The following is a 42,778-nucleotide window of genomic DNA, read 5'->3' as shown; positions in this document are numbered from 1 at the left end:
CTCCATTGCACCATTCGGCGGCACGTAGGTGCAGTTCTGCACCTACAGTTGCTCGATTGCACCATTCGGTGGCATGTAGGTGCATTTCTGCACCTATCTTCACTTGTTTATTGGGAATCTCTCGCGATCATCGATATGTTCGTCGTACCTTTAACGTGGCAGGTGTTTACCTGCTAAATTGCATTACCATCGATGTTCCTCAACACAATTGGGCAATTCGGCTCCGTCATCGGTGGTCGTGTCATCGCCGGGCTTGGACTTGGTCTCTTCTATTGGTGCTTCGAACAATTTGCCCAAGGTCGTGTTTTTGGCTCCTACTCGCTGTTTCTCTCCTACGTTCAGGTTTCGGATAACGAAATGCTATGGAACCGACTACTATATGTAATCGCGTCGATCGTATTGTTGCTAGGAACAATGTACGAGTTTAACCGTCGGTATTGGCATGAGTTGACGCGCCAAGCGAGATAAATGAGGTACGATTGGTAAACCGCAGGTCTACTGTTGTTTTCTACGTAAGGGGGTAGTTCGACCGATTAGAGGTGCACAGTTGCACCTTTACTGACCGTCTGAATGGTATATCTATAACAAGAAACTAATTTCACTTGCACATTTATAACTTATCGTTATACTGTGATTGAACGACTATATAATAGTGACGAAGAACGTCCTGAATCTCCGCTAAATGCGGGGTTCGGGACTTTTTTATTTTCAGAGGAAGCGAGGGAGATTGAGTTGGGATTTGTAGAGGAGCACACCAGATGGCTGCAGCATCACCTTAAACACAGAAGCGGTGAACGTAAGGGGCGCTTAGAACGCGGACATGGGCATGGAGAGATGATGTTTCTGGAACGAGTATGGTGGCAGATATTCGGTAACTTAGATGATCTCCATCCTGAATATGAAGTGTCCGACTGGAGAGGCAGGCCCTACTTTTTGGATTTAGTTTGGATGCCAGGTGATGGGAGATGCAAGTTTGCCTTTGAGATCAAAGGCTTCGGTCCGCACGTGCAGCAGACGGATAGAATTCGCTATCGCCAAGAGTTAAACCGCGAGACATACTTACAGGTACTGGGCTTCAAGGTCATTGCGATTCCATATGACGACTTGGCCGAACAACCCGCACTTACAATTTCTCTGCTAAAAATGCTGCTTTCGCCCTATCTGTCTTCACGAGATCTGGACAACGGATATTCTCGACTGGAGCGCGATGTACTCATGCTTGCTCTTCGCAGTAACAAACCTCTTCGGCCGATCGACCTTGTAGAGGAACTGACGATTAACCGCCGCACCGCCGTCCAAGCACTGCATTCACTAACCGCCAAAGGGAGGTTTCGGGCGCTGCAGTCCACAAACGGGATTAGAGTGAAGCGATATGAGTATATTCACGCATTCTCCGATACGTGGAGATGGTAATAACATTGAATCGCAAAATGAGTAGGTGCGATATTGCACCTACTCATTTTCTGGCGAGGCGGGCTAGCCACGTAGGTGCATTTTTGCACCTACGGTCCACCCGCCACGGCGATTCAGCTCACGTAGGTGTATTTTTGCACCTACGGTTCACCCGCCACGGCGATTCAACTCACGTAGGTGCATTTTTACACCTACGGTTCACCCGCCACGGCGATTCAGCTCACGTAGGTGCTTTTTTGCACCTACGGTCCACCCGCCACGGCGATTCAGCCCACGTAGGTGCATTTTTGCACCTACGGTTCACCCGCCACGGCGATTCAACTCACGTAGGTGCATTTTTGCACCTACGGTTCACCCGCCACGGCGATTTAGCTCACGTAGGTGCATTTTTGCACCTACGGTCCACCCGCCACGGCGATTCCGCTCACGTAGGTGCATTTTTGCACCTACGGTCCACCCGCCACGGCGATTCAGCCCACGTAGGTGCATTTTTGCACCTACGGTTCACCCGCCACGGCGATTCAACTCACGTAGGTGCATTTTTGCACCTACGTTCCGCTAACCGCTCATGTTGCTTCCCAGCTGCGACTATAGTTACTTATCTCCCCGGGATCAACCGTTTGACCCAGTCGCCGAAGCCTTTCGGGTTGCGGCTTTGGATGAGGACGACACCTTCGCCGCGGAAGCGGCAGACGAGGCCCTCGCCGCTTGTTAAGCTGCCCAGCCAGCCTTTGGATGCTTTCTCGATCGTATATTGCATATAGCTTGGCCAAGCAACGAGATGGCCGTTGTCGACGACCACTTCTTCGCCTGGTCCGAGATTGATCGCATGGATCGCGCCATAAGAAGAAAGGAATACCGTGCCATGGCCAGAGATTTCAACGATGAAGAAACCTTCGCCCGACAGCAAACCGCGGCTCAAGTTCTGCATCTGCGTTTTCACTTCGATGCCGCTCGTGCCCGCGAGGAAGCCATCCTTCTGAACGAGCAGCTTATAGGAGCCGTCCAGTTCGACCGCTTGAACATCGCCCAACGATGCCGGAGCTAATAGCACCTCACCTGCGCCTCTTGCTGCATTCAGCTCTTGGAAGAAAAATTTCTCCCCGCTCAGCATCCTGCCCAAACCGCGCATAATCCCACCGTCCACTGTACCCGTAACCTCAACCGTAGGCGACATGGATACCATCGCGCCCATCTCGGCCTTCACGCTCTCGCCGCGATCTAGTTTAACCTTCAACAGCGCGAATGCGCCTTGGTACAACACGTCATACTTCATCGAAAATCCTCCAAATCACCTAAAATAGTAAAGAACGATTCATGATGAACGAGTTCTGTCTCATCTTGACAGTAGCATATGTCATACGAAAAAAGAAGCGTCCGGTTTCCGAACGCTTCTTTCTCATGAGCTATTCCATCCTGCTGCTAGGTCGCACTGCCTTCCTTGCCGCTGGATTGTTGTTTGTCTTTATTATCATTTTGGCGCTGGTCAGCACCTTTGCCTGCATCATATTGCGCGCGCTTCTGCATCATATACGCCCGCCATTTCTCGGGGTTCGTCTCACGAGCCGCCTTCAGTTCTTTGTGCAGCTGCTCAACGGACTTGCCCTCCGTCGGAATGCCGAAGTAGCGTGCTGCTTCTTTCAGACGCTCTTCGAACTTTGCTTTATGCTCTGCCTTGAAAGCCTCCCACTTCTGTGGGTTCGCTTTCTTTGCTGCTTGAATTTCTTCATACAATTGCTTGCTGTCTTTGCCTTCTGTCTTGATGTCAAAATAACGCGCCACATATTGCAGCCGCTTGAGCTGATGCTGCTCATCGTGGTGACGACCGTGGCCGTGGCCAAATGGACCGCCAGGACCTTTGTCTTCATGCTGCTGCTCTGTATGCTTTCCTGCATCTGCTTCTGGCGTCACCTGTGCGCTCGCCCAGGAAGGTGAAGCTGACAGCAGCAGCACTGCTGCGATACCGAGCGCTAGGCTCTTGGATCGAAATGTCATGTTGAACATACCTCCCGTTGTAGAATCGGGAATAGTATGGACATTATTTCCACGCGCTATGCACGCCACTGAACGACTACTCCGCCTGCTCCAATGCAGTCAACTGACGAAGCACAGCTTCTCGCGAGAAATGCTCGCCAATAAACACCGCGACATCGTTGACTTTCCCCTGCGGATTGATACGAATAAAGTCGGTTTCCTTGTAAGCATATTGGAACAAGAAGCGGCTCGCTGTCTCACTATCCCGGAAGGTCACGACCCCCTTCGCCCGATACACGTTGTCCGGCAAAGCGCGCAGAAACGCTTCGAACGCATGACTATCTACAGGACGCTCTAAAAAATGAGTCAGCGACATCACATGCGCATGCGATTCATGCACATGGTGGTGGTGGTCGTGATCGCAATCCGGTCTGCAATCATGCGAATGCGTATGTGACTCCGCGTCAGCTCCACTCTCATGTGCTGCCGCATGCACCTTGCCACCATCGCCGTTCACGATAACATCAAGCCACTGCTCATCCACCGCGCAGCGCACGGTTGCCACAATCGGTGCATAGCCATTCGTCTCGCGCATCAGCTGCTCCGCCTGCATGCGTTCGTCGCCTTCAAGTCGATCGACCTTGTTCAACAGCAGCTGCGATGCACAACAAATCTGCTCCTTCATAAGCTTGAATGTCTGACCGCCGCTGCGGCTGCGTGCAAGCAGCTCAGGACCGTCAACGACAGCAATGATCGACTTCAGCTCGATCGGCGCGTACATCGACGTTTCCGTTACACCGTCAATCATTTCGAACGGATTCGCTGCACCTGTCGCTTCAATGATGACGACGTCAGGCGCATGCTGATCGATGAGCATCTTCAGCTCAAGGCTAAGGTCACCGCGGATCGAACAGCAGATACAGCCGCCGAGCAGCTCAGCCATCGGTACATCGGACTCCACCGCGAGTCCATCTAAGTTAACGTCGCCAAGCTCGTTCATGACGACAGCCGCCTTGCGCCCCTGCGATTCATAGTGCTGAAGCAGTCTGGTCAGCAGCGTTGTTTTGCCGCTGCCCAGAAAGCCGGTTAAAATATGGACGTCAATCGTCCGTTTTGCATTTTGCATCCTAACAACCTCCTAAAAGCAATTCGCTTTCTCTTCGATGCTGCTGCCCGTAAGCAAAACGCTTGCTTCGTAAGCATTCGCTAATTCCGTTCAACCAGTACCGCACAATCGTACCAAAATCCTGCGTTTCGAGCCAGTCCTCCGACATTCCACCTCCATCTCGATGATAAAAAAAGCTGATACTAGCGATAAAACGCTTAGTACCAGCTTTCGGCCTTCAACTAACTAAACCTTGAATCGATTCACGATGCTCTCTAGTTCATTCATGATCTGAACCATTCGATCCGTCAAATCCGTCACGTTCTCGATCAAGCTGACCTGCGATTCGGTGCTGGCAAGCACCTCCTGAGCGCTTGCCGCACTCTCCTCCGCCATCGCTGAGCTCGTCTGAATGAACGATGCGATCGTCTGCTTACTGGCCATCAGTTGATCCATCGACGCTGCGATCTGGCTGATGGCACCATTCATCTTGGCGAACGTCTCCCGTAGCGCAAGGAACATGCTCGACGTAACATGAACGGCTTGCTCTTGACGCTGAACGATGTCTGTTGTCGCTTGCATCGATTGAACCGTCTGCTGGGCGGAGTGCTGCACCGCGCCGAGCAGCTCCTGAATACGACTGGCCGACACATTCGACTGATCTGCCAGCTTACGAATTTCCGCAGCGACAACTGCAAATCCTCTGCCCTGCTCACCAGCACGCGAAGCCTCAATGGAGGCGTTCAACGCAAGCAAGTTCGTCTGCGAGGAAATCCCGGCAATCGTGCCTGCCATATCACCGATAGCATCAATATCGCTCTTCAGCTGTGTAAGACTGCCCATGACGTCGTTCGACATCTCAACCGTCCGCTGCATCGATGCTGACAGGATAGCAACGGCCTCATTCCCCTGCTCCTGCTTCTCCTGCAGCGTCTGGTTGTAGGCGTGAAGCTGGCTCGCATTATGCTTCGTCTCATCAATCGCGTCCGTCAGCTGCATGACCGCTTCAACGCCGTGCTCCATGTCCTGTGCTTGCGTCGCTGATGCACTCGCCATCTCTTGAACTGCCATTCGGATCTCGCGAGAGATCGCGACAGTCTGATCGGAATGCGATTTAATCGACTCGGTATCCGCCTTGCTCGCCGCAGTCGCACGCTTCACGTCTTTGACAATCACATGAATCTGGTCAAAGAAGCGGTTCGCCGCATTGGACACTTCGCCGATCTCATCCTTGTAGCCGGCAGGCAGGCGATGCGTTAAATCTGCATCCCCTTCGCTAATGGCCGTCATGGACTGTTGAAGCAGCTTGATCCGGCGCGTCTGGCGGCTGACGATGAAGAAGACTACCGCGATCGAAAGCGCCAATCCTGCCACCGCACAACCGATAGTCAGGTTTCGAATTTCATCCAACACTTTTGTCGTGATCGCCATAACAAAATAATGGCCATCTGACAACGACGAAACATAGAAGTCGGCGCGTTGTCCATGGAAGTCTGAGGAGACATAAGCGGTTTCCTTCGCCTGCAGTCCCTTCGCCACTTCAAGCAGCTCGCCATTCAATGTCGTGGTCGCCTCCTCGCTTGAGTAGAGCAGCTTACCTTCCTGGTCCGCCATCGCCGAGAATACAATATCGTCGCCGAGGCCCTCTTTGATTTGATTAATTAGAGGCTGCGCGCCAATCGTCGATTCCAGCTCCATCAATCGAGCACCATCACGGCCAACCTGTACGATATGCTTGGAGGCCCAGCCGGATACTCCGACGAACTTATAGACCTTCGTATCGACCGTTCTTACTTGCGCCGGCTGCGCTACACGATCCCGCTTCCCATTGATCAGATCCATGAACTCGTAGGCTTGCGCCTTCGGATCGGTTCCGAAATTGAAGTCGATATTCTGCCCAAGGTTCGTAACTGTCACTTGGCCCTTGCTATCCGTTACCCAGAACTCATCAATACCCGACCGCTTCGACAGCTCGACAGCCGTCTGGTAGGTCAGCAGCCCCTTCTCGACGAGGTATGAAACGAGTGTGGCTTGACCATACATTTCGGTTTCCATCACGTTCTCCGTCGTTTCTCTTGCAATTAAAGCGTTCTCAAGTCCGATCGCAGCAAGCTTCGCTGTGGTGCGGCCTTTCTCTTGGATGCTGTCCGCTGCCAGCTGGTAGACAACGACTGACAGCGCAACAATCGTCGCCATGACGACAACGATTACCGGCCAAATGATTTTGTACTTGATCGATTTCGAGATGAGCAAGTGAGCAGCCTCCTGTTGTGTGAGCCTCTAGTTATTTTATGAATTTATGGTAATCGGTAGGTGCGAACCTAGCAAGGATGCGCATTTCTATTTATTCCATATATTAGTTTAAAATTCGACAATTATAAATTGGAAATTTAAATTTTTAAACCAAAAATATATTATCCTCCATGATAGAAAGGCTATCGCCATTTGATTTCATACGCCTATGTTGGAATATTTTTTCTATAAAATATAGATTCGCTCATAACGTAAAAAAACCAGACCCCTCGGGAGGGTCCGGCTTTCTACTATTCTTCTACATGTGTAATGTTGAATTAAGAAATCGACGCGCTGAGCAGCGCCGCTTCCTTCTCTCTTACGAGCGGGATAACCTTCTCGCCGAATGCGCGAATATCTTCTTCATAATGAAGGAAACCTGTCAGCACTAGATCGACCCCGATTGCCTTCAAAGCAATAATGCGATCCGCTACCTGCTCCGCCGTGCCAATCAGCCCGGTTTTGAACCCATCGTTATATTGGACGAGGTCCTCGAAGTTCGAGTTCGCCCACATCCCTTCCTTCTCCGGCGATGCTTTGCCAGCGAACTGTACTTGGCTGCGGAAGCCATCTACCGCTTCTGGGTCTGCATAATGAATGATGTCGCGCAGCACCTGGCGGGCTTCCTCCTCCGTATCACGCACAATAACGAATGCATTCACCGCAAACTTCAGCTCGCGATTGTTGGCAGCAGCCAGTTTCTTCACATCCTCAATCTGCTCTCGGAAGCCATCGATCGTATTGCCGTTCATGAAATACCAATCCGATACTCTAGCAGCCATCTCCCTTGCCGCCGCCGAATTTCCCCCTTGGAAAACGGGTGGTGTGACATGCGGCTTCGGTTTATGCGGGGCTCCGTTCAATCGATAGAAGTCTCCACGGAAGTGACTCTCTTCCTCCGTCCACAGCTGCTTCAGCACCTGAATGAACTCCTCCGATCGACGATACCGCTCATTGTGATCGAGCCACGGCTCGCCAAAGCCGTGAAACTCACCCTTGAACCAACCGCTTACAATATTAATCGCAGCACGACCACGGCTGATCTGGTCGAGTGTCGTGATCGCTTTGGCAATCGTGCCCGGATGCCACAGACCCGGTAGTACCGCAGCGATCAAGTTCAGCTTTTCCGTGACAGCTGCTAATCCAGCAGCAAGCGTGATCGCTTCAAGCTGATTTTCGGCGCCATAGCTCGCAATGAACCGCGTCTGCAGCAATGCATATTCGAAGCCCGCTTCCTCTGCAGTTTTCGCGTACCTTACATTATCCTCATACGACCAGCCCGTACGCTGCGGGATTTTCGAGATTACAAGTCCGCCGCTGACGTTAGGCACCCAGTAAGCAAATTTCAAAGCCATCCCATTCACTCCCATTCCTTGTTATTGTGCAGATACCGCAGACTTGTCTTTGACGACATGCTCAGGAAGCTTGTTGTTCGCGATCATCTCGCCGAACGGGCTGATAAACGAACGATCCGACTCGCCAAAGCGAGGACCATATCCCAGCTTAGGGAACAGAAGCTCAGCGACGCGGTACGATTCTTCCAGATGCGGATAGCCGGACAAAATAAACGTCTCGATTCCCAGCTGCTCATACTCACGAATTCGAGCTGCTACTTGATCCGGATCGCCAACGAGTGCGGTTCCTGCCCCGCCACGAACGAGGCCAACACCGGCCCACAGATTCGGACTAATCTCTAGTCTCGATCGATCACCGTTATGCAGCTCAGACATTCTCCGTTGTCCGACCGAATCCATTCGCGCCATAATTTGTTGAGCAGAAGCGATTGTCGCCTCATCCAGATGCGCGATCAATTCCTCGGCGGCCTGCCAAGCTTCCGCTTCTGTTGGACGAACAATGACGTGCATCCGAATGCCGAAGCGAAGCGTCCGGCCCGTCTTCGCCGCTGCCTCGCGCATTTGTTTGATTTTGCGCTCCACCTGCGCCGGCGGCTCGCCCCATGTCAAGTACACATCCACATGATCGGCGGCTACCTGCATCGCTGCCTCTGAAGAGCCACCAAAGTACAATGGAGGATAAGGCTTTTGCAGCGGCGGGTACAGTACTTCTCCACCATTCACCTTCAAGTAATCACCTTCGAAATCAACCGACTCGCCAGCTAGTTCCTTCCGCCATACCGTAAGGAATTCATCCGTCAATGCATAACGGTCGTCATGCGATAGGAACAAGCCGTCGCCTTCCAGCTCGACCGGGTCGCCGCCTGCAACAACATTGATCAACAGCCGACCCTTTGAGAAACGATCGAGTGTCGCACTCATACGCGCCGCGGTTGTCGGCTGCATAAGACCTGGACGTACGGCCACGAGAAACTTCAGCTTCTCTGTCACGGATACAAGTGTCGATGCGACGATCCAAGCGTCCTCGCAAGATTTGCCCGTTGGAAGCAGCACGCCTTCGAAGCCAAGCTCATCGACTGCCTGTGCAATTTGCTTGCAATATTGGAACGTAACCGCCCTTGCCCCTTCGGTCGTCCCGAGATGGCGGCCATCGCCGTGTGTTGGAATAAACCAGAATAATTGCATTGCAATTCCTCCTTAATGAATGATTGCTCCTAACGTTAACGCGACTTCACGCCGCCTTTGCTCTTCGCTCGCAGCAGTTCCCAGATCGGGTCAACAAGCGACGCTTTGTCGTACCGGTTGTAATGATTAGCCAGCCCTCGGATCGGGTCGCCGGCATAGAAACGCTCGTACAGCTGATGCCTTGCTCCGAGTGAACTGCCGATGAGATCCCATGCCAGCTTGAACAGCGCGACCTTCTTCTCTGCACTAACGTTTGCGCCTTCGAAATACTGGTGCATGAGCCCCGATATCGGTCCGTAGAAGTCCTCGATGCCCGATGGCGTCTGGACGAACCCGCCAGCCCCAACCTGCTGCAAAATCTCAATCGCACGCGGATAATACTTCGTCCCGAGGTTGCGTGCCGTCTCGACATACTGCAGGTTCGGAACAAGAACGCCCGCTGCATCGTGAGTCGCAGTCGACTCCGAAGCGATAATGAGCGACTTGATGACATCGATTTGCGTAATAAGCTCGCCCAGCTTCTCCTGAATGTGCAAAAACCCGGTGACGCCGATTGATTCCGCAACAGCGAACGCTACGCCCGTAATAAACTCCAGCTTCGCGACGAACCGAACGACGTTCTGATGGAATGCAAGCCCATTCGCCGTCTGATTAGCCCTTAGCGCGAGCACCTTCTCTGGATCCCCGTACAAGAGCACCCGCTCCCAAGGGATAAGCACGTCATCGAAGAACAACACCGCGTCCATCTCGTCGTAGCGGCTGCTCAGCGGATGGTTCTGCTCATGCTGATCGGCGAACGACTCCCGACACACGATATGAAGACCTTTCGAGTTAGCCGGAACGATCAGCACATGTGCGTGCTTCTGCTGCTGTGACTGGAACTGAAGGAAAGAGAAGATGACGAAATCATGCGTGTATGGCGCACCGGTCGCAATCATTTTGGCACCACGAACGACGATGCCTTCCGATGTTTCCTTCACAACATGCAGAAACCGCTCAGCGATTCGCTTATCATCAAGCCCGTTAGACCGATCGATCTGAGGGTCGATAATGGCTGTCGTCAGAAACAGATCATGATCTCTCGCCTGCTCGTAATAGGACGTGATCTTATCCTTGAAGCTTGGGTCCAGCGCAGACAGCTCGTGCCTTGCCGCATACCAGCCTGTCACCAATGAGCGTGCGTAGTCGGACAGCCGGCTCATCATGCCATTCGTTTCGGACGACCAGACCGAGAACGACTCGCTGCGCTTCGCCAGCTCCTGTGCAGAGTAGGGCACGAGAAACGAGCTGTGTGCGTATCGGCCCGTTTCAGGAACGAGAAATCCAACCTTCTCTCTATGAAGCGGATCGTCCAGCATATTGAACAGCGACTTGATTGTGCTTAAGGTGCCGCGAAATGCATGATGCTCGGCGATGCCGTGAATTTGCTTGCCTTCCAGCCAGATGCTTCTTCCATCATCCAAGCTTGCAATAAGCTTTTCTCCTCGCAAAACAATCAGCCTCCTTGTATTTTTTATTAATCCGATTGATAATGTCGGTTTTATCCATTATGATGCTAATATCCAAAATATATCAATCAGCAGCGTCCGCCGTTTCGACGGTTATCCGACGGTATCCGAACATATGTCGGATTCATGATAGATAATCCACATCGATTCACGATGTGAGGCGCAGCAGGTTACACCACTCGTGTCGGATAACCAACATATCTTTCTATTTTGTAGGATACGAGGTGAAGGGTTAATGGGAGAGAAAAGAAGCCTGGATCGGAGAATTGCACGTACACGCGTGATGATTTTCGATGCCTTATTGGCGATCATGCAGAAGCAATCGTATGCCGAAATTAGCATTGTCGACATTGCAGATAAAGCAAATATCAACCGGTCCACCTTCTATGCGCATTTCGTGGATAAAGAGGATTTACTGGAGCAAATGATCACACACAACCTAGAGCTGCTGAAGGAATCCATAAGAGGAGCAGAGTCATACAATCTATCAGAATCGGCCGTCAACGAGCCCGACCCGATCTACCTCGCATTGTTCCAGCATGCATTCGAGTACAGCTTGTTCTATCGCGTCATGCTGCTGCAAACGACCGAGGGCGGCTTCCGCCAGAAGCTTCAGGAAGCGCTGCGCAGCAGCTTCTTCCAACGGCTGACGAAGCTCGGACTGGAGCAGAAGCTGCATGTCCCGCAGGAGCTGCTGCTGGACTATGTAAGTCTGTCATCCTGTGGCGTGCTGGAGCGATGGCTCGACGGCCATCAGGTTTACTCGCCTCACCATATGGCGCTTCAGCTTACGCGAGTGGCCTCGATGGGGATCTATCGATCGATGGGAATCCATGCATAAATGAAGTTAGATGCTGCCAATGACAAAAGGACAGTAGAGAGGTTCATCGGAGCCGGTGTTAAGGCCAAAAAATGCTTTCTCCCTCGTTTTGTGTGATAATACGGATGTAACCAATTACCTATCACATCTGCGGGAGGGTTATCATCTTGTCAACACTAGCAACTTTCGTCCTAATCATTATGATTCTATTGCTGCTGCCTCCGCTCATCTTTTTCACCTACATGTACATGCTCTCCAAGAAGCCCAAACACTCCATTATTCGCGCGCACCCCTTCCTCGGTTGGCTGCGATACTTGCTCGAGAAGTTAGGGCCTGAGTTCCGGCAATACTGGTTCGATAACGATACAGATGGGCGGCCATTCTCTCGCAACGACTTTGTCGGACTCGTCTTTGCCGCCAAATATCGGACGGACCTGATCTCCTTTGGCGGCAAGCGCGATTACGAGAAGCCCGGCTACTATCTGTCGAACGCTATGTTCCCTAAGCTGACAGGCGAGCTTCGTGTCGATAACAGCAATACAGTTCCAGCGAAGAAGTACATCATCAAGAGCGAAGGCGTCTTTACGCGCAAGGAAAAATTAATCGACGATCATGTCCGGCAATGGCTGCTGACCGATGAGGATGCGATCATCGTTGGTCAGCATCGCAGACAGCCGTGGCGGCTCAAAGGAATGTTCGGCGCCTCCGCCACCTCCTACGGCGCTGTTGGCGAGAACTACATACAATCCACGGGCAGTGGCGCTCGCATGGCTGGCGGCTCGTGGATTAATACAGGGGAAGGCGGCGTAGCCGATATCCATCTGGAATCAGGTGCGGACATCGTTGCACAGATCGGGCCCGGCATGTTCGGCTACCGCGATGATGCAGGCAACTTCTCCATCGAAGAGTTCAAGGAGAAAGCTTCGCAAGAAGCAATTAAAGCATTCGAGCTGAAATTCCACCAAGGAGCCAAGATCCGTGGCGGACACCTTGAAGGCTCGAAGGTGAATGAGAAAATTGCTGCCGCTCGTAGAGTACCGGTCGGTAAGACGGTTAACTCGCCGAACCGATTCGAATCCCTTACCAACCCAGAGGAAGCGCTTCGCTTCATCAGCGAACTGCAAGAGGCTGGCGGCAAACCGGTCGGCATCAAAATCGTAGTTGGCGATCCACAGCGCCTCGAGCCGCTGTTCCGCACGATGATTGAGCTGGATATTTTCCCAGATTTCATTACGGTTGACGGCTCGGAGGGCGGCTCAGGCGCTACGTTCAAAGCAATGGCGGATAGCATGGGGCTTCCGCTCTATGCCGCGCTGATTATTCTGGATGATACCGCTCGTCGATTCGGCGTTCGCGATCGGTTCCGTATCTTCGCTTCCGGCAAACTGATCACACCCGATAAAGTAGCCATTGCAATGGCACTAGGCGCTGACTGCGTCAATTCAGCACGCGGCTTCATGATGGCGAACGGCTGCATTATGGCGTTGCAATGCCATACCGGCAAATGTCCAACTGGCATTACAACGACAGATTCCAAGTACCAAGAAGCGCTCGCTCCAGAGGAGAAACAGTGGCGCGTCATGAATTACATCATTCAGCTGCGCGAAGGCCTGTTCGCCCTCTCGGCAGCATGCGGACTCACAACCCCACGTGAACTGCGTCGCGAGCATGTCGTCTTCACGAGTGAGAGCGGCCAAACTATACGTATCGCAGAGATGTTCCCTTATCCAGAGAAGATGCAATCCAACCGTTGAACGTCAACTTGTCCCCCCTATATAATGGCGATACGCCAGCTAAGGGGGGGATGAGTTCCTATGATGGAACGATTAACGAATCTGGAGCAGCGCCTCACGGAGCAGCATCATAAGGACTTATTTCTGCACACGAAGCATACGATCCGAGCTATTGATGATCTTGCCGAGCAGCACCGGCTGCTGACCGCCGCTCATGCGATCAACGGCTACAAGATTATCGGCAGCGAAGAGGTGCTGTTCTACGATACGCTCGCGCAAGCGAAGGAGCAGATCGTGCTGACGCTGGAGAAGACATTGGATGATCTAGAGCACAAAGGGGACAAAAATTACGATAGAAACTTTGCAGATGGTGTGGAATAACACGGAGGAACTGGTGCCGGAGACGGCATCAGTTTTTTTATTTTAGGAATGGATCGCCCTTCTGATGATCTTGTCCATGTCCATTGCAAGCTTCGTTTCATATATTAAAAGAAACCCAAAAAGCTTCCCAAGGATCCTAACCGATCCAAAGGGAAGCTCTCTGGTGTTAACGATTAGCCCAATCTCTCAATAAGAAGCGATGCGCTAGTGACAGGCGTTCCGCCACCAATGCTTGCTTGCAATGTCTGAGCACCCATGTTGTCGATGCGGTTAAGTGTAAGCGTTCCTCCAGCAGTCAACAATGCAACCACTTGGCCCGGATAAGGTTGGTTACCCGCACCTGCTCCGTAGTTGCTGCAAGGAACGAGTGTCGGCAGGGTCGGACCCGCTCCGTCCGGATCGAAGAACAAGCCGAACGCAGAGTTACCAGCGGTAGGGAACACTTCCCAAGTGATTCGATAAAATCCCGTCGTCAGGATGTTAACGGTAGAAGGAGCTGTAAAGGAAACGTCTGTAGAATTAATCAAAGTGTTGTTGAATGTAACAGCTCCGCCTTGAGCACCCGGAGTGGCCGCAGCTTCAACCGTCTGGTCGACCGAGCTGCACAGGAATGCAAAACTAGCTGGAGCAGTGGGACCAGTAGGACCAGTGGGACCTTGCGGTCCAGTTGCACCAGCTGCACCGGTGGGACCTTGCGGTCCAGTTGCACCAGCTGCACCGGCAGGTCCTTGAGCGCCTGTTGCGCCCGTTAATCCTTGAGGTCCTTGAATCCCTTGAAGCCCTTGGGGCCCTTGCGGTCCTTGTGGTCCTTGCGGTCCGGGAGGTCCCGGAGGTCCTGGTAATCTACCCATCTGTTACGTGCACGCTCCTTGTTTATATAATCGCACTGGGCTAAGTATCCGAAATGAGGCTGCCCGTTCATACCTTATTCCAATCGAATCTGTTGCGTTCCAATTAGGGGAACGTTTTTTTGCATGGAGTTGTATTGTTGTCCACGCGGGTAAGAGGGGACTTACATACTTTGATCTTATGAAACTTGCAATTTTTAACGGAGGCAGGCGGTGACTATCAAAAACAGGTTCGTAGGAATCCTTGTCGCTAATCGGACACAACGAAAACAAGTGCTTAGCCAATATCTGACGCACGACGCAACAGGAGTGAAGCTGATATCCTTCACCCCGTCCTCTATCGATTGGAAACACCGGACAGTGGTCGGTTTGCATCGTGTCAAAGGCAAGTGGTCTATCGACCGATTCCCTTTCCCCGAAGTCGTGTATAACCGCTGTTACGGTTCGGATCCTCAACTACTTGAAAGACTGAAGGCTGTAATCGGAGGCAACCACTGCTTTAACCATATTAATCAACTAAACAAGCTGGACATTTATAACAAGCTAACGAGATGGCTAGCGCCTAATTTGCCAGAGACACTTCCTTATGAGGAAGCGGACGTGATAAAGATGCTAGAGCGCCATAAGGAGATTTATTTTAAACCCCTCTTTGGTTCTATGGGCAGAGGGGTGTATCGAGCGGAGATGAATCCCTCAGGAGATGTCCGCGTGGGCCAGCACTATTTTGCGCCTAAGACAGTGACCAATGACCATTTATTTTTCCAGGAGCATATGAAGAAGCTAGTCTCCTCCACCCCATATATTGTTCAAAAAGGAATCCCGATTCGTCAGATCGACGGGCATGTCTTCGATATTCGTTCCCTTGTTCAAAAGAACGATCAGGGGCTGTGGTCTGTCACTAACCTCGTAAGTCGAATCGCCTACAAAGGCAGCTTTAATACGAGCATCTTCGACAAAACCTGCTTGTCGGAGGAAATACTTAAGAAGCTGTATCCGCCCCACAAAGTTCAAGACATCATGACTTCCATCTATGATGTCAGCCTTAGAACGGCTGAGATCATCGACTTGGAAACCGATTATCATTTAGGCGAATTCAGCGTCGACGTAGCGTTGGACAACGACGCGCATCCATGGATAATCGAGTTGAACGGCCAGCCTCAGAAATCGCTGTACCGAGGTATTCCCAACCGATCCGTTGTATATAATCGCCCTATTCAATATGCGAAGTACTTGTGTGAGAAGGGCTCTTAGTGATGATCAGTATATGGATAAAAGATTGAATGTGTGACATTTGACGTCTGCTGTTTTATTTTCAACAAAACCAAGGACCCAGGAAAGGGGTTCTAAGGTCTTGTTAATTAATTGAATAAAATGTCCTCAAGCCTGCATTTTGTTGCAGGCTTTTTAATTCATAGGAAATTTGTCATGAATCATTTTTCCAACTGTTAGGAGGAATTGTGCAAATTATGTCGAAAACATAGAAATTAGATTTCCTATTTCGACATATATAACCATTTGGGAGAGAAACAAAATGTCTTCATTCATCACGAAGTTTATCCGACAGAAGCAGTCCGTCCGAATGATGTCCGCCGTCGTCATAACGGCCGCGGTCATATCCGCTTCCGTCCCATCACCCGCACAGGCCGCTGCTCAGTCAGCCGCCGCAACCTCTAACGCTTCCATCGTCAATCCACTGCAAGTGTATTCCTACACCCAGATGAGTGCTGATTTGCAGGCGCTTGCCACACGGTATCCTCAGCTAATTACACTTGGATCTGCAGGCAAAAGCGAATATGGCCGCACGCTGTGGATGGCAGATATCGGTCATGGGCCGGCTGTTATTTTGCTCAATGGCGCCCATCATGCGCGCGAATGGATCACGACCACTACGTTAATGAAGCTGCTTGAAGAGATGGCTGTTCAATACGAGAAGAATAGTACGGTATCCGGCGGCCTTCGCGCCCACGATCTGCTTGACCGCGTCACATTCCGCATCGTCCCAATGGTTAATCCCGACGGCGTAACGCTTCAGCAATATGGATTGAGCGCCTTCCCGGAAGCCTACCATGCAGGACTTATCTACATGAATAACGGCAGCCGCAACTTTAAGCGCTGGAAAGCGAACGCCCGCGGCGTCGACCTGAACCGTCAATATCCAGCTGACTGGGGCGGAATCGTAAACGCTGGCACCAAGCCGTCTTATATGAACTTTAAAGGCACCAAGCCGCTGCAGGCAAAGGAAGCGCTGGCGATGTATAATCTCGCGCTGGCCACTAAGCCTGAAATTTCGCTCGCTTACCACACTTCCGGCGAAATTTTATACTGGCATTTCCATACCGACTCGGCGAACTACAGCCGTGATTACGGCTTTGCTTCCGCCTATGCGAAGTTAACGGGCTATTCGCTCGTAGCGCCGAAGTCCAATCCGTCCGGCGGCGGGTTCACCGACTGGTTCATCCAGCAGTTCGGAAGACCCGCACTGACCCCAGAGCTCGGACGAGCCGTCGGATCGACGAACGTCCCACTGTCGGAATGGAACCGAATCTGGCAGCAGCACAAGAACACGGTATGGATGATCGCCGAGGAAGGCTATGACTTATGGCTGAAGCGGCAAACGGCTGCCCAATCGACCAAAGACATTCGACTGCTCGCCGCCGAAAAAGGTTACCAATACCCTGAGCTCCGTTCAAAAGCTATGGAAACGTTGTACGAAGGCCGCTACAAAACGCTGCGCCAGAAAGGCGATTGGCTGGAAATTGCCACGCCAAACGGTCAGCGCTGGATCTCTTCCCGTTCGGTCATTCAGGGACCATTCGAACAGCCAGTCAACTTGAACGTCAGCTTGACGAACACTTCCATCTATTATGCAACGCCGATCACAACGAAGCCTTCCACTGCCAAGCTTAAAGCGCAAACGGCCGTCGTCCGCGAACGCTGGAACGGCTGGCTCTTCGTTGCAGCGTCAGAGGGTCCGATCTGGATCCGAGAGACTGACCTCCCGGAAGGCGCTCTAAAGACGACTCCTGAAGAGGAGCCCGTGCTGGAAGAAACAACGATTCCTGAGGAGGAACCAATGACGGACGAAACGACGACTACCACGGAGGAAGAAACGAAACCTACGGTGCAATGGCAGCTCCATTGAGCCAAGCTTGAACGATGACGAGATGGCGACGGATGGAGTAAACGGGATTGATCCTATCGATCCATGACACGATAAAGCCGTCCATTCTTCTTTGTGCTTTCTCGATTGATCAGCTATCATATTATAAGTCCAGTCACGTCTATTTAATTGCCAGAATGAATGTTCGCAGCAGCACAACCCTGGAAAGGAGCATAAAGATATGACTTTAAAAGAGGTTTGCGATAGTATCGGTTTACCAGATGAAATGAAAAGAAGAGTGCTTGACATCGCAGGCAAATCAGATAATAAGGCCATAGAACCTTTTGTGGCGGACCTATATGATCCAACTGCTTGGGAAAAAGGAGTAAAAGTAATAGCAGAGCTTTTGGGTGAGGATCCTGATGGGAGCAAAATGCTTACTTTTATGCTTTGGCGTGCCGAAGAGGCACATAAAGAATACAAAAAAAGAGGAATCAGCGAGACCATATTTGTAGATACGATGAAGTTCTGTACCAGATTCATTGAGGAACACTACACGGTATATGGTACATATGCATTCACGTGGGGATGGTGGTTTCCAAGACAGATTTCACTTCACGAATTCCGAATCGGCGAACTTGAATATGAAATGATCGAAAAGGATGAAAAGAAGTTAATAAATATACATATACCCGCTGATGCGAATATGGGACAAGACCGTTTGCGAAAATCATATGAGGATGCCAGGGAATTTTTCGCTACGTACTTTCCGGAGTATGCTCAATCCGAAATGGTGTGCGATTCCTGGCTGCTTGCACCTATCCTTGCACAGCTGTTGCCGGAAAACTCAAATATTGTCCGCTTTCAGAAGGCCTTTGATTTGATACGAGTCGATGAAACGAACGACAGCTCGATCAGATGGGTTTATGGAAGAACCGATCTTCCGGTACAGGAACTTCCGGAAAGTACATCCTTGCAAAAAAAAATCAAAGCTATCCTGCTGGAAGGCAGCACCATCGGCGCAGCATACGGAAGATTGCAGGATGATCCCTGGAAGTCTAATCAATAAGCAAAACTTTAAAAATAAGAGATCGGCGAAGAAATATAATTTTCAAACAAAAACGGGACCCCGAAAGGTCCCGTTTTCCTTGTTATTACAAGGTTTTGGATGATGTGATTACATCATGCCGCCCATACCGCCCATGCCGCCCATGTCAGGCATTGCAGGTTTAGCAGGTTCTGGCTTATCAGCAACAACAGCCTCAGTCGTGAGGAACATAGCCGCTACGGAAGCAGCGTTCTGCAGTGCGGAACGCGTTACTTTCGCTGGGTCAACGATGCCCGCTTCGAACATGTTTACCCACTCGCCGGATGCTGCGTTGTAGCCTACGCCGATTTTCTCGTTCTTCAGACGCTCAACGATAACAGAGCCTTCTTGGCCTGCGTTCGCTGCGATCGTGCGAACTGGCTCCTCGAGGGAGCGAAGCACGATGTTAACGCCTGTTTTCTCGTCGCCATTAGCTGCTACTGCCGCTACAGCGTTGTATACGTTCACGAGTGCCGTGCCGCCGCCCGATACGATACCTTCCTCGACTGCTGCGCGAGTCGAGTTCAGTGCATCTTCAATGCGGAGCTTGCGCTCTTTGAGTTCTGTTTCTGTTGCTGCGCCGACTTTGATAACTGCTACGCCGCCAGCCAGTTTAGCCAGACGCTCTTGCAGCTTCTCGCGGTCGAAGTCGGAAGTTGTTTCTTCCAGCTGCGCGCGGATTTGGTTAACGCGAACGTCGATGTCGGATTTCTCGCCAGCGCCGTCAACGATGATCGTGTTTTCTTTCGTAACACGGATTTGACGAGCCGTACCGAGTTGGTCAACCGTCGTTTGCTTCAGCTCAAGGCCGAGCTCTTCCGTAATGACTTGGCCGCCCGTCAGAGCAGCGATGTCGCCCAGCATTGCTTTGCGACGGTCGCCGAAGCCTGGCGCTTTAACGCCAACGCAAGTGAACGTGCCGCGCAGACGGTTAACGAGCAGCGTAGCAAGCGCTTCGCCTTCGATGTCTTCTGCGATGATCAGCAGCGTTTTGCCGGATTGAACAACTTTCTCGAGAACTGGCAGGATCTCTTGAATGTTCGTGATTTTCTTATCTGTGATCAGGATGAATGGATTGTCGAGGACAGCTTCCATTTTGTCCGTGTCCGTGATCATGTAAGGCGACAGGTAGCCGCGGTCGAATTGCATACCTTCAACCACTTCCAGCTCCGTTGCGAAGCCTTTGGACTCTTCTACCGTGATAACGCCGTCGTTGCCGACTTTCTCCATTGCTTCTGCGATCAGTTGACCAACTTCGTCGTCAGCGGACGAGATTGCAGCAACTTGTGCGATCGATTGCTTGCCTTCGATTGGCTTCGCGATCTTCTGGAGTTCTTCAACTGCAGCGCGAACTGCTTTCTCGATGCCTTTGCGGATAACCATAGGGTTAGCGCCAGCCGTTACGTTCTTCAGACCTTCGCGGATCATCGCTTGCGCGAGAACCGTTGCCGTCGTCGTACCGTCACCAGCGACGTCGTTCGTTTTCGTTGCTACTTCTTTAACGAGCTGAGCACCCATGTTCTCGAATGCATCTTCGAGCTCGATTTCTTTTGCGATCGACACGCCGTCGTTCGTGATCAGCGGGCTGCCGAATTTTTTCTCCAATACAACGTTACGGCCTTTAGGACCGAGCGTTACTTTAACCGCGTTAGCCAGTGCGTCTACCCCGCGCAGCATTGCGCGGCGAGCGTCTTCGCCGAATTTGATATCTTTAGCCATCGTCAATGACCTCCTAGAATAAGTATTAGAATCATGGAGCACGCCGCTCCGTTATGTGTGCTTACCTTGTATGTGACTCAATCGCAGGGAATTAGCCCAGGATCGCGTGAATGTCGCTTTCCTTCATAATCAAATACTCTTTGCCTTCGTATTTGATTTCCGTACCCGCATATTTGGAGAACAGAACGCGATCGCCTACTTGAACTTCAAGCGCAATGCGAACGCCATCCTTAAGCGTGCCGCTGCCTACAGCAACGATTTGTCCTTCTTGCGGCTTCTCTTTCGCCGTATCCGGAAGCAGAATACCGCTTGCCGTAGTCTCTTCTTTCGCGATCGGCAGTACCAATACGCGCTCACCCAAAGGTTTGATCATGAAAAACAGCCTCCTTTAGAAAATGTTCCTTGTACATTATATTAGCACTCAAACGACTCAAGTGCTAACAACCATTTTTATAATACTCATTTTAGCGATACATTTCAAGTGCCCGGCCATCAATTTATCTGATTTTAACAATGTTTACAGCCTAGCTGTACATATGGCGATAGCCGGCTATTTGAGCTTATACTTGCCCGTGTTCACCAGCTTCGTCGTCACCTCAATTGATAAATCGCCCTTGCCTGGAAGCCACTCATTACTAGACGCGTGCTTCTTCCAGAACGCGGTATGGTAACGATACAGGTTCAGTTTCGTCTGGTACACATCTGCTCGCTGCAGCAACCCTGCTTCATACGTACGTTTGATCTCATCTTTGACCTTATCACTGACACTTTGTTCAATATCCTTGTCATTCTGTTGACCTTCGAGCTCTACTGCATGGATAAATAGCTTCACTCTGAGCTTGAAACTAGTCGAATTACTCTGAAGCCTGCTCGTTAAACGACTACTCACACGGTCTACTCCAACCGTCACAGGCTTATTGTTCACCCGAAGACTGAGCAGCTCCTTCTTGAAATCTGGTTGAACCCAGCGAAGGCCCACCATCTCCTCTTCCGTCAGGTAGCCAACCTTCTTCCGATTTACAAACAGGAAGCAACCCCGTGCGACATTCAAATTTAACGCTTTCTTGTCCGCTGCCCACTTTCCCCGTTCGGATGACAGATTGGTCAGCTCCGTCGTGTAAGCACGCTCATCCAGATCCTGTAGAAATAGCTGCATCGTAAGTGGTCGATGCATACTAGCCTGCTGATGCATCAGATCCGGTGTATACATAATGCTGACGAGAGGCGAATGGCTAAAGATCGCATCAGTAGCGAAAAAATCATGTAGATCATCTCGCGTGCCAAACAACCAAACGGTGTAACGAGAGGCCCGCTGGCGGTTCATCGCATCGAGAATTTCATCCATCTTTACCATCGCTCGTTCATGGATAACTAGCGATTTCAAATTATCCAAGCTCAACTGATATTGGCTTGACTTCGCTAGTTCCTCGAATGCATATAAAACCGTATCCCCAGTGCTATGTCCAATCCACTTCAACGGTCCAGAGAACTGTCCGCCTCCTTCCGTCTTCGCAACCGTGCTGAACCCGACCATTTCGCCATAAAGGATAAACTTCTCATCCTTATAGTCCACGCCAATTGCAGTGAGATAGCCGATATCCTGCAAATCGACCTTATCCCAGCAGCCCCCCAGCATAAGCGCAGCGAGCAGTGCCAGCACAAGCTTCATTCCTTGCTGTGCGTGTCGGCCTATCATCATTAGTACCTGTCCTTCCTCGGCTTATCCTGAACGGACCATGGAAGCTGCCCAAGAGCGCCAAGCACCTTCTTCCACTTGATCGGGGCAAGAGGCAGCAGATAAGGATGGCCAAACGATTCCAGCGAGCAGATGTAGACGAGGACGGCGAATAGACTGATAAAGAAGCCGAAGATACCCAGAACCGACGACAGCAGCAAAATAAACAGCCGTATCACACTGACCGATCCGTTCAGCGATTGATTCACGAGCGTAAAGGTTGCAACAGCTGTTACGGCGGCCGCTACCAACATCGTAGGTGAAGTCAGACCAGCACGAATCGCAGCGTCACCTACGATAAGCCCTCCAACGACGGAGACGGTCTGCCCGACTGGTCGTGGCAGCCGCACCCCTGCTTCTCGGAACAGCTCGAACATCGCCAGCATTAACGCCATCTCCAGCGGAGCAGACAGCGGCAGCCCCGTACGTGACAGTGTAATCGTTGCAAGCAGATTAAAAGGCAGCTGATCGGTATTGAATGCAGACAATGCCACCCAAAAGCCCGGAAAATAGAGGGCTAGCATAATACCAACGAAACGTAGAAGCCTTTCCAGCGTTACATAATAGTAAGGCAGGTGGATATCTTCCGGTGATTTGGTCTGCAGCGTTAAGGTACCCGGCGCAATAATCGCTGATGGCGAGCCATCGGCAATTACAGCAATACGATCACTCATCAGCGCCTGCACGACATAATCCGGCCGCCCTATATAATCGACTAACGGAAACAACGAGCGCGGTCGGTCGGACACCAGTTCCTCCAGCTGTGATGCGCCATACAGCGCCTCAATCTCAACGGCCTGAATCCGCCGCCTCATCTCATCGACCAAGCTCACAGGAGCCTTGCCTGACAGATAGAGCATAACAATCTCTGTCTTCGTTACGCTGCCAATTGAATAAAACTCGCAGTGCAGGTCAGGGGTGCGGAGTCGACCGCGTACAAGAGCGATATTGGTCTCCAGCTTCTCTACGAAACCATCGCGAGGCCCCCTGAGCGATACTTCCATCGTTGACTCTTCTGGTTGCCGGCCAGGCGGACTGGCAATATTCGCCTGGTACCAGTAGCCGTCGATGCAGGCGATGAGAATGCCGGATGCGAGCATTTTGAACGCGTGAGTTTCGGTGGCGTCATCATCGATTGGCATCAGCAGCGGAATATCCGATTTGCCATCCTGCGAATTCCAATGATCAAGCTCTTGGAGGATACTCCGATGTAGTGCCTGGCTATTGATCATCCCCATACAGTAAAACAGATGAGCAATGCTGCCGCCATTCCCCCCGATTGGAATCGTCAGTATCGATACGTCCCCACATGGCTTGACCATGCCCATCCATAGATCTAGGTTCAGATGCCCCCAGCGCTTCGAATCATCATGCCGACTATCCTTCGTGATTAACGGTTCCATGTGCCCCACCGCCTTCCTCTGCCTGACTTGGGTTCGTATGGTCCTGCCGATGCTGACGGTTACCCGATACCGCAATGACCCACAGCACTAGAGACAGAAGGATAATCGCTATACCTGACGTATGGAAATACATTTTGATTAACTCCTGATACATCACTTGCCTGTGCTCCACATAGCCTGCTACAACCCCAAGCACGCTCCCCAGTACAAGGATGACGATTACTTGCGCCTTTCGAGTACGGCACACGAGTGAAGTTATCAAATACATCGTCATCGATACACGAATGAACGCTCCTGACAGCCATTGAAAAATCGCGAAAAAATCCAGATGCTCGATGTAACGTCCAACCGTAACAAGACGCCATTGCGAGAATGCAGGATAACGCATTTTACTCGCTTCAGAAGGACCGAATTCAGCAATTGCCGCACTTGTTGGACCTAGCATTAGGATAGCTAGGACAGCGACGAGCAGGACAAGTCCCCATCTGCCAATCTGCCCCCTTAAATGCGGCTGTATCAGAATGATCATGAACACTTCCGCAAGCGTGCTGAGCGAATAGAAAGAACCGCTTATAATGGGCTGTATCCCATTCTCCGCGATTGGGAGCAGAAATTTGTAGTCTTTGTGCGGCAGATTAGCCGTCATAACGAATTCGCCAAGCACGACGACAATCGGCAGCAGGATACAGGATACGAAGGCGATCGTCCGTAGTCCGGCCAATGCAGCATAGGCACACAACGCCATGAAGAAAAACATAACAACTGCAGAAGGCGTTAACGGCGCATACGTTGAATTCGCAAACTCTACAGCATCCACGGTCGTATGGAAAGAGGTGAACACGAGCAGCAATAGGATCGGAGCCACGATAAGCCAATACAGAGCCCCTGATCCACGCGCTCGAAGCCAGTCCTGGAACGACTGGCCGTGCAGTGACCATACAATTCTACGAATCGGAAATATTGCCCATAGCATAATAAACGGTGTCGAAATGATCGGACACAGCCACGCGTCCCTTCCCGCCTCATCGAGCACAAGCGGCACAATAATGACGTGATTAACAATTCCAACCGATAGCATCATCATCATGATCATCGGCCAAACGCCAAATCTCTTCGTTGCCATCATTCCTGCTCTCACCTCCATCGCCAATATTTTCCCCGCGAGCCTTGCGATCATACATGAATTGTCGAATATTGGAACGACAAAAAAGCCGATCCGCAACGGCCCCTGCAGGGGGACTATTGCAAATCGACTTTGAAATTAGCTATTACTTAAGACTCGTTCACTGCACTTCCTGCATCAAAATCCCGCTCCCACGCAGCGTCTGCTGCCTGCTGCCTCTTATAGACCGACGAGGACAAGAAGATACTGATCTCGTACAAGATGAGCAGCGGAATCGCCACGGTTACGTCTGAGATGACGTCCGGCGGCGTAATGATCGTACCGATCAACACCATGACGAAGTAGGCGACCCGTCTCATCCGGCGCAGCCGAATCGGGTTAAGAATACGCAGCTTCGTTAGAAACATAATGACGAGCGGAAGCTCGAACAACAGTGAGATCGGAATGAGAATATTGAACAGAAACTGAATGTACTGCATAACGCCGTACGTCTCGATCAAGCCTAAGCTTCGCGATACCGACGTTGTAAACTCGAACGCCATCGGAGCGATAACGAAATAAGCGAAAGCAAGTCCGATTAGGAACATCATGAGTGCGAACGGGATATATTTCAACGTCGCCTTCTGCTCCTTCGGCGATAACGCCGGTTTCACGAACGCCCATAGCTGGTAAAAGCCGAATGGCAGCACAAGCACCAACGAAATGAGGAACGCGAATTTCATATACATGCCGATACCGTCCCACAGCGAGAACGTATGCAGATCAACGCCGTTCATCGGCCCATCGGTTATGACGAAATTGTACAGCGGCTTCGCATAATACAGCCCTATGCAGAGCCCGACGACAAGCACGAGAATTGTCCAAAAAAGCCGACGTCTCAGCTCGCCCAAATGCTCCAGCAGCGGCATCAGTCCGTCTTCGCGGATACGGCTTCTCATTTCCGCCGCCGACTGACCGGAAGATTGCCGTTGTTCGGCCATGTTGGCTCACTCCTTAACCTGGCACGCATATCTTGTCCACTCGACGGGTACGATACGCGCTTCTTATGTATACGATCTTAGGATTTTGAAAAAACCTCTATCGCGGCTAGTATAGGATGAGCGACCGCGTATAGAGGCAGGTTCCTGTGCGAGAAAAAACGGCTCCGACTATTCCGGGAGCCGTTTATCGTTGGCTTGAGCTTCTTCGACCTTGCTGATTTCCACACGTTCCTTCGCCTTGTTATCCTCGGTGTCGCTCATTACTTCGCGAGCGCCAGCTTTGAATTCACGCAGCGTGCGTCCGAATGCGCGGCCGAGCTCAGGCAGCTTGTTCGGTCCAAACAACAGAAGCGCGATAACAACGAGCAAAATGATGCCAGTCGGTCCGATACCGTTAAACATTACATTCACCTCTTCAATAGATGTTGTATGATGAAGCTGCTAAGAAGAAATCGTACACCTATGTACTAACAGCCATGTAATCCGCCATAACCCATCGTTACAATATCCTCTTGCGTGATGATATCGCCAGCCAATATACGTGGCAGCAGCACATCAAAAGAGGTATGTGGGTCATGCATAACACAACCCGGCAGTCCCATAATCGGGACGCCTTCCAAATACCCGATCAACAGCATCGAGCCCGGCAGCATAGGTGTGCCATAGCTTACGATTTGTGCACCGGCTTCCCGAATTGCGCCCGGTGTCCGATCATCCGGATCAACGGACATACCACCAGTCACTAGTATCATATCATAACCGTTGTCAAACAAGGAACGGATATGATTGACAATTGTTTGTCGATCGTCTGGGGTGAATCGCTGCTCTACAACCTCTGAGCCAAGCGCCTCCAGCTTCGCACGTACAACAGGACTGAACTTATCCTCGATTCGTCCGCTGTACACCTCGCTGCCTGTCGTCAACAACCCTACTCTCAATCGTTTGAGAGGCCGAACCTCGATAGGAGCGATGTCTGCATTCGCTAGACGATAGGCTTCGACCAGCCTCTCCGCCGCTTCGACCTTCTCCCTCGGCAGAACTAGCGGAATCGCTCGGGTCGCTGCGACTGGCTGTCCCTCCCGAACGAGCGTATGATGCCGGACAGTTGCCAGTGCAATATCCCCGATCCGATTGATCGATTCGACCAATGCTGGCGGAATAACTGCAAGTCCGGTCAATTGTGCCTTCAGCGTAACTTTGCCTTCATGCGGCTCCGACAGTGCGATCCCCTCGCCCTGCAGCGCTGCCGCTAGACGACGAGCCGCATCGTCCTCGTGCAAGTCATTATCGCCAATAGCAAGCGTATAAATATGTGCTTTGCCGATATCGAGCAGTCCTGGTATATCTGCTTCAGTAATAAGATGGCCCCGTTTGTATTTGCGCCCTTTGAATTGTCCGGGTACAATCTGTGTCAAATCATGCGCGAGCCGCATTCCGACCGCTTCTTCAACCGGGATCTCGCGCATCACTGTGGTTTGTCTGCCGTTTGCCTCATTATCGCTCATTGGCGTGTTCCCCAATTTGACCGGATACGATGCCAAGTGCATGCGGGAGCTGATCGATGACACTCATCAAGCTCTCTTGAACACCTTTCGGGCTGCCTGGCAAGTTGATAATGAGTGAGCGGTCGCGAATGACACTGACACCTCTACTGAGCATCGCTCTGCGCGTCCGACTCATTCCGTTCATGCGCATCACTTCCGAGATACCGGGCACAAGTCGATCCGCTACCTTCAACGTAGCTTCCGGCGTGACATCCCGCGGTCCAAGGCCAGTCCCGCCTGTTGTCAGCACGAGATCCGCCTTATAGTAGTCCGTCATCTCGATCAGCGCGGCCATAATCTCATCCTGCTCATCCGGCACGATACGGTAGTCGACGATTTCTCCACCGATCTCCTCTTCCACCAGCTCCCGAATGACCTGTGCGCTCGTATCCTCGCGCTCTCCCCTCGAGCCCTTATCACTTGCTGTCAGAATCGCCACTTTCCATTTCATGAACAATTCCTCCTGACATCAATTAAACGAATCGCTTGCTTCTTCATTCCGCCGGTAATCCCCGCTCTTCCCGCCGGTCTTCTCTATGAGCCGCGTCGGGCCAATTACCATATCTTTATCGATTGCTTTGCACATATCATACACGGTCAAGGCTGCAGCCGAAACAGCGGTCAACGCCTCCATCTCAACACCTGTTTTGCCGGTCGTTCTTACAGTCGCCTCAATGAACAGCTCATCGCTGCCGTTATCTTCGAAGGCGATGTTGACGCCCGTCAGCGCAATTGGATGACACATCGGAATCCAAGCCGATGTCTGCTTCGCTGCCATAATGCCTGCAACCTGCGCGACGCCAAGCACATCTCCTTTGCTGATGCGGCCTTCCTTAATCGTCTGCAGCGTCTCCTGCCGCATCGTAACAGCCGTCCGTGCGATTGCTGTCCGTTTCGTTACGTCCTTCTCCGAAATATCGACCATCCGTGCTCTGCCCTGCTCATCGAAATGCGTTAACGATTCCACCTTGATCTACTCCTTCGTCCGCTCCAATACACGTGCTGCTCTGTCACGACCGCATCCATGCGCGCATCATGACTATCCATCGGTACTGCTGAGACGAGCTGCGTCTCATAGCAGCAGCCTGCCCACAATGGCATGTCGCCCTCGCTTGACACAAGCTTGAGCAGACGGTCGTAATAACGATCGTAGAAGCCGGCTCCATAGCCCAGCCTTCCACCTTCCTGATCAAAGGCAAGTCCAGGAACGAAGACAGCATCTGGCACAAATGTTTCCTCGCACTTCACAGCGACAGCCGGATTCGGCTCCCGAATGCCGAATGCTCCAGGCATAAGCTCGTCCCAGCTGCGAATCCAGTAGGGCGTCATCGTGATGCCATCCGGCTCGCAACGCGGGGCTGCAACAGCAATCCCGCTCCGCCAACAGTGCTCAATGAGTGCAGTTGTATCCAGTTCTGACCGAAGTCCAACATACACCATGACGCTTGATGCACCGATTTCCACCAATAGATTCGATATCCGTTCACAAGCTGCTTGCGACCAGCTTATGCGCTGCACTGCTTCTATTGCTTCCCGGTTCCGCTTCATTGTAATCCGCAGTTCATGCTTCTCGCCGTTATTACGCTCCATCATGAATTAGCCCTTTCTACCAAATCTTGCAGCCATAATCGTTATTAGTTTACCATTGTTGCACAGCTTTCGCCAATGCGCAGGCTAGTTTCGCATTCGAGCATTCTCATGTCAAAAAACCTTTATCGATACCGCATTTAGAGGTAGGTTTTATCGAAATATAAGCTTATACAAGTTTTCAGCTTTTATATAGGCCTATTTTTCTCCAGAATGAAACACAATGCGCCGATAATAGACGGCGGCAGCCGTTTCACTTCGCTAATAAGAATTTGTTCTTTCCTAATTACACCGCAAACTTATAAATTCTTATGTGGTAAACTGTCGATAGACTCTATCCACCCAAACCGTCCCTGCTAGGGAAGGCCTCGGGGTTACGTATATTCGAATAAAGCAATAAGTGAGTTTTTCAACACTTATTGGTTGGCGAAGGTATAATTAAGGAATAGGTATGGATTTGCTGCACTATTCCTCACCGACTATTATTTCGACCCATGTTGTGAATTGGAGGTTATCATTCCATATGCTGCTTCAGGTTTCTGACTTATCCAAAAGCTACGGCGTAACGCCGATTCTATCCCGTATTACATTCCAAGTCCAAGAGCGCGAGCGGATTGGCCTTGTTGGTGTGAACGGTGCCGGCAAATCGACGCTGCTGCAAATAATTGCTGGCGAAATGTCCTACGACTCCGGCACGATCTATAAAGCGAAAGAAACACGCATCGGTTATCTCGCCCAGAACAGCGGCCTGCATTCAGATCGCACTATTATTGAAGAAATGCGCGAGGTATTCCGCGCTCTGCTCGATACGGAGCAAGAGCTTCGCCAGCTTGAGACTGCGATTGCTGATCCTGATCTGCACCGCGATGAGAAGCGCTACGAAGAGACGCTTGCCCGCTATGCAGAACGGTCGGACTGGTTCCGCAGCAATGGCGGCTTCGAGATGGATACACGGATCAAAAGCGTGCTTCACGGCATGGGCTTCAGCCATTTTGATCCGAACACCGTTATCTCCACGCTAAGCGGCGGACAACGAACGCGACTGGCACTTGCGCGCATGCTGCTGCAAGCTCCTGATCTGCTCATGCTTGACGAGCCGACCAACCACTTGGATATTGAAACGTTGACATGGCTCGAGTCGTACCTTCGCGGCTACAGCGGCTCCATTCTAATCGTCTCTCATGACCGCTACTTCCTGGATGCACTGGCAACAGGCATCGTCGAGATTGAACGGCATGCAGCGAAGCGTTACACCGGCAACTATAGCAGATACATTGATTTGAAAGCTGCTGAGTACGAATCACAGCTGAAGCAATACGAGAAGCAGCAGGATGAAATTGTGAAAATGGAGCAGTTCATCCAGCGTAACATCGTCCGCGCCTCCACGACGAAGCGTGCACAGAGCCGGCGCAAGGCGCTGGATAAAATGGATCGCCTCGACAAGCCGCTCGGCGATCTGAAGAAGGCGAACTTCTCTTTCGAGATTGATCGCCAGACCGGTAAGGACGTCCTTACCGCCGACTCGCTTTCTGTCTCGTTCGAGGGCGCTTCACAGCCACTGTTTAAAAATATTAGCTTCCGGCTTGAACGCGGAGAAACCGTTGCACTCGTCGGCCCGAACGGGATCGGGAAGTCGACGCTGCTCAAGGCACTAATCGATCGCCAGCCGCTCGCAGACGGCTCATTCCGCTGGGGCTCGAACGTGAAGCTTGGCTTCTACGATCAGGAGCAAGCAACGCTGACAGGCTCGAATACGGTACTCGAGGAAGTATGGAGCGCGTTCCCTCACTTAGAAGAAGCGCGCATTCGCACCGTACTCGGCAGCTTCCTGTTCAGCGGCGACGATGTGCAGAAGGTCGTATCTTCTCTGAGCGGCGGCGAGAAAGCACGCGTCGCATTGGCCAAACTGATGCTTGATCGCGCGAATGTGCTCATTCTTGACGAGCCAACCAACCACTTGGACTTGTTCAGCAAGGAAGTACTCGAATCCGCGTTGATCGACTATGACGGTACGTTGCTGTTCATCTCGCATGACCGTTATTTCCTGAACAAGATGGCGGAACGAATTGTCGAACTAACGCCTGACGGCTGCCGACATTTCCTGGGAAATTATGACGATATGATCGAAAAAAAACAGGAACTGGAAGAACTCGCAGCCCTCGCTGCTGCCGAAGCGTCATCCAGCGGCAAAGGCGCCAAGACACAGACAGCGGTCGCAGAAGCCGCTGCTCCAAGCTCCTCTTATGAAGCGGATAAGCAGGCTAAGCGGGATGAACGCACCCGCCAGCGTAAGCTGGAGCAGCTGGAAGCGTCGATCGCCGAGCTAGAGTCAGCAATCGAATCGCTGGAGACCGAACTGACCAAGCCGGAAGTGTTCAACGACTACGTGCGCGTTCAGGAAATTCAGGCTAGTATCGACGCGAAGCGTGCAGAACTGGCTAGTGTATACGAGCAGTGGGAAGCGTTGGTTGGGTAATGAAGGTGTGATGAGGAAGGACGGTTGAGCGGATGCTCAACCGTTTTTTGATGTGCGAGCGATCCGATCGCCTTAACCCGGCTTGAACGCCTCGCCGGCCCCGACTCCTGTAGGTGCAGAATTGCACCTACACCGAGCTTTGGCGCCGGCATTCGCTCCGGTAGGTGCAGAATTGCACCTACACCGAGCTTTGGCGCCGGCATCCGCTCCGGTAGGTGCAGAATTGCACCTACACCGAGCTTTGGCGCCGGATCCCGCTCCGGTAGGTGCAGAATTGCACCTACACACGAGCTCTTGCGCCGGTGCCCGCTCCCGTAGGTGCAGAATTGCACCTACACCGAGCTTTGAAGCCGGCATCTGCTCCGGTAGGTGCAGAATTGCACCTACAACGAGCTCTTGCGCCGGCTCCCGCTCCGGTAGGTGCAGAATTGCACCTACACCGAGCTCTTGCGCCAGCATCCGCTCCCGTAGGTGCAGAATTGCACCTACAACGAGCTCTTGCGCCGGTGCCCGCTCCCGTAGGTGCAGAATTGCACCTACACCGAGCTTTGGCGCCGGATCCCGCTCCCGTAGGTGCAGAATTGCACCTACACCGAGCTTTGGCGCCGACATCCGCTCCCGTAGGTGCAGAATTGCACCTACATCGAGCTTTGGCGCCGGATCCCGCTCCCGTAGGTGCAGAATTGCACCTACACCGAGCTTTGGCGCCGGTGCCCGCTCCCGTAGGTGCAGAATTGCACCTACGGGAGCGGGCACCAAGTCAAAAAGCAGCATAGGACTGAACGCTGCCGTTCAATCCTATGCTGCCTTTATAGCCTTTTCAAACTAGCCTAAAAACTTCATGATCATCGCAGCAACTTCTGCACGCGTCAGATTCGCTTTTGGTCTGATCGTATCGTCTGGATATCCGCCGAGCAGACCATTCGACGTCATTGCGAGGACTGCCTCTTGTGCCCAAGCGGCAATTGTGCCGCTGTCCGTGAATGTCAGCTGCTCACCACCAGCCAAAACAAGCTTGTCCTGCAGGGCACGATAAAGAATGACTACCGCTTCTTCACGGGTAATGTTCTGGCTCGGACGGAACGTGTGATCCGCAAAGCCTTGAACCCAACCCGCTTCAACCGCACTATTCACATATTTCGCATACCAAGCATCTGCCGCCACATCGTTGAACGACGAACTGCCTTGCGCGTCCGGCAGTGCCAGCAATCTAGCAACTACCGTGATGAATTCAGCGCGCGTGATGCTGTTATTCGGCTTGAACGTACCATCTTGGTAACCGTTCATGAAGCCATGTTCTGCAACCAGCATGATGACAGAAGATGCCCAGTGACCCGTGATATCGGAGAACGAAGGCTTCTCGGTCGTAGTACCTTCCGAACCACTGCCTTGCTCGCTGCCATTGTTGTTTGTGCCCTCTTCCGTGCTGCCATTACCTTCATTGTTGTTCTCGTTGTTGCTCTTACTGCTTCCGTTATCGTTCGTGCTGTTACCGCCATCACCTGGGACGATAGTGCCGCCGCCACCATTGCTATTGCCATTGCCAGGCGTGCTTGGTGCATTCACGCGAATCGTGATCGGCTGCGTATATACATCATAATGATCGGAGTCGATCGTTGCTGTATAGCGAAGCAGCGCATATGTTACGCCCACTTTGCTTGCCGTAATATGGTTCGCATCCGCCGTAACCGTACCGCTGTCGTCCAACAGAACAACAGTAGGCTCTACTGGCGTCAGCGTTTGGTCATAGCTGCGAACCGTCGCCTTCAGATCTTGGCTCTTACCAGTCTCAAGCGTATACTCTACCTTCTCCGGCTCAACCGCATAGACCCATTTGCTCGCCCAGTTCGAATAGTCCGTCGTGATCCCGAAGCCGCCTTGCAGGAAGATCGATTTGAAATCTGCATAATTGTTATAAGTCCAAGGTGAAACGATCAACCCACGAGCATGTGCTGCCTCTATGAACTTCGGACCAAGTCCGCTGTAGCTCGTGTTAAACGTGCTGTCATAGTACTGCGTTACCTTCAACGTCTCGCGCAGCGAGCTGTTTACTGCATTTTCATTTGCATAACCCGATGTCAGGAGACCAAGCGGCATATCCGGCATTTGCGCAGCAAGCCGTGCCAATTGGTTCGTATCGAAGGACATGACGTTAATGATGTCCTCGGCATGCTTCTCGCGTACCAGCGCAACGAAAGCATCCACCGCCGCAGGGGTAGCCGTCTTAATCTCTGCATAAACCATGGCGCCACGTTCTCTTGCCAGATCGATCTGCTCGTCGAGCGTCGCAATGCGCGCTTCCGGATAGTTCGTTCCCGCTACTTGCTTCATTTGGAACTTGCGCAGCTCTTCCAGCGTGTAGCTCTCAACCGAGCCCGTACCGTCCGTCGTCGTTGATTCCAATACAGAGTCATGAATGATAACAAGATGGCCGTCTTTGGACAGATAAATGTCGTTTTCGATAAAATCTGCACCTGCGTCCAGCGCAAGCTCATTACTAATAATCGTATTCTCTGGTGCAGCGGTCGGCAGACCACGGTGTCCGATCATATACGGCTTACGGACTAACGTCGTCTCGTTCGTATACACGTTCAGCGCACGGAACGCCTCGCTAACCGCGCTCGTCACGATCCCGTTCGAGCCTGCCGTAATGATACGGTGCAGATTTACATATTGCTCCTGCGCGTTCGTTGCTCCCGTTTCTTTCGTCCATACAACAATCGTACGCTCCTGCAGATAGGCTACATTAGCCTTCGATGTAGCCGCTTGCGGCAACATAACGATTTTCGCCTTGTTAAGCGTCGCCTGTGCACGAATGTTCATTAGGTCGTCGTTCGATGCGATTGAAGCTTTACTGTAATCGACAATGCCGCGAAGCATCATATGCGCCAGCCTTGCGCGCTTCACGAGCTCGGGCTTGTCCGACATCACGAATGCATCCTCAAGCTCGTTATGTTTCAAATAGCTAACCAGCGCATCAACAGCAGCTTCGGTCTCGACGTAAAAGGCTGGAATCATGCGCGAATCAATCGTTTCCAGCGCTTCATCCAATGTCATGATCGCTTGGCCGCCACTTGCTGCAACGACCTTCAGATCATCGTTCACATGAAGGATTACCGTTGCTGGCAGCGCGCTGCCCGTATAGCTCTCGAGCTGCTGCTTCGTTGCAATATCGGTCACAACCGATGGTGCGAGCGAGATACGCGTATCTGCTTGCGCAACATTGACATAACGATCACCTGGAAGCGGAGGCAGCTCGTCGAGCTGCAGCGTCACGCGAAGGTTGTCGACCTTCATCTTGCTGCCGTTGGCTTGCAAGCCGATGCCGCCCTTCGCATAAGCACCTGCATTAGCCGTATCAATCAGCAGCATGTCGTTGATCGATTCACGTACGCGGTTGCCATACGCCACGACCGTGTAATGGTACATTTTGTCCGCGTTGATGGCTTCACTGAACGAGCCTCTGTTCATCACGTTCCAAGCGTTCTCCGGCGTGCGTTCTGCGAATTCCACACCGTTGACGGCTGTCGCGTCTTTCCGAACCGCCATTTGATAATAAGGATAATTGTTGTTCTGAACGCGGTACATGATGGAATTCCATCGTGCTGTGTCATTCGATGCGGTGTTCGTCACGTCCGCTTCGATCTTGTAGTTGCCGAATTGGTTCAAGAAATCCGGAAGCAGCACGCGTGATGGGTTGTCCGGCGAAGCAAGCGCATCGATCTCGAACAGACCGGATTTGACAGCCGCTTTACTTGCCGTCGTTCCTTCAATCCGCTTCCAATCCGTCGGGAGCGCGCCGTCTGCCGTATTGTCGAAGTTATTCTCGTACAGCACATATTCTGCGTCTGCTGCATCCTTCGCAACGATTAACAGCGTAACCGAAGCGCCGTCCTTCTTCCCCGTAATCGTGTGAACGCCCCTCTGCTTCACAACAAGCTTGCCCTCTTCAACCGATACCGCTTCGTCTGTCGAAGTCCATGTCAGATCTGCGCCCGATACCGTACCTGTCGTGAAATCATTGAGCACTGCAGCAAAAGATAATGTCGCTGGATCGAGCGTCATGTTCGTCGTCGCCAGCGTATAACCCGTGTCATGTGTCAGTGACGTAACCGCTACAGGAGCAGTCGACGGCGTAACCGTCACTGTTTGCGACCATTCCGCATTCGCGAATACGGCTTTCATCGTGACCGTGCCTGGCTTAATCGCATATAGCTGACCGCCGCTTACTTTGGCAATCGACTCATCCGATGCGTACAGCTGAACGCGATTCATCGCGAGTTCCTCCGTAATGCCATCGGAGTAAACAACCGTACCTGTAAGCGGCACTGCTGCCGTCAAAGCTTCAACCGTTGCAGGCATGTTCAGCGCAAGCGAGTCGGCTGTAATCCGAGTGACCTTCAGATTGTCGAAGGAAACGGAGCTTTGGTCGGCTTGGAAGCCGATTTTGCCTCGCGACAATAGGTCGGCGGCGAAGCTTTTATCAACCAACAGCTTATAATCTGCTTCGTCCTTCGCTTTGATATATTCTTTGACATTGTTATCAAAAACACGAACCTTGAGCGTATAGTCCTGTCCGATCGTCAGCGCTGGAGAAGTTCCGGTGGCGATAACCGACCACGAATCATCCGGTTTGCGGTAAGCGACCTCATACGTACCATTTTGGCGAATCGCCATTTGGTTATAAGGCTTCTTGCCATCTGCCGCTCCGCGGAAAATAAGCGATGCCCACCTTGCCGAGTTCAGAACACTGTCAAAGCGCAGGTCTGCTTCAACGGAGTAGTTGTCCCATTGTACAGGCGCTGTGACACGGCTCTGTTTACCCGAAGCCGTACCAGAGAATGCCATTCGGCCATTGCCATTCCCATCCTTCACGATGCCGAACGGTGCGCTGCCGCTGTTCACATCGGAGATCCAGTTCGCTGGGATGGTGCCTGACTCATACGAATCGAAGTTTTCTTGCAGCAGTACCGGATTCACATTGCCCGATACGGGGTTGTCATCCACTAGCGTCAGCACGCCATAGCCTTGCGTATCGTTCCAGAACGAGCTCGATTGATAAGCGCTCCAAGCGCTATTGCCGATTGATGCAGCATCATCGCTGAAACGATCCGTCGCTACCGCCTCGAAGCCAAGCTGCTTTCGCTGTACGGGATTCATATCGAGCATCGTCCAAGGAACTGCAACCTCAAGCGACCAGCCATGATCCGTCGTCTGGATCGCGCGCAGGATGTTCTTCTCATCCTTAGCCGCATGGTTATTGAGCGCTGCGCCAAAATGGAACGTAGGCGTCGTCGTGCCTGGCGCATAGTTGAAGCCTGCTTGCATATCGCTGTTAATGTAAGGTGTCGATTGGTGCAGCGTTGGATCGAAGAATAGGCTTACGCTGTCCTGATCGAACCAACTGCCCGACGCACTCGAGATCAGTGCCGAGTCCGTCATGTCCATACCGATGTACAAGTACTGGTTGTCCCACAGCAGACCCAGCTTCGCTGGTGCCGTCAGCCCTTCACCTACCGGCACTTCTACGGCGTCCATTACCGACCAGAACGACTCATCAAACTTGCCGTCGATGACTGGAGCCGTCAATGTCTTGCGAACGTCCATCGTCTTCCGGGCTGCTTCTGTTAGCTCCGCTGCTACAGCATTAATCGCTTCTGGCTCCGCCTCCAGACCAGTCTCTATTGTTTCCTCAGAATCAGGTGTCGTTTCAGGTGCTGCCTCGGATTCGGGGGTTGTAGATGAATTTCCCTCGGAATCCACCTCCGCTTCCGGATCGGCTGCCGTATCTTCTGCTGCAGGTGTCGTCTCATTGCCCGCTTCCGGCGTCGTCGAATCCGATCCCGCCGCAGCATCTGTCGATCCTTCTGCTTCTGCAGCCGCCGCCTTCGCAGGCAGTGCTGCCGATTGTGCGACATTCCCGAGCATGACGACGAGTGCGATCATGCTCATCCACGCTGACCACTTCTTCTTCACCTTTACTCTCCCTCTCTCGTATCGGGTTACGAACAACGTAAAAACCCCTTCACGAAGCGATCAAGACAACGCCAAATAAGCGTTCCTGCGCATCATAAAGGGGTTTCTCATCGTCTCATACCCTAAATTTGATATTCGATTGTTTACTATCTACTTAATGCCTGCATGCATGAAGCTCTGTACGAACTGCCGCTGGAAGAAGAAGAATGCAGCGAGCAGCGGTAATATAACAAGCAGCGTTGCCGCGGTCACCGGCCCCCATTGCGCACCTGTCTCCGACGATTGCGCGAATATCGCGATGCCTACCGTCAGCGGCCGGTTCGCCACCGAATCCGTTACAATGAGCGGCCACATGAAGTTGCTCCAGTGCGTGCTGATGGAGATGAGCGCGAACGCCACATACGTTGGTCGTGCCGAAGGCAGATACACATGCCACAGCGTCTGCCACCATCTGCATCCGTCCACCTTAGAAGCCTCATCCAGCTCATACGGGATCTGCTTGAACATCTGGCGAAGCAAGAAGATGCCGAATGAGGTAGCCCAATACGGAATCATGATCGCCAGCTTCGTGTTGATCAGGTCCAGCTCTTTCATAATCGTATAGTTCGGAAAAATAAGAATTTCCGGCGGAATCATAATTTGAACGAGAAACAGAATGAACAGCGCCGATTTCCCGATAAACCGCAGTCTTGCGAAGGCGTATGCCGCCAGTGTCATCGTGACCAGCTGCGCAGCTAATATGCCTCCTACAATAATGATCGTATTGCGATAATAGATAGGAAACGGGATCGTCTTCCATGCTTCCACATAGTTTCCGAACGATAGCTTCACGACCGCGAACGGATTGACCCGGGTCAAGATTTCCTCCGACGGCGTAATGGACGTAATCGCTGCCCAGAGCAGCGGCACGAAGAATAAGACAGCCAGAACGACAGTTCCGATGCGATTCACAATACGGTGTGCAGCCATATGCGCGGCTCCTCTCTAGTAATGAATCCGCTTGTCTAATATTCCATAATAGAGAATGGAAACGACCAGCAGAATCGCGAGCAGAATGACCGTCAGCACAGAGGCAGTACCCATATCCCAGAAGCTGAACGCCGTCTCATAGATGTGGAACAGCAGCAGGTTGCTCGCATTGTTCGGTCCGCCCTTCGTCATGATGTAAATATGGTCGACCAGCTTGAACGAGTTCGTCGTCGCAATGACGAGCACGAACAGCGTCGTCGGCATGATGAGCGGGAACGTAATCGACGCGAACTTGCGCAGCGGCTTAACCCCATCGATCTCCGCAGCCTCGTACACTTCCTTCGGCAGCGACTGCAGCCCCGCCAGATAGAAAATCATGAAATAGCCGGCTTCCTTCCAAATGAGCATCCCCATCATCGAGACCAGCACCCATGACGGATCGCCAAGCCAATTGGGACCGTCGATGCCGAGCAGCCTAAGGAATTTGTCCAGCAGCCCGTAATCCGGCGTATAGATGAAGAGCCAGATGTTGGCGATCGCAATCATCGGGATAAGCGTCGGATAGAAGAAGGCGGCACGGATAAGGCTTGTACCCCGCAGCTTATTGTTCACCCAGATCGCCATATAGAGAGCGAGCAGAACACTAACCGGTACGGTTACGATTGCCAGCAGCAAATTGTTCCGAAGCACCTTCAGGAACACATCATCATGGAGTACCCGCTCATAGAGCTTGATGCCGACGTAATGTTTGATGCCCATCGCAGATTCATAGAAGCTCCAATCGACAACTTTTATAATCGGGTAGATCGTAAATGCTGCGAGAAATACGAGCGATGGAAGCAGCAGCATATAAGCTAGCATATTTTCCTTCCAACTGTATCCTCGCAATAGCTGCCTCATCCTTATCAATGCCGTCCCTCTTCTCTTTCGCTTATTAGAGGTTGTTCAAAAAGTCCGCTTTTGATCACGAAGCATCACAGGAAGTGTATTCGACATCGAATCTTGAATTCAGCAGAAACTTCCGGTTCTCACGTAGCACAACACTTACGCTCCGATCCTCATTCCCTGCTTCATCCAACCTTCTCGGTGCTGAAAACCGAACTTTTTGAACACGTACTATTACTTCTTAAACTGCTTCAGAATGTCATCAGCTTGCTGCTGCGATTTCTCAAGTGCATCCTCAGCCGAAATCGTACCAAGCAGCGCCGCTTGAATGTTATCGTTGAACAGCTTCGTAATCTGGCCGTTCTGGTGCGTCGACAGCTCGCTTGAAGCGTATTGCATTTGGTCACGCGCGACGGATGCTTGCGGGAACTGCTCCACATAATTTTTGAGCAAATCCGTTTCGTAAGCTGCCTTCGTCGTGCCTACATATCCCGTATCGATCGACCATTGCGCTACACGCTCTGGCGTCGTGAGGAACTCGATGAACTTGAGAGCGGCTGCTTTGTGGTCTTCTGGAATGTCTTTGAATACGTATAGGTTGCCTCCGCCCGTTGGCGAACCGAAGCTTCGGTTAGCTGGCAGGTATGCAACGCCGAAGTCGAACTTCGCGTCCGTTTTCACCTTCGTCAGGTTGCCCGTCGTATGGAACATCATCGCCGTCTTGCCGCTGATGAAGTCCGACGGTACCGTTGCCCATTCCAGGACGCCCTCTGGCATAACTTTGTCCTTGCGGCCGAGATCCGTGTAGAACTGCAGTGCTTCTTTCACTTCAGGCTTGTTGAAAAATACTTCCGTACCGTCGTTCGACACGATGTTCGTGCCCGTCTGGAGCGACAGCGCTTGAAGCATCCAATATTGATAGCCCGTGCTCGGAATTTCGAGACCCCATTGACTTACAGCGCCTTTGCTGTCTTTGACCGTTAGCGCCGCAGCATCCTTACGCAGCTCATCCCAAGTCGTTGGTGCTTTCTCCGGGTCGAGGCCCGCTGCTTTGAACATATCTTTGTTGTAATAAAGAACGATCGTACTGCGTTGGAACGGTACGCTCCATACTTGGTCGCCCGACTTCGTGTTGCCCATGAACGCTTCATAGAAGCCGTCAAAATACGTTTGCGGGAACTTCGGCGTCAGCTCTTCGAGTGCGTTCATATCGAGCAGGCTGTACAGCTCCGTGGACAGCAGCACAGCGAGGTCTGGTGAATTGCCGCCTTGCACAGCCGTAACAACCTTCGTCATCGTATCTTGGTAGTTGCCTGCATACGTTGGCGTAACCGTGATGTTTGGATTCTCTTTATTGAAATCGGCTGCAAGCTTGTCAATCAGACCCGTAATCGGTCCGCCCACGGCTACAGGGAAGTAGAAGTTAAGATTTACCGGCTTGTCCGATGCAGCCGTTGTCTGATCGGCCGCAGTATCCTTTTGCTCAGATTGCGTATTCGTAGTGTCCTGCGTCGTCGACGTCTCCGTCGGCTTCGTGCTGTCACTGATGCTGCTGTCATCCTTGCTGCCACAAGCGGTCAGAGCGAAAGTTAGGGCAACAAGCAGAATACTGAGCTTCTTCATTGTGATTCTCTCCTCCTAATAGTGGACCTCTTATATTTGTTCCTTCACCTGAGATGAAGGCTGAAGCCTAGCTTCTTCGGCGATAGCGCCGATTGACGCCCAGACATAGTCGGGCTCAATGCCCGTCCGAGCAATCGATTCCTCAGAATCCGCGCCGGACAATACAAGTGCGGTATACATCCCCGTCGAATTGCCGAGCTCAACATCGGTTTCCAATCGGTCACCGACCATTAAGCATTCCTCTGGCCTGCAGTCTAGTTGATTCAGCACATAGGAGGCGTAGTAACGGGATGGCTTGCCGATAATGTCATGCGTCTGCAGCATGCTCGCGGTCTCGATTGCACGAACGAGCGCCCATGTATCGGGAATAACGCCTGTATCGAGTGGACAGAACGGATCGGGATTGGCAGCGATGAGCAGCGCTCCGCTCCGAACCGCATTCATCCCTACGGTCAACTTCTCAAAGTCGAAGCTGCGGTCGAGTCCGACCAGTACATGGGTGGCAAGCGTGGGGTCAACGGTCGTATCGACCTCACTTAACCTCATTTCTTCTGTCATCGCCTCGCTGCCGATGAGCAGCACTTTCGCACCTGGTGCGTAATGGCGGAAGTACATGCCTGCAACCGATAATGCCGTCACAATCTCATCTCGCTCGCATTCGATTCCTAGCTGGATCAGCTTGTCCCGTACTTCCTCGCGCGTATATACGGTCGTGTTCGTTGCGAACATTATTTTTTTGTCTCGATCGCGCAATGTTTGAATGGTATCTACTGCCCCGGGCAATGCCTTTCCCCCGACATAGATCGTCCCATCGAGATCGAATAGATAGCTTGTGAAATCGAATATGGGCCTCACCTGCGACTCTCTCCTTCCAAACAAAATAACCCTTGTCGAAGAAATGGAATACGCAAGAAGACCGGCTAGCTACGGTCATTTCTTCTGTATCCCATTACCGAACAAGGGTTTGTCTCCTGGTCTCAAACCGAATGAGCAGTAACCGAAATAGGTTATTGGAACTTACAATTGAAGTATAGTTGGCATTCGTCAACGGAAAATCAATTCCATCTGGTGTTATTGTAAATTTGCAGCTTCATGTCGATTTATTGGACTCGCGTCTTGCTCGTCATCGCATGCCGCCACATGAAGGGGTCACCACTTGAGATAAAATCTGCTCCACTGGCTAATGCGGCAACAATCTCTTCCTCGTGACGAATCAGACCGCCAACGATCAGCGGCTGCTTGATCATGCCCTTCACTTCCTGCGTGACGCGCGGCATCAAGCCCGGCATCAGCTCGACTTCGTCGGGGTTGGTATTGTTAATCATACGAACAGCGGTGTGGATCGCTGCCGTATCGATTGCGAATATACGTTGGATCGTCCGCAGATTGGACTGCTTCGCCGCTGTTATAATGTTGGATTTCGTCGTAATGATGCCGTCGGCTTGGAACTTGTCCCTCAGGTACGCCACCGTATGCGCATCTCTGCCAAGACCAGCGATCATCTCAATATGAACATAGACCTGCTTGCCCCAGTCATGCAGCTTCGTAATATAAGACTCCAGATTGCCAATATGACCCGTCATCAGGTTCACACGTTCCACATCACTTTCAAGGACATGTGCGAACTGCTCCTCCTTCGTAACGGAAGCAATGATCGGATAAGATTTCACAGCATTCACCTGCCTAAACGTATTTGCTATTAGTCTAGTGATGAAATGTTCGTACAATATTAACGGAGGAAGGACAGGAGTAGATACTGGGGAGAGCGGGGGACATTTATTGGATAGAGGCGGATTATCGCTCCTATCACGCCCGATCGGCGCACGACAGTTGGTTAGAGGCGGTTTTTCGCTCTTATGCTGTGGAGTTGTCAAAAAAAGTGCAGTTTGAAAACACACTCATACAGAAACCCCGTTACTAAGCTGCCTGTGACAGCATTCTTTCGCGATAAATAGCA

General features: G+C 51.8%; 35 protein-coding genes. 9 read left to right on the top strand and 26 right to left on the bottom strand.

The genetic code is table 11. From position 1 onward, the window contains the following. The first annotated feature begins 192 nt into the window (after positions 1–192). Positions 193–468: a hypothetical protein gene (locus DFQ01_RS23715; protein ID WP_110046391.1), complete on the top strand. Its 276-nt coding sequence runs from the start codon at positions 193–195 to the stop codon at positions 466–468. 465 nt (positions 469–933) lie between these two features. Next, entirely contained in the window at positions 934–1,413 is a 480-nt protein-coding gene (locus tag DFQ01_RS23710) for a hypothetical protein (protein ID WP_245946849.1), read from the top strand. 598 nt (positions 1,414–2,011) lie between these two features. Here the strand turns inward: DFQ01_RS23710 and DFQ01_RS23705 are convergent. The 7 genes from DFQ01_RS23705 to DFQ01_RS23675 form a co-directional block, all read right to left on the bottom strand. Next, positions 2,012–2,689 (bottom strand): TIGR00266 family protein, encoded by a 678-nt coding sequence (locus DFQ01_RS23705; RefSeq protein WP_110046389.1) that lies wholly within the window; start codon positions 2,687–2,689, stop codon positions 2,012–2,014. 146 nt (positions 2,690–2,835) lie between these two features. Further along, positions 2,836–3,408, bottom strand: a complete 573-nt coding sequence (locus tag DFQ01_RS23700; protein ID WP_110046388.1) for a hypothetical protein — start codon at positions 3,406–3,408, stop codon at positions 2,836–2,838. 76 nt (positions 3,409–3,484) lie between these two features. Further along, complete coding sequence (locus tag DFQ01_RS23695; RefSeq protein WP_110046387.1) at positions 3,485–4,513, bottom strand: CobW family GTP-binding protein; 1,029 nt, start codon at positions 4,511–4,513, stop codon at positions 3,485–3,487. A 225-nt stretch (positions 4,514–4,738) separates the two neighbouring features. After that, positions 4,739–6,745, bottom strand: coding sequence for a methyl-accepting chemotaxis protein (locus DFQ01_RS23690; protein ID WP_110046386.1), 2,007 nt, complete (start codon positions 6,743–6,745; stop codon positions 4,739–4,741). A gap of 317 nt (positions 6,746–7,062) precedes the next feature. Next, a complete protein-coding gene (gene sfnG, locus DFQ01_RS23685) occupies positions 7,063–8,139 on the bottom strand; it encodes a dimethylsulfone monooxygenase SfnG (protein WP_110046385.1) in 1,077 nt (358 codons plus the stop codon). A 21-nt stretch (positions 8,140–8,160) separates the two neighbouring features. Next, positions 8,161–9,324 (bottom strand): FMNH2-dependent alkanesulfonate monooxygenase, encoded by a 1,164-nt coding sequence (gene ssuD, locus DFQ01_RS23680; protein WP_110046384.1) that lies wholly within the window; start codon positions 9,322–9,324, stop codon positions 8,161–8,163. A gap of 35 nt (positions 9,325–9,359) precedes the next feature. After that, complete coding sequence (locus tag DFQ01_RS23675) at positions 9,360–10,814, bottom strand: 4-hydroxyphenylacetate 3-hydroxylase family protein (protein ID WP_110046383.1); 1,455 nt, start codon at positions 10,812–10,814, stop codon at positions 9,360–9,362. A 253-nt stretch (positions 10,815–11,067) separates the two neighbouring features. Between DFQ01_RS23675 and DFQ01_RS23670 the strand changes: the two genes are divergently transcribed. The 3 genes from DFQ01_RS23670 to DFQ01_RS23660 all read left to right on the top strand — a co-directional run bounded on the left by DFQ01_RS23670 (position 11,068) and on the right by DFQ01_RS23660 (position 13,766). Beyond that, positions 11,068–11,673 (top strand): TetR/AcrR family transcriptional regulator, encoded by a 606-nt coding sequence (locus DFQ01_RS23670; RefSeq protein ID WP_110046382.1) that lies wholly within the window; start codon positions 11,068–11,070, stop codon positions 11,671–11,673. Positions 11,674–11,852: 179 nt separating this feature from the next. Then, positions 11,853–13,406, top strand: coding sequence for an FMN-binding glutamate synthase family protein (locus DFQ01_RS23665; protein WP_174812943.1), 1,554 nt, complete (start codon positions 11,853–11,855; stop codon positions 13,404–13,406). 60 nt (positions 13,407–13,466) lie between these two features. Further along, on the top strand, positions 13,467–13,766 hold the full coding sequence (locus tag DFQ01_RS23660; protein WP_110046380.1) for a hypothetical protein: 300 nt from the start codon (positions 13,467–13,469) through the stop codon (positions 13,764–13,766). Positions 13,767–13,939: 173 nt separating this feature from the next. Here DFQ01_RS23660 and DFQ01_RS23655 read toward each other — a convergent pair whose 3' ends face one another. Further along, a complete protein-coding gene (locus tag DFQ01_RS23655) occupies positions 13,940–14,617 on the bottom strand; it encodes a hypothetical protein (RefSeq protein ID WP_110046379.1) in 678 nt (225 codons plus the stop codon). Positions 14,618–14,827: 210 nt separating this feature from the next. Between DFQ01_RS23655 and DFQ01_RS23650 the strand changes: the two genes are divergently transcribed. The 3 genes from DFQ01_RS23650 (at position 14,828) to DFQ01_RS23640 (ending at position 18,783) form a co-directional block, all read left to right on the top strand. Next, entirely contained in the window at positions 14,828–15,865 is a 1,038-nt protein-coding gene (locus tag DFQ01_RS23650) for a YheC/YheD family endospore coat-associated protein (RefSeq protein WP_110046378.1), read from the top strand. 280 nt (positions 15,866–16,145) lie between these two features. Next, on the top strand, positions 16,146–17,756 hold the full coding sequence (locus DFQ01_RS23645; protein WP_245946848.1) for a M14 family metallopeptidase: 1,611 nt from the start codon (positions 16,146–16,148) through the stop codon (positions 17,754–17,756). A 199-nt stretch (positions 17,757–17,955) separates the two neighbouring features. Continuing rightward, positions 17,956–18,783: an acyltransferase domain-containing protein gene (locus DFQ01_RS23640; RefSeq protein WP_110046377.1), complete on the top strand. Its 828-nt coding sequence runs from the start codon at positions 17,956–17,958 to the stop codon at positions 18,781–18,783. A gap of 108 nt (positions 18,784–18,891) precedes the next feature. Here DFQ01_RS23640 and groL read toward each other — a convergent pair whose 3' ends face one another. The 11 genes from groL to DFQ01_RS23585 all read right to left on the bottom strand — a co-directional run bounded on the left by groL (position 18,892) and on the right by DFQ01_RS23585 (position 28,898). Then, a complete protein-coding gene (gene groL, locus DFQ01_RS23635; protein ID WP_110046376.1) occupies positions 18,892–20,520 on the bottom strand; it encodes a chaperonin GroEL in 1,629 nt (542 codons plus the stop codon). A 91-nt stretch (positions 20,521–20,611) separates the two neighbouring features. Beyond that, positions 20,612–20,893, bottom strand: a complete 282-nt coding sequence (gene groES / locus DFQ01_RS23630; RefSeq protein ID WP_110046375.1) for a co-chaperone GroES — start codon at positions 20,891–20,893, stop codon at positions 20,612–20,614. A gap of 177 nt (positions 20,894–21,070) precedes the next feature. Beyond that, positions 21,071–22,219 (bottom strand): Ger(x)C family spore germination protein, encoded by a 1,149-nt coding sequence (locus DFQ01_RS23625; protein WP_110046374.1) that lies wholly within the window; start codon positions 22,217–22,219, stop codon positions 21,071–21,073. Next, positions 22,219–23,658 (bottom strand): spore germination protein, encoded by a 1,440-nt coding sequence (locus DFQ01_RS23620; protein WP_245946847.1) that lies wholly within the window; start codon positions 23,656–23,658, stop codon positions 22,219–22,221. Before DFQ01_RS23620 ends, DFQ01_RS23625 begins: the two co-directional genes overlap by 1 nt. Further along, a complete protein-coding gene (locus DFQ01_RS23615; protein ID WP_174812827.1) occupies positions 23,633–24,784 on the bottom strand; it encodes a GerAB/ArcD/ProY family transporter in 1,152 nt (383 codons plus the stop codon). The genes DFQ01_RS23620 and DFQ01_RS23615 overlap by 26 nt, the downstream gene beginning before the upstream one ends. A gap of 146 nt (positions 24,785–24,930) precedes the next feature. After that, entirely contained in the window at positions 24,931–25,761 is an 831-nt protein-coding gene (tatC, locus tag DFQ01_RS23610; RefSeq protein ID WP_110046372.1) for a twin-arginine translocase subunit TatC, read from the bottom strand. A gap of 168 nt (positions 25,762–25,929) precedes the next feature. Beyond that, the gene (locus DFQ01_RS23605) at positions 25,930–26,163 is read right to left on the bottom strand and encodes a twin-arginine translocase TatA/TatE family subunit (RefSeq protein WP_110046371.1); all 234 of its coding nucleotides are present in this window, start codon (positions 26,161–26,163) and stop codon (positions 25,930–25,932) included. A gap of 65 nt (positions 26,164–26,228) precedes the next feature. After that, complete coding sequence (locus tag DFQ01_RS23600; RefSeq protein ID WP_110046370.1) at positions 26,229–27,266, bottom strand: molybdopterin-binding protein; 1,038 nt, start codon at positions 27,264–27,266, stop codon at positions 26,229–26,231. Beyond that, positions 27,256–27,756 (bottom strand): MogA/MoaB family molybdenum cofactor biosynthesis protein, encoded by a 501-nt coding sequence (locus DFQ01_RS23595; protein WP_110046369.1) that lies wholly within the window; start codon positions 27,754–27,756, stop codon positions 27,256–27,258. The genes DFQ01_RS23600 and DFQ01_RS23595 overlap by 11 nt, the downstream gene beginning before the upstream one ends. A gap of 18 nt (positions 27,757–27,774) precedes the next feature. Then, positions 27,775–28,230 (bottom strand): cyclic pyranopterin monophosphate synthase MoaC, encoded by a 456-nt coding sequence (gene moaC / locus DFQ01_RS23590; RefSeq protein WP_281272036.1) that lies wholly within the window; start codon positions 28,228–28,230, stop codon positions 27,775–27,777. A gap of 29 nt (positions 28,231–28,259) precedes the next feature. Then, positions 28,260–28,898 (bottom strand): 5-formyltetrahydrofolate cyclo-ligase, encoded by a 639-nt coding sequence (locus DFQ01_RS23585; protein ID WP_110046367.1) that lies wholly within the window; start codon positions 28,896–28,898, stop codon positions 28,260–28,262. Positions 28,899–29,415: 517 nt separating this feature from the next. Between DFQ01_RS23585 and DFQ01_RS23580 the strand changes: the two genes are divergently transcribed. Continuing rightward, entirely contained in the window at positions 29,416–31,368 is a 1,953-nt protein-coding gene (locus DFQ01_RS23580; protein ID WP_110046366.1) for an ABC-F family ATP-binding cassette domain-containing protein, read from the top strand. 72 nt (positions 31,369–31,440) lie between these two features. Here the strand turns inward: DFQ01_RS23580 and DFQ01_RS23575 are convergent, their stop codons facing one another. The 7 genes from DFQ01_RS23575 to DFQ01_RS23545 form a co-directional block, all read right to left on the bottom strand. Beyond that, positions 31,441–32,142 (bottom strand): hypothetical protein, encoded by a 702-nt coding sequence (locus DFQ01_RS23575; RefSeq protein ID WP_110046365.1) that lies wholly within the window; start codon positions 32,140–32,142, stop codon positions 31,441–31,443. A 51-nt stretch (positions 32,143–32,193) separates the two neighbouring features. Further along, positions 32,194–37,344, bottom strand: a complete 5,151-nt coding sequence (locus DFQ01_RS23570; RefSeq protein WP_146216919.1) for an S-layer homology domain-containing protein — start codon at positions 37,342–37,344, stop codon at positions 32,194–32,196. Between the two features lie 150 nt (positions 37,345–37,494). Then, positions 37,495–38,313: a carbohydrate ABC transporter permease gene (locus DFQ01_RS23565; protein WP_110046363.1), complete on the bottom strand. Its 819-nt coding sequence runs from the start codon at positions 38,311–38,313 to the stop codon at positions 37,495–37,497. Positions 38,314–38,328: 15 nt separating this feature from the next. Further along, on the bottom strand, positions 38,329–39,174 hold the full coding sequence (locus DFQ01_RS23560; protein ID WP_425452434.1) for a carbohydrate ABC transporter permease: 846 nt from the start codon (positions 39,172–39,174) through the stop codon (positions 38,329–38,331). Positions 39,175–39,432: 258 nt separating this feature from the next. Continuing rightward, positions 39,433–40,821, bottom strand: coding sequence for an ABC transporter substrate-binding protein (locus DFQ01_RS23555; protein ID WP_110046361.1), 1,389 nt, complete (start codon positions 40,819–40,821; stop codon positions 39,433–39,435). A 30-nt stretch (positions 40,822–40,851) separates the two neighbouring features. Continuing rightward, a complete protein-coding gene (locus DFQ01_RS23550; RefSeq protein ID WP_245946846.1) occupies positions 40,852–41,676 on the bottom strand; it encodes an HAD-IIA family hydrolase in 825 nt (274 codons plus the stop codon). 245 nt (positions 41,677–41,921) lie between these two features. After that, positions 41,922–42,491, bottom strand: a complete 570-nt coding sequence (locus tag DFQ01_RS23545) for a glycerol-3-phosphate responsive antiterminator (RefSeq protein WP_110046359.1) — start codon at positions 42,489–42,491, stop codon at positions 41,922–41,924. Between the last annotated feature and the right edge of the window lie 287 nt (positions 42,492–42,778).

Origin of the sequence: Paenibacillus cellulosilyticus, from assembly GCF_003182255.1 — a bacterium.
Taxonomy (GTDB): Bacteria; Bacillota; Bacilli; order Paenibacillales; family Paenibacillaceae; genus Paenibacillus_T; species Paenibacillus_T cellulosilyticus.
This window is presented reverse-complemented; position numbering and strand designations above follow the sequence as displayed.

What these genes read in the sequence shown, in the direction of transcription:
- DFQ01_RS23715 (WP_110046391.1), top strand. Translation starts at nt 193, where the DNA reads ATGTTCCTCAACACAATTGGGCAATTCGGCTCCGTCATCGGTGGTCGT.
- DFQ01_RS23705 (WP_110046389.1), bottom strand. Translation starts at nt 2,689, where the DNA reads ATGAAGTATGACGTGTTGTACCAAGGCGCATTCGCGCTGTTGAAGGTT.
- DFQ01_RS23700 (WP_110046388.1), bottom strand. Translation starts at nt 3,408, where the DNA reads ATGACATTTCGATCCAAGAGCCTAGCGCTCGGTATCGCAGCAGTGCTG.
- DFQ01_RS23695 (WP_110046387.1), bottom strand. Translation starts at nt 4,513, where the DNA reads ATGCAAAATGCAAAACGGACGATTGACGTCCATATTTTAACCGGCTTT.
- sfnG (WP_110046385.1), bottom strand. Translation starts at nt 8,139, where the DNA reads ATGGCTTTGAAATTTGCTTACTGGGTGCCTAACGTCAGCGGCGGACTT.
- ssuD (WP_110046384.1), bottom strand. Translation starts at nt 9,324, where the DNA reads ATGCAATTATTCTGGTTTATTCCAACACACGGCGATGGCCGCCATCTC.
- DFQ01_RS23670 (WP_110046382.1), top strand. Translation starts at nt 11,068, where the DNA reads ATGGGAGAGAAAAGAAGCCTGGATCGGAGAATTGCACGTACACGCGTG.
- DFQ01_RS23665 (WP_174812943.1), top strand. Translation starts at nt 11,853, where the DNA reads ATGATTCTATTGCTGCTGCCTCCGCTCATCTTTTTCACCTACATGTAC.
- DFQ01_RS23660 (WP_110046380.1), top strand. Translation starts at nt 13,467, where the DNA reads ATGATGGAACGATTAACGAATCTGGAGCAGCGCCTCACGGAGCAGCAT.
- DFQ01_RS23655 (WP_110046379.1), bottom strand. Translation starts at nt 14,617, where the DNA reads ATGGGTAGATTACCAGGACCTCCGGGACCTCCCGGACCGCAAGGACCA.
- DFQ01_RS23645 (WP_245946848.1), top strand. Translation starts at nt 16,146, where the DNA reads ATGTCTTCATTCATCACGAAGTTTATCCGACAGAAGCAGTCCGTCCGA.
- DFQ01_RS23640 (WP_110046377.1), top strand. Translation starts at nt 17,956, where the DNA reads ATGACTTTAAAAGAGGTTTGCGATAGTATCGGTTTACCAGATGAAATG.
- groL (WP_110046376.1), bottom strand. Translation starts at nt 20,520, where the DNA reads ATGGCTAAAGATATCAAATTCGGCGAAGACGCTCGCCGCGCAATGCTG.
- groES (WP_110046375.1), bottom strand. Translation starts at nt 20,893, where the DNA reads ATGATCAAACCTTTGGGTGAGCGCGTATTGGTACTGCCGATCGCGAAA.
- DFQ01_RS23625 (WP_110046374.1), bottom strand. Translation starts at nt 22,219, where the DNA reads ATGATGATAGGCCGACACGCACAGCAAGGAATGAAGCTTGTGCTGGCA.
- DFQ01_RS23620 (WP_245946847.1), bottom strand. Translation starts at nt 23,658, where the DNA reads ATGGAACCGTTAATCACGAAGGATAGTCGGCATGATGATTCGAAGCGC.
- DFQ01_RS23615 (WP_174812827.1), bottom strand. Translation starts at nt 24,784, where the DNA reads ATGATGGCAACGAAGAGATTTGGCGTTTGGCCGATGATCATGATGATG.
- tatC (WP_110046372.1), bottom strand. Translation starts at nt 25,761, where the DNA reads ATGGCCGAACAACGGCAATCTTCCGGTCAGTCGGCGGCGGAAATGAGA.
- DFQ01_RS23605 (WP_110046371.1), bottom strand. Translation starts at nt 26,163, where the DNA reads ATGTTTAACGGTATCGGACCGACTGGCATCATTTTGCTCGTTGTTATC.
- DFQ01_RS23600 (WP_110046370.1), bottom strand. Translation starts at nt 27,266, where the DNA reads ATGAGCGATAATGAGGCAAACGGCAGACAAACCACAGTGATGCGCGAG.
- DFQ01_RS23595 (WP_110046369.1), bottom strand. Translation starts at nt 27,756, where the DNA reads ATGAAATGGAAAGTGGCGATTCTGACAGCAAGTGATAAGGGCTCGAGG.
- moaC (WP_281272036.1), bottom strand. Translation starts at nt 28,230, where the DNA reads ATGGTCGATATTTCGGAGAAGGACGTAACGAAACGGACAGCAATCGCA.
- DFQ01_RS23585 (WP_110046367.1), bottom strand. Translation starts at nt 28,898, where the DNA reads ATGATGGAGCGTAATAACGGCGAGAAGCATGAACTGCGGATTACAATG.
- DFQ01_RS23580 (WP_110046366.1), top strand. Translation starts at nt 29,416, where the DNA reads ATGCTGCTTCAGGTTTCTGACTTATCCAAAAGCTACGGCGTAACGCCG.
- DFQ01_RS23575 (WP_110046365.1), bottom strand. Translation starts at nt 32,142, where the DNA reads ATGCTGCTTTTTGACTTGGTGCCCGCTCCCGTAGGTGCAATTCTGCAC.
- DFQ01_RS23565 (WP_110046363.1), bottom strand. Translation starts at nt 38,313, where the DNA reads ATGGCTGCACACCGTATTGTGAATCGCATCGGAACTGTCGTTCTGGCT.
- DFQ01_RS23560 (WP_425452434.1), bottom strand. Translation starts at nt 39,174, where the DNA reads ATGCTAGCTTATATGCTGCTGCTTCCATCGCTCGTATTTCTCGCAGCA.
- DFQ01_RS23555 (WP_110046361.1), bottom strand. Translation starts at nt 40,821, where the DNA reads ATGAAGAAGCTCAGTATTCTGCTTGTTGCCCTAACTTTCGCTCTGACC.